Source organism: Mesorhizobium sp. M0778 (assembly GCF_040320105.1).
In the GTDB taxonomy this organism is placed as follows: domain Bacteria; phylum Pseudomonadota; class Alphaproteobacteria; order Rhizobiales; family Rhizobiaceae; genus Mesorhizobium.
The window spans coordinates 222767-277086 of the sequence record NZ_JAMYPA010000006.1; the positions used below are offsets into that span (position 1 = coordinate 222767).

At 62.5% G+C, this 54320-nt stretch carries 61 protein-coding genes and 1 pseudogene (2 of these 62 running past the window's edge); 35 read left to right on the plus strand and 27 right to left on the minus strand.

The genetic code is table 11. The features are described from left to right. The 6 genes from NKI22_RS11435 to NKI22_RS11460 all read left to right on the plus strand — a co-directional run. Positions 1-493, plus strand: the 3' portion of a protein-coding gene (locus NKI22_RS11435; RefSeq protein ID WP_023717430.1) for a universal stress protein. The gene continues 341 nt to the left of window position 1, outside the view; 493 of the gene's 834 nt are visible here — the last part of the coding sequence; its start codon lies off the left edge, out of view; the stop codon is at positions 491-493. A gap of 228 nt (positions 494-721) precedes the next feature. Next, the gene (gene gpt, locus NKI22_RS11440) at positions 722-1222 is read left to right on the plus strand and encodes a xanthine phosphoribosyltransferase (RefSeq protein ID WP_023674762.1); all 501 of its coding nucleotides are present in this window, start codon (positions 722-724) and stop codon (positions 1220-1222) included. A 220-nt stretch (positions 1223-1442) separates the two neighbouring features. After that, positions 1443-1931, plus strand: coding sequence for an NUDIX hydrolase (locus tag NKI22_RS11445; RefSeq protein ID WP_352817507.1), 489 nt, complete (start codon positions 1443-1445; stop codon positions 1929-1931). Positions 1932-2579: 648 nt separating this feature from the next. Further along, positions 2580-6344, plus strand: coding sequence for a vitamin B12-dependent ribonucleotide reductase (locus tag NKI22_RS11450; protein WP_352817504.1), 3765 nt, complete (start codon positions 2580-2582; stop codon positions 6342-6344). 301 nt (positions 6345-6645) lie between these two features. Next, entirely contained in the window at positions 6646-7377 is a 732-nt protein-coding gene (locus NKI22_RS11455; protein WP_352481148.1) for a hypothetical protein, read from the plus strand. A gap of 105 nt (positions 7378-7482) precedes the next feature. Beyond that, a complete protein-coding gene (locus tag NKI22_RS11460) occupies positions 7483-7689 on the plus strand; it encodes a type II toxin-antitoxin system HicB family antitoxin (RefSeq protein ID WP_023783899.1) in 207 nt (68 codons plus the stop codon). A gap of 287 nt (positions 7690-7976) precedes the next feature. Here NKI22_RS11460 and NKI22_RS11465 read toward each other — a convergent pair whose 3' ends face one another. Next, positions 7977-8996, minus strand: coding sequence for a GH25 family lysozyme (locus tag NKI22_RS11465; RefSeq protein WP_352481149.1), 1020 nt, complete (start codon positions 8994-8996; stop codon positions 7977-7979). Positions 8997-9254: 258 nt separating this feature from the next. On the opposite strand from NKI22_RS11465, the gene NKI22_RS11470 reads away from it, so the two are divergent. After that, positions 9255-10166: a hypothetical protein gene (locus NKI22_RS11470; protein ID WP_352817500.1), complete on the plus strand. Its 912-nt coding sequence runs from the start codon at positions 9255-9257 to the stop codon at positions 10164-10166. A 13-nt stretch (positions 10167-10179) separates the two neighbouring features. Here NKI22_RS11470 and NKI22_RS11475 read toward each other — a convergent pair whose 3' ends face one another. From NKI22_RS11475 to NKI22_RS11495, 5 genes are all read right to left on the minus strand, one after another. Then, positions 10180-10392 carry a hypothetical protein gene (locus tag NKI22_RS11475; RefSeq protein WP_352495816.1) on the minus strand — a complete coding sequence of 71 codons (213 nt, stop codon included), beginning with the start codon at positions 10390-10392 and terminating at the stop codon, positions 10180-10182. Positions 10393-10510: 118 nt separating this feature from the next. After that, positions 10511-10909 carry a GFA family protein gene (locus NKI22_RS11480; RefSeq protein WP_352481152.1) on the minus strand — a complete coding sequence of 133 codons (399 nt, stop codon included), beginning with the start codon at positions 10907-10909 and terminating at the stop codon, positions 10511-10513. Between the two features lie 195 nt (positions 10910-11104). Continuing rightward, a complete protein-coding gene (locus NKI22_RS11485) occupies positions 11105-12061 on the minus strand; it encodes an alpha/beta fold hydrolase (RefSeq protein ID WP_352481153.1) in 957 nt (318 codons plus the stop codon). 24 nt (positions 12062-12085) lie between these two features. After that, positions 12086-12574 carry an SRPBCC family protein gene (locus NKI22_RS11490; protein ID WP_352817498.1) on the minus strand — a complete coding sequence of 163 codons (489 nt, stop codon included), beginning with the start codon at positions 12572-12574 and terminating at the stop codon, positions 12086-12088. Positions 12575-12698: 124 nt separating this feature from the next. Continuing rightward, entirely contained in the window at positions 12699-12947 is a 249-nt protein-coding gene (locus tag NKI22_RS11495) for a ParB N-terminal domain-containing protein (protein ID WP_352481155.1), read from the minus strand. Between the two features lie 157 nt (positions 12948-13104). Here NKI22_RS11495 and NKI22_RS11500 point away from each other — a divergent pair, with 157 nt between their 5' ends. The 5 genes from NKI22_RS11500 (at position 13105) to NKI22_RS11520 (ending at position 18784) form a co-directional block, all read left to right on the plus strand. Beyond that, positions 13105-14745, plus strand: a complete 1641-nt coding sequence (locus tag NKI22_RS11500) for a N,N-dimethylformamidase beta subunit family domain-containing protein (protein WP_352481156.1) — start codon at positions 13105-13107, stop codon at positions 14743-14745. A gap of 1 nt (position 14746) precedes the next feature. Continuing rightward, positions 14747-16114 carry an aminotransferase family protein gene (locus tag NKI22_RS11505; protein ID WP_352817495.1) on the plus strand — a complete coding sequence of 456 codons (1368 nt, stop codon included), beginning with the start codon at positions 14747-14749 and terminating at the stop codon, positions 16112-16114. A 10-nt stretch (positions 16115-16124) separates the two neighbouring features. After that, the gene (gene kce, locus NKI22_RS11510; protein ID WP_352817492.1) at positions 16125-17054 is read left to right on the plus strand and encodes a 3,5-dioxohexanoate:acetyl-CoA acetone transferase; all 930 of its coding nucleotides are present in this window, start codon (positions 16125-16127) and stop codon (positions 17052-17054) included. A 192-nt stretch (positions 17055-17246) separates the two neighbouring features. Then, complete coding sequence (locus tag NKI22_RS11515; RefSeq protein WP_352495812.1) at positions 17247-17756, plus strand: GNAT family N-acetyltransferase; 510 nt, start codon at positions 17247-17249, stop codon at positions 17754-17756. Further along, positions 17753-18784, plus strand: coding sequence for a histone deacetylase family protein (locus NKI22_RS11520; protein WP_023717413.1), 1032 nt, complete (start codon positions 17753-17755; stop codon positions 18782-18784). The genes NKI22_RS11515 and NKI22_RS11520 overlap by 4 nt, the downstream gene beginning before the upstream one ends. An 18-nt stretch (positions 18785-18802) precedes the next feature. Here NKI22_RS11520 and NKI22_RS11525 read toward each other — a convergent pair. Then, positions 18803-20064: pseudogene (locus NKI22_RS11525) on the minus strand (cysteine desulfurase-like protein). A gap of 48 nt (positions 20065-20112) precedes the next feature. After that, positions 20113-21186, minus strand: a complete 1074-nt coding sequence (locus NKI22_RS11530; protein ID WP_352817490.1) for an aldo/keto reductase — start codon at positions 21184-21186, stop codon at positions 20113-20115. A 384-nt stretch (positions 21187-21570) separates the two neighbouring features. Here NKI22_RS11530 and NKI22_RS11535 point away from each other — a divergent pair, with 384 nt between their 5' ends. Then, positions 21571-21735: a hypothetical protein gene (locus tag NKI22_RS11535; protein WP_352817487.1), complete on the plus strand. Its 165-nt coding sequence runs from the start codon at positions 21571-21573 to the stop codon at positions 21733-21735. 52 nt (positions 21736-21787) lie between these two features. On the opposite strand, the gene NKI22_RS11540 is transcribed toward NKI22_RS11535, so the two are convergent. Then, on the minus strand, positions 21788-22294 hold the full coding sequence (locus tag NKI22_RS11540) for a DUF1993 domain-containing protein (protein ID WP_352817484.1): 507 nt from the start codon (positions 22292-22294) through the stop codon (positions 21788-21790). A gap of 123 nt (positions 22295-22417) precedes the next feature. On the opposite strand from NKI22_RS11540, the gene NKI22_RS11545 reads away from it, so the two are divergent. Then, positions 22418-23455 carry a DUF1176 domain-containing protein gene (locus tag NKI22_RS11545; protein WP_352817481.1) on the plus strand — a complete coding sequence of 346 codons (1038 nt, stop codon included), beginning with the start codon at positions 22418-22420 and terminating at the stop codon, positions 23453-23455. On the opposite strand, the gene NKI22_RS11550 is transcribed toward NKI22_RS11545, so the two are convergent. Genes NKI22_RS11550 through NKI22_RS11580 form a run of 7 tightly spaced genes read right to left on the minus strand, consistent with a single transcriptional unit; the run spans position 23452 to position 29788 of the window. Further along, entirely contained in the window at positions 23452-24369 is a 918-nt protein-coding gene (locus NKI22_RS11550) for an alpha/beta hydrolase (RefSeq protein ID WP_352817478.1), read from the minus strand. The genes NKI22_RS11545 and NKI22_RS11550 overlap by 4 nt on opposite strands. A 32-nt stretch (positions 24370-24401) precedes the next feature. After that, the gene (locus NKI22_RS11555) at positions 24402-26012 is read right to left on the minus strand and encodes an NTP transferase domain-containing protein (protein WP_352641130.1); all 1611 of its coding nucleotides are present in this window, start codon (positions 26010-26012) and stop codon (positions 24402-24404) included. After that, complete coding sequence (locus tag NKI22_RS11560) at positions 26009-26713, minus strand: XdhC family protein (protein ID WP_352481162.1); 705 nt, start codon at positions 26711-26713, stop codon at positions 26009-26011. Before NKI22_RS11560 ends, NKI22_RS11555 begins: the two co-directional genes overlap by 4 nt. A gap of 6 nt (positions 26714-26719) precedes the next feature. Then, positions 26720-27058: an XdhC family protein gene (locus NKI22_RS11565; protein ID WP_352641128.1), complete on the minus strand. Its 339-nt coding sequence runs from the start codon at positions 27056-27058 to the stop codon at positions 26720-26722. 25 nt (positions 27059-27083) lie between these two features. Then, complete coding sequence (locus tag NKI22_RS11570) at positions 27084-28328, minus strand: vWA domain-containing protein (RefSeq protein ID WP_352717335.1); 1245 nt, start codon at positions 28326-28328, stop codon at positions 27084-27086. Positions 28329-28332: 4 nt separating this feature from the next. Then, the gene (locus NKI22_RS11575) at positions 28333-29262 is read right to left on the minus strand and encodes an AAA family ATPase (RefSeq protein ID WP_352495809.1); all 930 of its coding nucleotides are present in this window, start codon (positions 29260-29262) and stop codon (positions 28333-28335) included. A 31-nt stretch (positions 29263-29293) separates the two neighbouring features. Continuing rightward, positions 29294-29788 (minus strand): flavin reductase, encoded by a 495-nt coding sequence (locus NKI22_RS11580; RefSeq protein ID WP_352641125.1) that lies wholly within the window; start codon positions 29786-29788, stop codon positions 29294-29296. A 180-nt stretch (positions 29789-29968) separates the two neighbouring features. On the opposite strand from NKI22_RS11580, the gene NKI22_RS11585 reads away from it, so the two are divergent. Together NKI22_RS11585 and NKI22_RS11590 are read left to right on the plus strand one after the other, a co-directional pair. After that, complete coding sequence (locus NKI22_RS11585) at positions 29969-31042, plus strand: branched-chain amino acid ABC transporter substrate-binding protein (RefSeq protein WP_352641123.1); 1074 nt, start codon at positions 29969-29971, stop codon at positions 31040-31042. After that, positions 31042-32061, plus strand: a complete 1020-nt coding sequence (locus NKI22_RS11590; protein ID WP_352481167.1) for a P1 family peptidase — start codon at positions 31042-31044, stop codon at positions 32059-32061. Before NKI22_RS11585 ends, NKI22_RS11590 begins: the two co-directional genes overlap by 1 nt. Positions 32062-32107: 46 nt before the next feature. On the opposite strand, the gene NKI22_RS11595 is transcribed toward NKI22_RS11590, so the two are convergent. Further along, positions 32108-32362, minus strand: coding sequence for a DUF2171 domain-containing protein (locus NKI22_RS11595; RefSeq protein WP_254817658.1), 255 nt, complete (start codon positions 32360-32362; stop codon positions 32108-32110). A gap of 248 nt (positions 32363-32610) precedes the next feature. Between NKI22_RS11595 and NKI22_RS11600 the strand changes: the two genes are divergently transcribed. The 4 genes from NKI22_RS11600 to NKI22_RS11615 are packed head-to-tail and all read left to right on the plus strand — an operon-like array spanning position 32611 to position 35787. Beyond that, entirely contained in the window at positions 32611-33336 is a 726-nt protein-coding gene (locus tag NKI22_RS11600; RefSeq protein WP_352641121.1) for a DUF2259 domain-containing protein, read from the plus strand. A gap of 11 nt (positions 33337-33347) precedes the next feature. Then, positions 33348-33848 carry a hypothetical protein gene (locus NKI22_RS11605; protein WP_031193518.1) on the plus strand — a complete coding sequence of 167 codons (501 nt, stop codon included), beginning with the start codon at positions 33348-33350 and terminating at the stop codon, positions 33846-33848. A gap of 59 nt (positions 33849-33907) precedes the next feature. Beyond that, positions 33908-35215, plus strand: a complete 1308-nt coding sequence (gene purB / locus NKI22_RS11610) for an adenylosuccinate lyase (protein WP_352587695.1) — start codon at positions 33908-33910, stop codon at positions 35213-35215. Beyond that, entirely contained in the window at positions 35215-35787 is a 573-nt protein-coding gene (locus NKI22_RS11615; RefSeq protein WP_023717394.1) for an RBBP9/YdeN family alpha/beta hydrolase, read from the plus strand. The genes purB and NKI22_RS11615 overlap by 1 nt, the downstream gene beginning before the upstream one ends. A gap of 1 nt (position 35788) precedes the next feature. Here the strand turns inward: NKI22_RS11615 and NKI22_RS11620 are convergent, their stop codons facing one another. After that, a complete protein-coding gene (locus tag NKI22_RS11620) occupies positions 35789-36601 on the minus strand; it encodes a VOC family protein (protein WP_023717393.1) in 813 nt (270 codons plus the stop codon). Positions 36602-36872: 271 nt separating this feature from the next. Here NKI22_RS11620 and NKI22_RS11625 point away from each other — a divergent pair, with 271 nt between their 5' ends. After that, a complete protein-coding gene (locus NKI22_RS11625) occupies positions 36873-37421 on the plus strand; it encodes an RBBP9/YdeN family alpha/beta hydrolase (protein WP_023717392.1) in 549 nt (182 codons plus the stop codon). On the opposite strand, the gene NKI22_RS11630 is transcribed toward NKI22_RS11625, so the two are convergent. Together NKI22_RS11630 and NKI22_RS11635 are read right to left on the minus strand one after the other, a co-directional pair. Continuing rightward, entirely contained in the window at positions 37418-38191 is a 774-nt protein-coding gene (locus NKI22_RS11630; protein WP_352817475.1) for an HpcH/HpaI aldolase family protein, read from the minus strand. The two genes, NKI22_RS11625 and NKI22_RS11630, sit on opposite strands and share 4 nt — an antisense overlap. 120 nt (positions 38192-38311) lie before the next feature. Further along, entirely contained in the window at positions 38312-38632 is a 321-nt protein-coding gene (locus NKI22_RS11635) for a DUF1476 domain-containing protein (protein WP_023674726.1), read from the minus strand. A 269-nt stretch (positions 38633-38901) separates the two neighbouring features. On the opposite strand from NKI22_RS11635, the gene purC reads away from it, so the two are divergent. From purC to NKI22_RS11670, 7 genes are read left to right on the plus strand one after another with little or no spacing between them, the layout of a single operon-like run. Further along, positions 38902-39696: a phosphoribosylaminoimidazolesuccinocarboxamide synthase gene (gene purC / locus NKI22_RS11640; RefSeq protein ID WP_023674725.1), complete on the plus strand. Its 795-nt coding sequence runs from the start codon at positions 38902-38904 to the stop codon at positions 39694-39696. Between the two features lie 40 nt (positions 39697-39736). Continuing rightward, a complete protein-coding gene (gene purS, locus NKI22_RS11645; RefSeq protein ID WP_352766801.1) occupies positions 39737-39979 on the plus strand; it encodes a phosphoribosylformylglycinamidine synthase subunit PurS in 243 nt (80 codons plus the stop codon). Between the two features lie 18 nt (positions 39980-39997). Continuing rightward, positions 39998-40252, plus strand: coding sequence for a hypothetical protein (locus NKI22_RS11650; RefSeq protein WP_352817472.1), 255 nt, complete (start codon positions 39998-40000; stop codon positions 40250-40252). Next, complete coding sequence (gene purQ / locus NKI22_RS11655; protein WP_352817470.1) at positions 40249-40917, plus strand: phosphoribosylformylglycinamidine synthase subunit PurQ; 669 nt, start codon at positions 40249-40251, stop codon at positions 40915-40917. Before NKI22_RS11650 ends, purQ begins: the two co-directional genes overlap by 4 nt. A gap of 31 nt (positions 40918-40948) precedes the next feature. Next, positions 40949-41614, plus strand: a complete 666-nt coding sequence (locus NKI22_RS11660; protein WP_352817467.1) for a glutathione S-transferase family protein — start codon at positions 40949-40951, stop codon at positions 41612-41614. A 2-nt stretch (positions 41615-41616) separates the two neighbouring features. Then, positions 41617-42027 (plus strand): hypothetical protein, encoded by a 411-nt coding sequence (locus tag NKI22_RS11665; protein WP_352817464.1) that lies wholly within the window; start codon positions 41617-41619, stop codon positions 42025-42027. A gap of 4 nt (positions 42028-42031) precedes the next feature. Then, entirely contained in the window at positions 42032-42673 is a 642-nt protein-coding gene (locus NKI22_RS11670; RefSeq protein WP_352958439.1) for a Pr6Pr family membrane protein, read from the plus strand. Positions 42674-42691: 18 nt separating this feature from the next. Here the strand turns inward: NKI22_RS11670 and NKI22_RS11675 are convergent, their stop codons facing one another. Further along, entirely contained in the window at positions 42692-42943 is a 252-nt protein-coding gene (locus NKI22_RS11675) for a DUF1127 domain-containing protein (RefSeq protein ID WP_023717383.1), read from the minus strand. Between the two features lie 93 nt (positions 42944-43036). On the opposite strand from NKI22_RS11675, the gene NKI22_RS11680 reads away from it, so the two are divergent. From NKI22_RS11680 to NKI22_RS11695, 4 genes are all read left to right on the plus strand, one after another. Next, the gene (locus tag NKI22_RS11680) at positions 43037-44449 is read left to right on the plus strand and encodes an aminotransferase-like domain-containing protein (protein WP_023717382.1); all 1413 of its coding nucleotides are present in this window, start codon (positions 43037-43039) and stop codon (positions 44447-44449) included. Positions 44450-44598: 149 nt separating this feature from the next. Continuing rightward, on the plus strand, positions 44599-46839 hold the full coding sequence (gene purL / locus NKI22_RS11685) for a phosphoribosylformylglycinamidine synthase subunit PurL (RefSeq protein ID WP_352958441.1): 2241 nt from the start codon (positions 44599-44601) through the stop codon (positions 46837-46839). Between the two features lie 86 nt (positions 46840-46925). Next, on the plus strand, positions 46926-47159 hold the full coding sequence (locus tag NKI22_RS11690; protein ID WP_023674714.1) for a BolA/IbaG family iron-sulfur metabolism protein: 234 nt from the start codon (positions 46926-46928) through the stop codon (positions 47157-47159). Positions 47160-47179: 20 nt separating this feature from the next. After that, positions 47180-47914, plus strand: coding sequence for a class I SAM-dependent methyltransferase (locus NKI22_RS11695; RefSeq protein WP_352817459.1), 735 nt, complete (start codon positions 47180-47182; stop codon positions 47912-47914). Between the two features lie 7 nt (positions 47915-47921). Here the strand turns inward: NKI22_RS11695 and NKI22_RS11700 are convergent, their stop codons facing one another. Further along, entirely contained in the window at positions 47922-48716 is a 795-nt protein-coding gene (locus tag NKI22_RS11700) for a phosphodiester glycosidase family protein (RefSeq protein WP_352817456.1), read from the minus strand. Positions 48717-48878: 162 nt separating this feature from the next. On the opposite strand from NKI22_RS11700, the gene grxD reads away from it, so the two are divergent. Continuing rightward, complete coding sequence (gene grxD / locus NKI22_RS11705) at positions 48879-49214, plus strand: Grx4 family monothiol glutaredoxin (protein WP_023674712.1); 336 nt, start codon at positions 48879-48881, stop codon at positions 49212-49214. A 206-nt stretch (positions 49215-49420) separates the two neighbouring features. Beyond that, a complete protein-coding gene (locus NKI22_RS11710) occupies positions 49421-50620 on the plus strand; it encodes a multidrug effflux MFS transporter (protein ID WP_031193515.1) in 1200 nt (399 codons plus the stop codon). A gap of 22 nt (positions 50621-50642) precedes the next feature. On the opposite strand, the gene NKI22_RS11715 is transcribed toward NKI22_RS11710, so the two are convergent. From NKI22_RS11715 to rpsD, 3 genes are all read right to left on the minus strand, one after another. After that, positions 50643-51470: an inositol monophosphatase family protein gene (locus tag NKI22_RS11715; RefSeq protein ID WP_023717378.1), complete on the minus strand. Its 828-nt coding sequence runs from the start codon at positions 51468-51470 to the stop codon at positions 50643-50645. After that, positions 51460-52353, minus strand: a complete 894-nt coding sequence (gene ttcA, locus NKI22_RS11720; protein ID WP_352641108.1) for a tRNA 2-thiocytidine(32) synthetase TtcA — start codon at positions 52351-52353, stop codon at positions 51460-51462. Before ttcA ends, NKI22_RS11715 begins: the two co-directional genes overlap by 11 nt. 153 nt (positions 52354-52506) lie before the next feature. Next, entirely contained in the window at positions 52507-53124 is a 618-nt protein-coding gene (gene rpsD, locus NKI22_RS11725; RefSeq protein WP_023717376.1) for a 30S ribosomal protein S4, read from the minus strand. A 380-nt stretch (positions 53125-53504) separates the two neighbouring features. On the opposite strand from rpsD, the gene NKI22_RS11730 reads away from it, so the two are divergent. Next, complete coding sequence (locus tag NKI22_RS11730; RefSeq protein WP_023674706.1) at positions 53505-53717, plus strand: hypothetical protein; 213 nt, start codon at positions 53505-53507, stop codon at positions 53715-53717. A 90-nt stretch (positions 53718-53807) separates the two neighbouring features. Here NKI22_RS11730 and NKI22_RS11735 read toward each other — a convergent pair whose 3' ends face one another. Together NKI22_RS11735 and murI are read right to left on the minus strand one after the other, a co-directional pair. Further along, a complete protein-coding gene (locus NKI22_RS11735) occupies positions 53808-53996 on the minus strand; it encodes a DUF3008 family protein (RefSeq protein WP_023717374.1) in 189 nt (62 codons plus the stop codon). A gap of 79 nt (positions 53997-54075) precedes the next feature. Next, on the minus strand, positions 54076-54320 hold the final stretch of the coding sequence (gene murI, locus NKI22_RS11740; protein WP_352495799.1) for a glutamate racemase. Its footprint extends 568 nt past the window's final position; only the last 245 of its 813 coding nucleotides appear in the window; the start codon falls outside the window, past its right edge; the stop codon is at positions 54076-54078.

Genomic DNA, 54320 nt, shown 5'->3' on the forward strand with positions numbered 1-54320 from the left:
CGCCGCGCAGCGCGAATCGAGCGGCGATCCGAGCGCCGACGTCGACACGCTGGTCTACGATGCCGGCCGGCCGGTGCTGGTGGTGCCGCATTCGGGTCCGCTGGTCACCAGCTTCAAGCACGTGCTGCTCGCCTGGAACGGCAGCAAGGAGGCCGCACGCGCGGCCTTCGATGCCCTGCCCTTCATCATCGAGGCCGAGAAGACGGACATCGTCGTCATCGACCCGCCGGATACGCTCGAAGAGGCGCCGGAAACGGCCGGCGCCGAGATCGCCGCCTCGCTGTCCAGGCACGGCGCGACCGTCAGCGTCTCGGTGCTGAGGTCCGGCGGCGCCTCGGTCGACGACATCATCCAGACCAGGGTCGCCGAATCGGGCGCGGACCTGCTCGTGCTCGGCGCCTACAGCCATTCCTGGCTGCGCCAGCTGCTGTTCGGCGGGGTGACGCGAACGGTGCTGCGCACCGCACCGGTGGCGGCTTTCCTGTCGCGTTAGAGCATGATCCCGAAAAGTGGAATCCGGTTTTCGGAAAGATTGTGCTCAAGAAAAAAAGAGTAGACCCCATCCCGATCATGTCGGGATGGAACAGGCTCCAGGTCCATAGGGACCGCTGACGGGGCAATCGCTTTGCCGCGCACTTGCCAAGGCCAAGCCTTTCCAGTTAATTCCGCGCGCATTCCATAGTGTCTGCGCGCGATGCGCGCTTTGCGGAGTGCGCGAAAGATGTCCCTGCCCGAAAAAGCCTTCCCGGTCTCCTGGGACCAGTTCCACCGCGATGCGCGCGCGCTCGCTTGGCGGCTTGCCGGCGCCAACAAGGGGCAATGGAAGGCGATCGTCTGCATCACGCGCGGCGGCCTGGTTCCGGCCGCCATTATTTCGCGCGAGCTTGGCATCCGCATCATCGAGACCGTCTGCGTTGCCTCCTACCACGATTATACCAGCCAGGGGCAGTTGCAGGTGCTGAAGGAGGTCACGCCGGCGCTGCTCGCCGATGACGGGGCCGGCGTGCTGATCATCGACGACCTCACCGACACCGGCAAGACGGCGGGCATAGTGCGCGCGATGATGCCCAAGGCGCATTTCGCCACCGTCTATGCCAAGCCGAAAGGCAGGCCGATGGTCGACACTTTCGTTACCGAGGTCAGCCAGGACACCTGGATCTATTTCCCCTGGGACATGGGCTTCACCTACCAGAAGCCGATCGCCGACGATCACGCCGGCTGATTCGCGGCAACGCCGCTCATTGCAGCCGGTCGCCCAAGGCACCATCCGCGACCGACAAATGCCGGCGTGATGCTCGCGCGGCCGCGCCATTTTGGGCAAGACCGGCGTTATTGGCGCAATTTCGCTGGTCCATGAAAGATTTTTTACTTTTATTGCTCATGATTAGCCGTAAGATTCGTAAGACGGCAAACGATTCTGGAAGCTGAGGCAAGCTTCTCCGATGTTGACAAGGCCAACGACGCACAACCATCTGGCCGAAAGGGTCCGGCGACTCTTCGGCACGGTGCCGTCCCGCCTGCAGGTTGCAGCGCTGCCCTGGCGCGATAGCGGCGACGGCGTCGAAATCATGCTGATCACCAGCCGCGATACCGGCCGCTGGGTGCTTCCCAAGGGCTGGCCGGAAGCAAAGGAGCCGCTTTGCGAGGCGGCGGCGCGCGAAGCCGGCGAGGAGGCCGGGCTGCGCGGCACGATCTCGCATCACGAGGCCGGCCGCTATTTCTACGCCAAGGTGCTGGATTCCGGCGAGGAAGTGCCGTGCGAGGTGCTGGTGTTCCCGCTGCAGGTCGACAAGGTCGCCGACCGGTGGAAGGAAAAGCGGGCACGCACCCGCAAGTGGGTCAGCGCCGCCGAGGCCGTGGGCATGGTACATGAACCGGATCTTCGCCAGATCATCGCCCATTTCTGCGCCGATCCACGCCGGTTCTCCTGAGCCCGAGTCGCGCATAGCCGCGGTCAGGTGCCGCGAACGCCATCGCCGAAGCACCTCCGCGCCGAGCCGAACCTACCTCGCTGCGCTCCGCTTCTATCCCCGTTATCCACATATGTGGCACACAAGATGTTGGGGTCATAAAAGCTACGCAAACGAATCCTTGACGCCGCAAAACGAGTCGCCTTTTATAGGCCATGCGCTCCTGTTGAGAGTGCGACCGGAAAAGTTTCGAGGCCGGTCTTTTTCCCGGAATATGTGCGTTTTGAGCCGCATTCCCGCCTGTTTACGAGGCCGGCGAAGGCGTGGGATTTTGAAGCCTTGGGTGGCGAAAGGGGAGGATTGTCGGACTTGAATAAATTGTCTGTTAATACTATATTTAGTGTTTGCAGGTAGGTTCGACGCTAGATAATGTGAATTTCCCTCGATTGAGGGTGTTGCAAAAAGTTTTCAGTTTTGAGGGACCCACAGGGTCCGTGAGCGCGCTGGACAGCGACCTCGCAAGAGGCTCGACCGGCAGGGCGGCGGATACTGTGAGGATGAGAGCCGGGCGGTTTTCGAACGCCGGCAGACGGCGGACACGCGCGTTTCGTCAAGAGGGCAGAAATCCTCTGGGAAAAGCGCTATATATAGACAAAAGGGACCGGACCAATGCGCATCGAGCGTCGTTTCACCAAGCCAGGACAATCCGCCTACGCGGAGATCGAATTCCGCAAGGCGCTTTCCGAGATCAAGAATCCGGATGGCTCGGTGGTGTTCCGCTTGGACAACATCGATGTGCCGGCTCAGTTCTCCCAGGTTGCCGCCGATATCCTGGCGCAGAAATATTTCCGCAAGGCTGGCGTCCCGGCACGGCTGAAGAAGGTCGAAGAGACGCAAGTTCCCTCCTTCCTGTGGCGCTCCGTCGCCGACGAGGCCGGACTGGCCAAGCTGCCGGAAGCCGAGCGCTACGGTTCCGAGACCGACGCCCGCCAGGTCTTCGACCGGCTTGCCGGCACCTGGACCTATTGGGGCTGGAAGGGCGGCTACTTCAAATCGGAGGAAGACGCGCGCGCCTTCCGCGACGAGCTCGCCTATATGCTGGCCACCCAGCGCGTCGCGCCGAATTCGCCGCAATGGTTCAACACCGGCCTGCACTGGGCCTATGGCATCGACGGTCCGAGCCAGGGCCATTTCTATGTCGACCCGTTCACCGGCAAGCTGACCAAGTCGAAGTCGTCCTACGAGCATCCGCAGCCGCATGCCTGCTTCATCCAGGGCGTGCAGGACGACCTCGTCAACGAGGGCGGCATCATGGATTTGTGGGTGCGTGAGGCGCGCCTGTTCAAATACGGTTCCGGCACCGGCTCCAACTTCTCGTTCCTGCGCGGCGAAGGCGAAAAGCTGTCGGGCGGCGGCCGCTCGTCGGGGCTGATGAGCTTCCTCAAGATCGGCGACCGCGCGGCGGGCGCCATCAAGTCGGGCGGCACGACGCGTCGCGCCGCGAAAATGGTCATCGTCGACGCCGATCATCCCGATATCGAGGAATTCATCGACTGGAAGGTCAATGAGGAGCAGAAGGTCGCCTCGCTGGTCACCGGCTCGAAGATCGTCAAGAAGCATCTCGAAGCGATCATGAAGGCCTGCATCAACTGCGAAGGCAATGGCGACGACTGCTTCGACCCGGCGGTCAACACCGCGCTGAAGCGCGAGATCAAGGCAGCCAAGAAAGACGCGGTGCCGGAGAACTACATCTACCGCGTCATCCAGTTCGCCAGGCAGGGCTACACCTCGATGTCGTTCAAGACCTACGACACCGACTGGGATTCGGACGCCTATCTCACCGTTTCCGGCCAGAATTCCAACAATTCGGTGTCGCTGAAGGACGATTTCCTGCGCGCCGTCGAGCAGGATGGCGACTGGCATCTCACCGCCCGCAAGGACGGCAAGGTGCTGAAGACGCTGAAGGCGCGCGATCTCTGGGAAAAGATCGGCTATGCCGCCTGGGCGTCGGCCGATCCCGGCCTGCATTTCAACACGACGATGAACGACTGGCACACCTGCGCCTCGGCCGGGGCGATCCGGGCGTCCAATCCGTGCTCGGAATACATGTTCCTCGACGACACCGCCTGCAATCTGGCGTCGATCAACCTACTGCCCTATCGCAACGCCGACGGCACTATCGACATCGCTGCCTACGAGCACACGGTGCGGCTGTGGACCATGGTCCTGGAAATCTCGGTCATGATGGCGCAGTTCCCGTCGAAGGAGATCGCCAAGCTTTCCTACGAGTACCGCACGCTCGGCCTCGGCTACGCCAATATCGGCGGCCTGCTGATGACCTCGGGCATTCCCTATGATTCCGACGAGGGTCGCGCCATCTGCGCCGCTCTCACCGCGATCATGACCGGCACCGCCTATGCCACCTCGGCCGAAATGGCCGCCGAGCTCGGCGCCTTCCCCGACTACGACCGCAATGCGCAGAACATGCTGCGCGTCATGCGCAACCACCGCCGCGCTGCCTATGGCGAAAGGGACGGCTACGAGAAGCTTGCCGTCAACCCGGTGCCGCTGGTCGCCTCGGATCTCAAGCAGCAGGACCTTGCCGACCATGCCAAGGCTGCCTGGGACCGCGCCATCGAGCTCGGCGAGGAGCATGGCTACCGCAATGCGCAGGCAACGGTGATCGCCCCGACCGGCACGATCGGCCTGGTGATGGATTGCGATACCACCGGCATCGAGCCCGATTTCGCGCTGGTGAAATTCAAGAAGCTCGCCGGCGGCGGCTATTTCAAGATCATCAACCGTGCGGTGCCCGAAGCGCTGCGCACGCTCGGCTATTCCGAGAGCCAGATCGCCGAGATCGAGGCCTATGCCGTCGGCCACGGCAATCTCAACCAGGCGCCGGGCATCAACCCCGGCTCGCTCAAGGCAAAAGGCTTTACCGACGACAAGATCGCAGCACTCAATGCCGCGCTGAAGTCGGCCTTCGACATCAAGTTCGTCTTCAACCAGTGGACGCTGGGCGCCGACTGGGTGAAGGAGACGTTTGGCTTCACCGATGAGCAGCTCAACGATTTCTCGTTCGAGATGCTGCCGGCGCTGGGTTTCTCGAAGAAGGACATCGAGGCCGCCAACATCCATGTCTGCGGGGCGATGACGCTGGAAGGCGCGCCGTTCCTGAAGGCCGAACACCTGCCGGTGTTCGACTGCGCCAGCCCGTGCGGCAAGATCGGCAAGCGTTCGCTGTCGATCAACAGCCACATCATGATGATGGCGGCGGCACAGCCCTTCATCTCCGGCGCCATTTCCAAGACCATCAACATGCCGAACGACGCGACGGTGGAAGACGCCAAAGGCGCCTACATGCTGTCGTGGAAGCTGGCGCTGAAGGCCAACGCGCTCTATCGCGACGGCTCGAAGCTCTCGCAGCCGCTCAATGCCTCGCTGCTCGCCGATGGTGAAGAGGACGACGACGAAGCCGTCGAGCAGCTGATCGCGGCACCGGCCGCACAGCGCGCCGTTCAGGTGACCGAGAAGATCGTCGAGCGCGTCGTCGAGCGTCTCTACCGCGACCGCGAAAAACTGCCGAACCGCCGCAAGGGCTATACCCAGAAGGCGGTCGTCGGCGGCCACAAAGTCTATCTCAGGACCGGCGAGTTCGACGACGGCCGTATCGGCGAGATCTTCATCGACATGCACAAGGAAGGTGCCGCCTTCCGGGCGATGATGAACAACTTCGCCATCGCCATCTCGCTCGGCCTGCAATATGGCGTGCCGCTCGACGAATATGTCGAGGCCTTCACCTTCACCAAGTTCGAGCCGGCCGGCATGGTGCAGGGCAACGACGCCATCAAGAACGCCACGTCGATCCTCGACTACGTGTTCCGCGAACTTGCCGTCTCCTATCTCGGCCGCCACGACCTCGCCCATGTCGACCAGTCGGATTTCGACAAGACCGCACTCGGGCGTGGCATCAACGAAGGCAAGGCGACGCCCTTCTCCAAGGGTCTCACCCGCGGTGCCTCGCCGGTCAAGCTGGTGTCGGGCATGGGCGCCGAGCCCAAGGGTTTTGCCGGTTCGGGCTCCGGAATTCCGGCCCGTACCGCCCCAACCGCCTTCTCCGGCTCCAACGTGCTGACGTTGAAGCCGGCCAGCGACGAAGCCATCGCCTACAAGCGCGACTACGAGGAGCGCGCCAGGGAACTGGTCGAGGACATCGTCTATGCGGAAGCGTCTGATCCGACGGAGCTGTTCACCGACGAGGCGGCGAAAGAAGCAGCCGAAGCCAAAGCGCTCGCCGCCAACCGGCGCCAGCAATCGCTGATGCAGGGCTACACCGGCAACGAATGCTCGGAGTGCCATAATTTCACGATGGTGCGGAACGGGACTTGCGAGAAGTGCGATACTTGCGGGGCGACGAGCGGGTGTAGCTGAGGGAATCTGAAACGCTAAATGAACATCGTCGGCCCGGTCGCAAGATCGGGCCGAAATGGTAAGGAGAACAAAAAAGGTACGACGCATAAGGATGTCCTTATGTGACATCCTCTTAAAACACCAAAGCCGCCCCTCCCAGGCCGGCCTTGGATGCCGCGAATAAGCCGAAGCCCACGCGGGGCGACGAGATCAGAATCCCATCTCCTGTAGCAAGGTTATTATATGGAGATTCTGATCGAGGAGTCGAGAAGGCATCGGTAGCAGTGTGACTTTTTAACGGCTCCAGAAAGGCCCTCTCATTATGAAAACCGAACCGCAAATTAGCGCCAATAAATTGATTGAGTATTGCTTCGCTCGATCCACTCGACGATCTGTGATCATTGAAGATATCATCAGACCCAAGAACTTCCTCCTCGACACGCGCTACAATGAGATTGAGCGCGCAATGATGCATTTCATTGAAACTCACGGTCAGGATGACAGCCGACTGTCGCAGCTCGACAGGGCTTTGCTGTCGCGCCAACCTGCCACCTCGCACGATGAGCAAAGGCTTCTTACTGCTCACGATGCAATTGAACTTTGTCGCACTATGAGCTTGGCCAAGCTACCTACTGCTGCGAAATTAACCGGCATTCCGGATAGCCAGCCAAAGTTCTTTCTCAGCGGTGTCTCTGTTAGCGTCCGACCGACAAACTCGGCGAAGGTACCACAGACAGGAAAGAAGGAATTTGGCTTCGGCTTGGTTAAACCCTATCTCTGCAAGACTCTACCATTGTCGACAGAAACGTCGGCACTGCATGGGGCACTTCTCCATTGGTACGCGGAGGAATGCTTCCAAGAAGCCGGAGAACCACGAGCAGAGTTCTGTTTTGTGATTGATGTGTTTGCGCAGAAGATCTTCACTGCACCTGGTAGTTTCAGTCAACGCAGAAAGCTGCTGGCGGCGTCGTGCCAAGAGATCGCAGACAGGTGGCAGTCAATTCGGGCGAGGCTAATTGCTGACGAAGTGGCTAGTCGGAAACGGCTTAAGTAATCATCTGGCATGCTCCACCTTCTCCCGTCGTTCCGGGGAGAAGGTGAGCAGCGCCAGGAACCCTGAACAGCATCCTATACCAGTCCGGTCTGAAGGAGTGACAACATGCGGTACGCGGTGGTGATTGAAAAAGCCGGAAACAATTTTTCCGCTTATGTTCCGGATCTGCCCGGCTGCATCGCCACCGGTGCGACGGTGCCTGAGGTTGAAGCCGAAATTCGTGACGCAATACGCTTTCATATCGAAGGCCTGCGGGCCGACGGGCTGGATGTGCCCAAAGGGGTCAGCCTGGCGGAATATGTAGAGGCGTAGAGCCGCCAGCCGAACTGGGGCTGGTAGTTATCTACCACGCGTTTCGCTTTGATGGCACGGCATGGATCCTAGGGTCTGCGCTCCGCTTCGCGTTCGCTCCGCCCTAGGATGACGAAGACACGGGGCCTGGAGGCCAATCGCCAAAGCCGGTAATTGGCGGGAACATCCCTCCCTTCGTCATCCTAGGGCGGAGCAGGAGCGAAGCGACGTTGCGGAGACCCTAGGATCCATGCCGTGGCCCGGCGGCGCGATGCCGACAGTGGAAGCCAGGCACCCGACCGGCCGCGCTACTCCACTTCCGCCACCATCTGCCGTCCACCGACCCAGTCGCGCCACGCCCTCTCGTCGCCGTGGAAGACGTTGAGGTCGATGCGGCCTCTCACACCGTGCGACAGGCCGGAGCCGGAATATTGCCAGAACAGCCATTTGCGGCCGGGATAGACCTTTGACGGATGCGCCGCCACGGCGCGCAGCCAGAATGGATAATCTGGGAATGCGCCGCGCAGATTGTCGCGGTAGAAGTCGGGCGCGGTGTAGATGATCGGCCGCTGGCCGTAGTGGCGCTCGAGCTTGTCCATGAACACCTGCATCTTCTCCAGCACCTTTTGCCGGGACGGGCGGCGCTTGCAGCTGGATTCGCCGTTCCACTCGACGTCGATCACCGGCGGCAGCGCACCCTCGACCCTCGGCACGTTGCGGATGAACCAGTCCGCCTGCTCGCCGGCGGTGCGGCACCAGTAGAAGAAATGATAGGCGCCGCGCTTCAGGCCGGCGGCGTCGGCATTGCGCCAGTTCCTGGTAAACATCGGGTCGATATGATCGCCGCCGTCGGTCGCCTTGATGTAGGCGAAATTGGCGCCCTGGGCGCGCAGCTTTTGCCAGTTCACATTGCCCTGCCAGCGCGAAACGTCGACGCCATGGACGGCAAGGCGCCTTGGCGAGGAGGACTTGCCGAAATTGATCGGCTTGGCGTCGCGAAAACCATAGCGCGTGACCGGCTCTGCAAGCATTGCCGGTGCTGCGCGTGTCAGCCGCTTCGGCGGCGACATCAGCGCGATCACCTCGGCCGGCGGTTCGACGTCCTGATCGGGTACGTCCATCGCGACCGGCTGTTCGTCCTGCTCCTGTTCGGCAAAAGCGGGCGCAGCATCAGTTTTCGCCACGGATGCCACCGGCGCGGGTGGCCGCACAACCGAGCTGGTGGTCTCGCTGGACGGCACTTGCAGCGCATCGACGCCGGAGGTCGACGTGCAACCGGCAAGGCACAGCGCTGCGATCGAAAAGATGACGACGCCTGATATCCGCATCTGGACCTGTACGCAAAACACAACAGACCGAAGGCAGGACAACGCCGCCGGACAAACCAAGCTGGATTCCTAACAAGAAACTACCAACAAAGTTTGAATCGAATTGTTAGGGCTCTCGTCGAGACGTCGGCGGGCAAAGGGACGCTGCCCTTCCACCGTTCGGCCACGTCGCTGGCTTCGCAATCCCGCTTGACAACTCACTGCGTGAGATTAGTCTTCGCTAATCTTACGATGTAAGGCCATACTTGGGAGGGAGTCATGCAGCCCGCCGCCTTGTCAGAATTGCAGCCCTTAGTCACGCCGGAGCCACGCTCGCCCGCCATCGGGATCGACGAGATATCCGGCGATCTCAGCCGCGTCATCGAACGCGCTGAGGTCGATGCCTGGCTCGATCTCTATCGCGCCGCCCCGGCAGACTTTGCCGCAAGGCAAGGCCTAGCCATCGCCGAAGATGGCGATCTCGTCTGGACCACCTGCACGACGATCCCGTTCATCCATTTCAACTGCGTCAAGAACCTTGGTGTCGATAGCGCGGCCACCGAGAGCCGGCTCGATACGCTTCTGAGGCATTATCGCGACGCCGGCATTCTGCGGCCCTGGTTCTACACCAACCCACACACCGAGCCCGCGACGCTCAGCTGCTGGCTCGAGGCGCGCGGCCTGCAGCGTCAGGGAGGCTGGGAACGCATCTTTCGCGACGCCACGCCGTTGCCAGCGGAGCCGCTTTTCCCGACGGAGGATGTCTCGGTCGAGCGGGTGACGCCGGCAACGGCAAGGGAATGGGCTGGGTTCATCGACAGCCAATACCGGTTGCCGACCTCACCGTGGTTACTGGCGCTGGCCGGCCGGCGCGGCTGGCACCATTACATGCTGCGGCGCGACGGCGCGGCGGCGGTGCGCTCGATGTTCATCGGCACCGACGGCATGGCCTGGAGCGGCATCGACGCGCCGGTGCCCGGCATCATGGCGCCGAGCTTCGATCTCGATGCAATGCTCGGCGAAGCGATGGTGCGCGACGGACTTGCGGCCGGTGCAAAACTGTTCGTGGCCGATATCGAGGCGCCGCAAGCCGAACGCGACGGGCCGGCCTATCGCAACTATGCACGTCTCGGCTTCAAACTCGCTTATTTCCGCAGCCATTACAGCTATTTGCCGGCAAATTCCGGCTAACCGCTTCAAGACCCTAGCCGCACAGCCACAGCTTGTGGCAGGTCGTGGCCATCAGGTGGGCCGGCGGTACAAAACGATCGTTGACCGCCACATCATCGTCCGCCCGCCGGACCTTTTCTTCGAGCAGCGTGCGAAGTTGCGCCGGTTGCACGCGGTCGCGCTCCATCACCAGCTTGATCATCGGATCGCTCAAGAGTTCGTCCAGGGTGTTGATGCTGTCGTTCATTCCGTCGCCTCCTCGACTGCCGCCCGCACGCAATAGATAGGCAGCAATGATGGCCCGCCAATGACGCTTTGCCGGCTATCTCGTGTCGCTTTGGATTAAATTTTGTCCAGATTTCACCTCAAACCGGAGGTGGCGCGCCTTCATATTGCGGCAGGCCGTCGTCGATCTGCACCCAGGGCTGCTTCGAGGCGGTCCAGATATGCATCTCGGGCCTGAACACTGAGGGGTCATCGAGCGAGCCGGTGGTGACGCCGATGATGCCGGCGGAATCGCGCCGGGAAAACATCGTCGTGCCGCAGCGCGGGCAAAAGCCGCGCTTGAGATCGGGCGAGGAATTCACCATCGCCAGCGGACCGTCGACCGTCACATCGTCGATACGGAACAGCATGCGCGCGTTGAAGGCGGCACCCAGCGCCTTCTGGCACAACCGGCAATGGCAGATCCGCTCATTGATCGGTGCCGCCTCGGCGCGGTAGCGCACCGCGCCGCACAAACATCCACCCTGATATCCAGCCATCGCCCGCGTCCCTTCCCTGTAAGGATAGGCGATACCTATCGATAGGCGTGGCAGCGTCAATTGAAAAGCTTTGATGGCGCCATCTATAGCTGTGATGCGGCCGATACACGATTGGCTCGATGCGCCGCGCCAAGGCCTCATCGACGAAATGCCGGCCGTCTCGCGGGAGACGGCCGGCAGACAATTGACTGCGTGTCAGTTCGTTTCGTTGACGACTTCGTCCCAGGTCTTGACCTTGGTCTCGCCATTAAGGAACGGCAGCGCGGCAGGTGTCAGTTCCGGCGCGAAGAACACATCGTAGTGGGTGCGGTTCGGCACGATCGCCAGGCGGTTCTGCGACAGGTTCTCGCGCATCCAGCCGGCGTCCTTCAATCCGCCGCCGAGCATCTGGTAGAATTTGATCTCGTGCTCGGGCCGGTACATGTCGCTGTCGCCAAACACCAGCATCACCGGCATTTTCAGCTTCGGCACGTCGGCGGAATAATCGTAGTCCTTGCGCATATAGGCGCCAAGTTGATCGAGGAGTTTCGGAAAATCCTCCGGATGCGGCGCAACGGCGACGTAGGATTTGTACATCGGCGTGTCCTTCATCATGTCAGCCATCGCCGCGCCGACCTGTGCCTGCTGGCCACGCATCTCGGCATAGAAGCCGTCCGCGGCGTAGGGGGTCGAGACCAGCACCAGCCGGCGCACCGCCTCGGGATGCTGCACGGCCATGCGGAAGGCGACGCCGCCACCCAGCGAATAACCCATGACGTCGACCTTGTCGTAGCCGAGCGCCTTGACGATCGCCGCCATGTCGTCGCCCATCGCCTCCAGGCTGAGCGGCCGGTCGCCGAGTGCGGTGCGGCCATGGCCCTGCAGGTCGACGCCGATGACGGTGCGGTTTTCGGTAAGCTTCGGCAGGATCGGCGCGAACATATCCGTCGTGCCGAGCCCGCCATGCAGCAGAAGCAGCGGCTCTCCCTTACCATAGACGGCGTAATAATAGTTCAAACCGTTGATCGGCAGCAGGCCGGATTTTTCCGGCTTCGGCAATGTTGCGGTTGCGGTCGTCATGGCGGGCTTGGCCTCCTCAGCGTTGATGGTGCCCGGCGCCGCAAACAGCGCGGCGGCCGAAGCGAAAATGGCGAAAAATATCGATCTGGACATGTCAGTCTCCCTCTCCCGTTTGCATCAAAGTCGCTTTGCGACTTCCTCGAGCTGTTCGGCGCACTGGCCCCAGCCCTCGTGAAAACCCATTTTCTCGTGCTGTTCGCGGTCGGCGACCGACCAATGCGCAACCCGGGCGACGTAGCGGGTCTTGCCCGTGCCCTCGTCCTCGAGTGTCACAATGCCGGTCATGAACGGTTTGGCGGAAGGCTCCCACGCCTTGGTATAGGCATCGGTGAAGACGAGCTTCCTGCCCGGCACGACTTCGAGGAAGACGCCGGGGTTCGCAAACTCGTTGCCGTCGGGACCGGCCATGACGACCAGGCTGGTGCCGCCGGCGCGAACGTCCATCTCAGCGCGCGGCGTCGTCCACGGCTTCGGCGCAAACCATTGCGTCAACAGCTTCGGCTCGGTCCAGCAGCGATAGACGTTCTCGCGCGGTGCATCGATGATGCGGGCGAGAACCAGTTCGCGGTCGGAGTTGGGGGCGATGTCGAGCTTGGTGGTGGTCATGGTGTTTCCTCACATGTCGGGTTTGGCTTTCGTGTCTAGGACGAACCGACAAGACGCAAGCCGACACGGGTCCGCGAGAAAAAATCCGCGGGACCGGAGATTCGAACGACGGAACCGAGTGGCTTCAGTGGCGCTTGGCTTGGACGAGGTAGGCGTCGATCTCGGTCTCGCCCAGCCACTTGGCCGCTTCCAACCGGTGCAGGCCTTCGACGAGGATGTGGCGCTTGCCATCATGGCGCACCTGGATCGGCGTCTTCATGCCGTTTTCCAGAATGTCCTCGGCCAGATGGCGGACGGTCTCGGGATGCAGCGTCTTCTTGCGCGCGGTCGGCACGTAAATGTCGTTGACCCTAACCTTTTGCACTCTCAGCATATCGGCTCCCGTGGCGGACAAGGCCGCGGTTTGTGAGATAGTCTGTTTGTCCGGCAAGGCCAAGGGAGCAGCCCGGCGATGGCTGGCCCGATCGTTTCCAATTGACGCTTGGCCGGCGGATGGCCGAAATGGCGGCCTTTCGACCTTAGCGGTGTCCATGAACCATCTGCCGACCGAGTTTCCCGATTTCGGACTGACGCCGGAGCAGCGACGCCAGGCGGTGCGCAGCCATTACTGGGAATGGCCGGGCATGGATGGCGGGCGCGGCGAGATCTGGTGCTATAGCGATCGTTTTTCCTACCGCCCCGGCGACATGGTGGCGCTGCATGTCAGCTCGACGGCCGCCAGCTTCGGCATTGTGGTCGTCCGTGACGGCGGCATGGAAGTGACGACGTTCGAGGAGGCCGGTATCGCGGCGCGCTGGCAGGATACGCCGGATCAGTGTTCGGTCGAGGGCTGCGGCTGGCAAGCATCGTTCGAATTTCGCATCGGCGACGACTGGCCGTCCGGTGCCTATCGCGTCACGCTTGAAGCCGACGCTCGCGACGGCAACCCGATCCGCTGCCATCATCTTTTCATCGTCGCGCCGCAGCCCGGCAAGAAGCTTGGTCGTGTGCTGCAGGTGGCGGCCACCGGCACCTGGCTCGCCTACAACACATGGGGCGGTTCCAACCATTACGAAGGCATCACCGGGCCAGGCCGCGACAAGTATGCACGAATGGTGTCGACGCAGCGGCCTTGGTGCCGCGGCTTCGTCGTGCTGCCCAGGGACGCGCCGCGCGTGCCGCTCGAAGTCGCCGTGCCGCCGAAAACCGTGCCGCGCTATCCGCATATGGAATGGGCGTTTGCCACCGGCCATTCGAAGAAATACGCCTCGTCCGGCTGGGCAAGCTATGACAGCCATTTCTTCCGCTTCGCCGAGCGTGCCGGCTACGCCGTCGATCTTGCCAGCCAGCACGATCTGCATTTTTCGCCCGACATTCTCGACGGCTACGACTGCGTCGTCTTCGTCGGCCACGACGAATACTGGACCTGGGAGATGCGCGATGCGGTCGACACCTATGTCGAGCGCGGCGGCCATGCGGCGCGCTTCGCCGGCAATTTCATGTGGCAGACCAGGCTGGAGGACGAAGGCCGCCGGCAGGTCTGCTACAAATACCGCGCTCGCGCAGAGGACCCGGCCTATCGCGGCGGCGATATAAGGCGCGCCACCAATTCCTGGGAAGCGCCGGAAATCGGCCGGCCGGGTGCGGCGACCTTCGGCCTCAATGCGACAAGAGGCGTCTATGCGGGCTGGGGCGGCTGCGCGCCGCGCGGCGTACGCGGCTTTCCGGTCTACCGGCCTGAGCATTGGGCGTTTGCCGGCACCGGCATCTACTATGGCGACCTGCTCGGCGCCGACAGCCATGTCTATGGCTACGAGGTCGACGGGCTCGATTTCGAGATCCGCGGCGGCCTGCCCTACCCCACGCCCGACAGCGGCGCACCGGACGGCCTGCAGGTGCTCGCGGTCGGCATGGCTGCCCAGGTCGAGGAAAGCGCCGACATTCCGTTCGAGGACCAGTTCCTCGGCGACGAGGACGGTCGCTTCACCGCCGAAACGCTGTTCGGCGAGGCAAGCGACGCCAATCTCGACAAGGTCAAACGCGGCAACGGCATGATCGTCAATTTCCCGCGCGGCAAGGGCGAGGTGTTTCACGCAGGAAGCTGCGAATGGGTCGCCGGCCTGCTAAGGCAGGACGCGATGGTCGAGCGCGTCACCAGAAATGTCCTCGACCGCTATCTTGGAAAGCCATGACATGCTGAAGCCCCCTGTCCCGGAAGCCCGCGAAGCCTCGCATCTGTTTTATCTGTCCAGCCTGCGTCGGCCGCTGATCGACCGCGCCGAAGGCATCTACATGTGGACGCAGGATGGCCGCCGCTTCATCGACGGATCGAGCGGGCCGATGGTCGCCAATATCGGCCACTCCAACCGCAACGTGCTCGACGCGATGAAACGGCAGATGGACCGCGCCACCTTCGCCTACCGCCTGCATTTCGAGAACGAACCGGCCGAGGAGCTCGCGCGGCAACTGGCGGCCAAACTCCCCGAGGGCCTGGACCGCATCTTTTTCGTCTCGGGCGGCTCGGAGGCAACGGAATCCTGCGTCAAGCTGGCGCGGCAATGGGCGGTCGCCACCGGCCAGCCCAGCCGCTGGAAGGTGATCACGCGTTTTCCGTCCTATCATGGCGGCACGCTGGGTGCGCTCGCCGTCACCGGCGACGATGCGCTGGCCGAAACATTTGCGCCGATGATGCAAGTGATGCCGACCGTGCCGGCGCCCATCGCCTGGCGCGACCGCGACAATCTTTCGATGGAACAGCGCGGCATCCGCTATGCCGACATGCTGGAGGAGAAGATTCTCGCCGAGGGGCCGGACAGCGTGCTCGCCTTCATCATGGAGCCGGTCGGCGGCGCTGCCACGGCAGCACTGGTGGCGCCGGACAGCTACTATCCGCGCATCCGCGAGATCTGCGATCGCTACGGCATCCTGCTCATCCATGACGAAGTGATGAGCGGTGCCGGCCGCACCGGAAAATTCCTCGGCGGCGACCACTGGAACTGCAAGCCCGACATCGTCGCGCTGTCGAAGGGGCTGGGCTCGGGCTACGCGCCGCTCGGCGCGCTGGTGGCACCGATACGGCTGGTGCAGCCGTTGCTCGCGTCCGGCGGCTTCCAGCACGGCCATACCTATGCCGGCAATCCGCTCGCCTGCGCCGCCGGCCTCGCCGTGCTCGGCGAGATGGACCGTCTCGGTCTGATCGCCAACGCGGCTGATATGGGCAAGCTTTTGATGGACGAGCTGAAGGGATTGGCGAAGCGGTTTCCGTTCATCGCCGACGTCCGCGGCAAGGGCCTGCTCACCGGTGCCGAAATGGTCGCCGACCCAGAAACGCTGAGGCCGATCGAGCCGGCAAAGAAGGCCACCCAGCGCCTGCTCGACCTCGCCTATGAGCGCGGCCTGATCATCTACGGACGCAAGGTCAAGGGCGGTGTCGATGGCGACAATTTCATGGTCGCGCCGCCGATGATCGTCACCGCCGCGCAGATCGGCGAGATCGTAGCCATCATCGGCGACTCGCTCGAAGTGCTGGCCGGTGAACTCGACCTGCCGGTCGAAGGCTGAGGGGCGAACCATGGCGCTGCGAAAAGTCATTATCACCTGCGCCGTCACCGGGTCGGTGCACACACCATCGATGTCGCCGCATCTGCCGGTGACGCCGGACCAGATCGCCGCCGACGCGATCGCCGCCGCCGAAGCCGGTGCCTCGATCCTGCATCTTCACGCCCGCGACCCCAAGGATGGGAGGCCGACCGCCGACCCCGAGGTGTTCATGCAGTTCCTGCCGCGCATCAAGCAGGCGACCGACGCAGTGATCAACATCACCACCGGTGGCTCCTCGCTGATGACGCTCGACCAGCGGTTGGCCGCCCCGCTCAGGGCGGAGCCGGAAATGTGCTCGCTCAACATGGGCTCGATGAATTTCGCGCTGTTCCCCATGCTCGAGCGGCCGCGGGAGTGGCAGCACGAATGGGAGCCGAAGCTGCTCGAGGCGACCCGCGACACGATCTTCAAGAACACCTTTGCCGACATGGAGACGGTGCTCGAAAAGCTTGGGCGCGGATGCGGCACGCGCTTCGAATTCGAATGCTACGATGTCGGCCATCTCTACTCGCTGGCGCATTTCCGCGACCGCGGGCTGGTGTCGGGACCGCTGTTCATCCAGTTCGTGTTCGGCATCCTCGGTGGCATCGGCGCCGATCCCGAAAACCTGATCCACATGAAGCGCATCGCCGACAAACTGTTCGGCGACAGCTACCAGTTTTCGGTGCTGGCCGCCGGACGCCATCAGATGCCGATGATCTCGATTGCGGCGGCGATGGGCGGCAATGTCCGCGTCGGGCTGGAGGACAGCCTCTACGACGGGCGCCAACTGGCCAAGTCCAATGCCGACCAGGTCCGCCGTATCCGCAGCGTGCTCGACGGGCTGTCGCTGGACGTCGCGACGCCGGCCGAGGCGCGGCAGATGCTGGCGCTCAAGGGCGGCGACCGTGTGGCGTTCTGATGGTTGCGCTCCGGCACACCCCCTCTGGCCTGCCGGCCATCTCCCCCTCAAGGGGAGAGATCGGCAGCTTCGATCTCGCTGCCCACCCTGCAACGTTGGTGAATCGCGAAACCCGGCGCGACATCCAATCTCCCCCCTTGAGGGGGAGATGTCCGGCAGGACAGAGGGGGGTGCCTGGGCGCCCTGCCTGCCGTGAGTACGCCATCCACAAACGTGCTTATCCGCCCCGGCCGGGTGGAGGACGTCGAAACCATCCACGCCGCACTCCTACGGCTCGGCGCGCATGTCGGCGCACATCAGGAGATCACCTCGACAGCTGCGGATCTCCGCACCTATGGCTTTGGCGAAAAGCCTGCCTTCTCGACCTTGATCGCCGAAGTCGGCGGCGAATTTGCCGGGCTTTGCCTGCATTTTCCGATCTTCTCGACATGGATGGGACGACCCGGCGTCTATGTGCAGGACCTCTACGTCGAGGACCGGTTTCGCGGCCGCAGGATCGGCGAGCGCCTGCTGCGCCGGGTGGCGGCGCAGTGCCGGAAGGCAGGCGGCGTCTATCTCAGGCTGTCCGTCGATACCGACAACGAGACCGCCAAGGCTTTTTACGAACGGTTGGGCATTGCCTGGTCGAGCTACGAGCAGGTGCAGAAGATCGTCGGCGACGCCTTTTTCGCCTTCGCCGATGCACCGGAGGAGCCAACATGAAAGCCTTCTATGCCGAAGAACAGAAGCGCCACGACCCGAAGGCGTTCCTCTCAAGCGGCGCGCCGCAGCCCAATCCGGAAAAGCCGGAACGGGTCGAGCGATTGCTAGCCGGCGCAAAGGCTGCCGGCTGCACGATCGAACGGCCGCGGGATCACGGGCTCGGCCCGATTGCGGCGGTGCATACGCCCGAATATCTCGATTTCCTCCAGCATATCTTCGCGCGCTGGCAGCGCATCGAGGGTGCCTCTGCCGAGGTCATTCCCAACATCCATCCGATCGCGCGGCACGGCTCCTATCCTGCCTCGGCAGTCGGCCAGGCCGGCTACCACATGGCCGACACCGCCTGCCCGATCTCCGGCGAGACGTGGCAGAGCGCACTGTGGAGCGCCTGGAGCGCGGTTGAAGCAGCCGAGGCGGTGATGTCGGGCGTGCCTTCAGCCTATGCGCTCTGCCGTCCGCCCGGCCATCACGCCTTTGCCGAGGTCGCCGGCGGCTTCTGCTTCATCAACAATTCGGCGGTCGCCGCACGGGTTCTGCGCAAGCAAGCGGCGCGGGTGGCGATCCTCGACGTCGACCTGCATCACGGCAATGGCACGCAGGGCATCTTCTATGCCCGGCCGGACGTGCTCACCGTGTCGCTGCATGCCGACCCGGTGCGCTTCTATCCGTTTTTCTGGGGCCATGCCGACGAGCGCGGCGAAGGCGCCGGCCTCGGCTACAATCTCAACCTGCCGCTGCCGCGCAAATCCGGCGACGCCGCATTCCTCGAAGCACTGGACGTGGCTTTCCAGCGTATCCGCGCCTTTGCGCCAGAAGCGCTGGTGGTGGCGCTCGGCCTCGACGCCTTCGAGGGCGATCCGTTCGGTGGGCTGTCGGTGAGCACGCCCGGTTTCTCGCGCATTGGCGAGGCCATCGCCGGTCTCGGCCTATCGACAGTCATCGTCCAGGAAGGCGGCTATCTCTGCGACGAGCTCGGCGACAATCTCACCGCCTTCCTCACCGGTTTTGGCGGCGCCCACAAGCGATGATCGGCCCGCGAGGCGCGCTCAGGATCGTTCCTGCCTCAGCATGGCGACAACGCGGTGCACACTCTCCAGCGTCTCGTCGATCTCGGCTGAAGTGTTGTAATGAGCGATGCCTATGCGCACGACGCCCTGGTCGGCCGGAATGCCGAGCTGGTGCACAATCTCCCAGGCGTAGTTGTGGCCGGACCATAGGAAGATGTTTTCCGCATTCATCTGCCGCACGATCGCCTCCGGCACGATGCCTTGGACGGTGAAGGACACCGTCGGCACGCGCTCATTGATCCGCTTCGGATCGGTGATGCCGTGGATGGTCAGGCCGGCAATATCCGACAGACCGTCGATCAGCCGTTGCGCCAGCGGGTTCTCGTAAGCGATCGACAATTCGAAGGCCTTGGTTATTTTCTGGCGGCGCGATGCTTGATCGCCGGCCGCCGCGCCCAGCTCGGCAAGATAATCGACCGCCGCCGACAGGCCGGCCATCAATTCAATTTGCGGCGTGCCGAGCTCGAAGCGCTCCGGCAAGGCATTGGACGAGCAACGGCATTTGTACGGCTTCAGCGCATCGACGACGTCCAGCCTGCCCCACAAAATTCCCATATGTGGGCCGAAGAACTTGTAGGCCGAGCAGATCAGGAAATCACAGCCGAGATTTTGGACATCGATCAGGCCATGCGGGGCGAACTGCACGGCATCGACGTAGACCAACGCACCTGCCTGGCAGTGCGGGTCAACGCCTTCACCCGGTTGATCGACCCGGTGAGATTGCTGGCGTAGTTGAGCGCAACGAGCCGCGTCGTCTCGGAAAGCAACGCGGCAAGCGCCGCCTCCTCGATTTGCCAGCTCTGCTGGTCGAAAGGCAGCCAGCGCACGACAAGGCCAAGGTCTTCAGCCAGTTGCAGCCAGGGCGAGACGTTGCCCTCATGGTCCATGCGGGTGAGGATGATCTCGTGGCCGGGCTTCATCGTACGGCCAAGCGTTCGCGACATGTGGTAGGTCAGCGTCGTCATGTTGGCGCCGATGATAATTTCCTGCTGACTTGCCGCGCCAAGGAAATCCGCCATCGCCAGATGGGCCTCGTCGACGATGTCTTGTGCCGCGATGGTGGTCTCGAAGAAGCCGCCGAGATTGGCATTGGTGGTCAACAGGCAGCGTGACACCGCGTCCGCCACCGCCTGCGGCACCTGCGTGCCGGCAGGATTGTCGAGATAGATGCGCCTGCGGCCCTTGTCGGTCAGCGATAAGGCCGGAAATTTTGCGCGCACCGCGTCGATCCGGAAGTCCATGGCTGTTCCCCTCCCCTTATGATCATCGGACGATCACGTCTCGACGCCTCACGGGCACGGATTGCCGACGCGCTGGTGGATCGCATCGACGGCTTTCTGCATGTCCTCGGTCCAGACCACGTTGGCGGAAGAGAGCGCCATTTCGAGTTGCGAAATGGTGGTGGCACCGATGATGTTCGAGGTGACCAAGGGCCGGTTCGAGACATAGGCATTGGCAAACAGGGCCGGCTCCATGCCGAAGGTGCGCGCCAACCGGTTGTATTCGAGCTGCACTTCGGCAGCATTCGGCGTCTCGTAACGCTGGCCGCGGTTGAACAACTGCGAGCGCGAGCCCTGCGGCCGCGCGCCATGATCGTATTTGCCGGTCAAATAGCCTTGCGCCAGCGGCGAATAGGCAAGCAGCGACACCTGCTCGCGCTCGCAGACTTCGGCAAGGTTCACCTCGAAGGTGCGGTTGACGAAATTATAGGCGTTCTGCAACGAGACGACGCGCGGGCCGAGGCCCTTGTCGGCTTCGGCAATGAAACGCATGACGCCCCAGGAATTCTCGTTCGACAGGCCGAAGTGGCGGATCTTGCCGGCCTTCACCAGCTCGTCGAACACACCAAGCGTCTCGGCGATCGGCGTCTCGCCCTCCGGCACGCCGGCGGCATTGGAGCGTCGCGGCACGGCGCCGATGCGGTTCGGATTGGCGCCCCACGGTACGTCGCGTTCCGGCCAATGGATCTGGTAGAGATCGATGTAATCGGTGTTGAGCCTGGCGAGTGACTTATCAATAGCGTCGAAGATGTCGGCGCGCACCAGCTTCGACGGGCGGTCGCCGCGAAACCAGGTGTTGGCGGTGCGGCCAACCACTTTCGAGGCGATGATCACCTGGCCGCGATTGCGCTTCTCCTTCATCCAGTTGCCGATGATTGTCTCGGTGCGGCCCTGCGTCTCGGCCTTGGGCGGGATCGGATAGAGTTCGGCGGTGTCGATGAAATTGACGCCGCGCGCAAACGCCAAATCCATCTGAGCGTGACCGTCCGCCTCGGTGTTCTGCTGGCCCTGGCCCCAGGTCATCGAGCCGAGGCAGATCTGCGACACGAAAAGATCGGTCTGGCCGAGGCGGCGTTTGTGCATGGAGGTTCTCCGGCGGGAATTTTGCGCGGCTGCGCGAGGAGGAAGCAATAGCATACAGGAAAGCGCCGGCCGCTTCCAAGCCCGCCGCCGGCAGGCCAGGCGACTTTCCCAGGATGCCGGCGAACGGGGTTTATCTCCACGGCCAATAAAAGCCGGACTGCATGTACATGCAGTCCGGAAGTTCGCCAGGAATGGCGAGGAAAAACCGGCCAAATGCCGGCACTGACGCATACGGTCGAAGTGCCGCAGAAGTTTCGCCGGACCAGCCGAATTATGTCAAAAAAGATCGGGGCAGCATGGCTGCCATGCGAATGCTGCACTGCACAATCGTCATGATCTGCCTATATTGGAGGCCGTGGAGGTTTCAATAGAGGGGCTTGAACCATGGGATTCTTCACTGAAATGTTCGCCCGTCCGCGTCCGCGGGAACAGCTGCGCTATCGCGCGGCACTGGCGCTACTCCATTCGATGAGCAATGCCGATCGCACCGATATCGGCGTCAAGCCGGCCGATTTCCCACGCATCGCCCGGGAAATGTCCTTTCGCTAAACAGTGCACCGCGAGATATCCCGGCGCGGCCGGGATATCTCCTGAGCGAATCTCAACGCAATCCGAGAAAGATCGACTTGCCCAATGGCACGCCGTTGTGACGCAGGATGTCATAGGCAGTGGTCAGGTGGAAATAGAAATTGGGCATGGCGGCATGCAGCAGATACTGCATTCCCGGCATCGAAACCTCGCGCCCCGCAAGCCTCAGTTCGACCATCCTGTCATCTGAACCATCGAATTCGGCCGACGAGAATGTGGCGAGTAGATCGAGCGTCTTGGTTATGCGCGCCTGCAGATCGGCGAAGCTCGCCTCATTGTCCTCGTATTTTGGCACCTCACGCCCGGCCAGCCGCGACGGCGCGCCCTTGGCGTGATCGGTGGCAATCTGTACCTGCCTGGTCAGGGCGAACATGTCCGGCGCCAGCCTCGCCGTGAGATACACCTGCGGATCGATCTTCCGGTCAGCCGCATTTTGCTCGGCAATGCTCAGGACGTTGGCCAGTGCCTTCAGCCTCGCCGAAAATACCGGCACGGATGCTTCATACATTGATATGGTCACAAGAAATCTCCACGCGGCCCGACTGCCGACGGCGAGAGGTAGCGCTTTCGCACGTGATTGTTCAAGCGTCACCACGTCGCCGCAATCGATATGATAGGATTTTTCATCGAGTGGAGGTTCCCGATGAGACGCGCCCTTTTCGCAACGGCCGCTTTTATCTCTCTTGCCGTTGCCGGCCAATCGGCGCTCGCCGCAGACGCGCCTTATATCGACGACAGGTCGAATGCCGAAGCGGTCATCCGGTCGCTTTATAGTGCCATCAGCCGGCACGAATTCGCGCGCGCCTGGGACTATTTCGGCGACACCAAGCCGGCCAAGGATTTCAATTCCTTCGTCAAAGGCTATGACGGCACGGACACGGTCGAAGTCAAAACCGGTGGCGTATCCGAAGACGGGGCTGCCGGCAGTATCTACTACAGCGTTCCGGTCGCCATCCGGGCGACAGCCAAGGACGGCAGCGAAAATGTCTTTGCCGGCTGCTATACGCTGCGCCAGATCAACGCCTCGATCCAGGAACCGCCATTTCGCTCGATCTTCATCGACAAGGGTGCGCTGAAACCGTCAAAGGCCGATTTCGAGGATGCCGTGCCGGCAAGCTGCGGCGAAGGACCGCCGCCGCCGAAGAAGGACGCAGCGCTTGAGCAGGCCAACAGAGCGTTTGCCGCGACTTATGGCGACCAGTGCGACAAGGATCTTTTGGCGCAGGAGCCGGACATTTTCTCGATCCACTATAAGGACAAGGATGCGGCTGCCAGTGATCCCGAAAGGGAAACGCGGCTTTTCCATTTCGCCTGCTCGGCCGCGGCCTACAACGAAAACTCTATCTATTACTTGAGCGACGACGTGCTCGGCGTCAGACAATTGCAGTTCGCCGAACCCGAAATGGACATTCGCTACGAAAACAACGACAGCGACGGCAAATTGCTGGGCATGACCATAGTTGGCTTCCAGACCTCCGGCTGGGCAACCAATTCCGATTATGACGAAGAGACCAGGACGATCACCACGTTCAACAAATGGCGCGGCATCGGCGATGCCTCTTCATCGGGGACATATCTGTTTCGCAATGGCGATTTTTCCCTGGTCCAGTACGACGTCGACGCGTCTTACGACGGCGAGGAAAATCCGCAGATGGTCGTCGACTACAACACCGCGCCCTAAGGGGCCTTCGTCAACATCCAGTTGAGCGTGCCGCGCCAGTCGGTCATGCGGATCGGGGTGCCATGCGTGCCAGTTTCAAAACGGACGAAGCGGGTCGGATAGGTTTTCGATTTGGCCAGGATCGATCGGAAGAAAGCTTCCTGTTTCTCGATTGGAAACACCGGGTCCTTGCTGCCCTGGCCGAAGAAGACCGGCACACGACGCTTGAATGCGGGGCTTGAGAAGAAACTCTCATCCCATAGCGAGCCGAGCAACAGCAGCCCGTCGATGCGCCCGCCGGTGTCCTTGCGATCGGCCAGCTTCCAGCATAACGAACCGCCCATCGAGCCGCAGGCGACGAAGATCTTCGCGCCCGGTGATTGCTCGGCATAGTGGCCGATCAACGCAGCGATCTGGGCGGCACCGGTGTCGCCGAAGTCGGAAAAATCCGGCGACAGATAGAGGCCGCCATTGCCGGCCATCAGGTTCTTGATGCGGTTGAAATTGCCGCCGAAGGTGAAGTCGTCGGTGCCCTGCTTACGGCTGCCGCCCTGCCCGTGCAGGTAAAGCACGATGATGCTGGCGCCCCCGACTTTGCCGACGGCAATGTGGCGGACATCGCCAGCGTCGGTCTTCAGCAACAGATCCTGCTGCACCTTGCGCACGCCGGTATCGGTGTATTGCGCGTGCACACGACGCTCAGGCATTTCGTCACGGGCGTTGATGTCGCGCAACTCACGATAGTCGATGACCGTATAGGCGCCGTTGTTTTCGGATGAGAGCGTCGCCGGATAGGCGAACAGATCATCCTTGAAGGGTTTGAGTTCGAGAGCGTTGGCGTAGGCGGCACAAGAGAGCGACAAAAGAATCGCGATCAGCAGGGCCGGGAGGCCAGAGGGGGGCAAGCGGAACCGGAAGCAGGAACGAAAGGCCATCCCGCAGCCATGCGTTTTTCGGCTTCGGTTTGTCAATCCTGCAGCACGCCGCCGGCGCTTTCCAGCGCCTCGCGCGTGTCGACATCGACGGCCGCCCCTTCGCCGATCTCGACATCGATGACGTCGAGCCCTTCGGCCTCGACCAGATGACGGGCACCGGTATCGCCTTCGAGGTGAGCGATGGCGGCGAACAGCGAGCGCGGCAGCAGCACCGGGTTGCCGCGCCGGCCATTATGAGAGGCGCGCACCACCGATCGCCCTTCGGACTTGCGGAACGCCTCGATCAGCCTGTCGAGGTCGGCCGAGGCGACGCCGGGCATATCGCCGAGGACGATCATGGCGCCGGCGGCGTCGCCAGAAACCTTGGCGATGCCTGCCTTCAGCGACGAAGACAGACCCTCGGCGAAATCCGGATTGTCGGCGAAGGTCACATCCATGCCCGACAGTGCGCTGCGCACGCGCTCGCGCTGGTGGCCGGTGACGACGATGGTGGCCGCGGCTTTCGAACCGACCGCGCGTTCGGCGGTGCGGCGGACCAGGGGCTTGCCGTCGAACAGCGCCAAAAGCTTGTTCGGCCCGCTCATGCGGCTGGAGCGGCCGGCCGCCAGAAGCACCGTCTCGACCCTTGGTTCGGCTTTGGCCGGCAGCGGCTCGCGCGGCTGCGGCCGCGTCGGAATTTCCATCAGCAGCCCGCCAACGCCCATGCCGGCAATATCCCTGGCGGTCACGTCGAGACCAGCAATCAGCCGGTCGAGCACCCAGTCGAAGCCGTTCTCCTTGGGGCTACGGGCGCAACCGGGCGCACCGATGATGCGCTTGCCGCCTAGATTGCCGAGCACCAGCAGATTGCCAGGATCGACCGGCATGCCGGCGCGAATGACGGTGCCGCTTGCCCGTTCGATGGCGGCGGGCACGACGTCGCCGAAATCGGCCATCGCCGAGGCGCCGAAGATCACCACCATATCGTTGTCGCGGATCAGCGAGGCGGCAGCCTCGGCGACGGGGCTGACCTCATGCGGGGTTCGACGCTCCGTCGTCAGCCGGCTGCCCGAACGCGCCAGGCGCGCTTCGGTGACGCGCAGCGTCTTGTCGAGCACGCTCGGCTTGATGCCGGGCAGCACCGTCTGGATGACGCCGACGCGCACCGGCTGATAGGCGTTGACCGCAAAAATCTCGCCCTCGGCGCAGATCCTTGCCACCGCATCGACCAAAGCGAAGGCGACCGCAAACGGAATGATTTTCACCGTCGCAACCATCTGACCTTTTTCGACCGGCGCATGCTGCGCCAGCGTGGCGATGGTAATCGTCGGATCGACGGCATTGATGGCGTCGATCATCGCCGCGTCGACGGTGAATATGCCGGCAGCCTGCGCGTGGAGGTTGACCCTGCCGGTCGCAGCGCGCTTCGCCTCGATGTTGCGATGGATCATATATGCGGCGAGCTTTTCGGCCGCGGCATCCTCGCTGAGATCATCGGGCGCCAACACCGCCGCGACGACCTCGGAAATCCCGGAGGCCTTCAACAGGGACACATCCTCGGCGCTTAGCCTGTGCGCCTTGCGGAAGCGGCGCTCTCCGGCTGTGGTGGCGTGCGCCAGCACTGCCCCTTCGGCCGCATCGATCGGAACGGGACCAAATTTCACGCGACCGCGCCTTTGGATTCGAGGCCGCGAGAGCGAAAGGCGTGGATCGCTTGCGCCAACACCGCGACGGCGATCTCGGCCGGGCTGGCAGCCCCAATGTCGAGGCCGATCGGTGCATGAATGCGGGCGATCTGGTCGGCGGTCGCGCCCAAGGCCAGCAAGCGTTCGACGCGTTTCGCATGGGTCTTGCGACTGCCAAGCGCCCCGACATAGAAGCAGTTGGCGTCGAGCGCCGCCTTCAGCGCGAAATCGTCGATCTTCGGATCATGAGTGAGGGCAGCCAGCGCGGTATAGCCGTCGAGCGGCTGACGCTTCAGGACATCCTCCGGCCATTCGGCATGCAGCGCGATGTCGGGAAAGCGGTCGGACGTGGCAAACGCCGTGCGCGGATCGATGATCTCGACGGGATAGCCGGCGATCCTGGCCATCGGTGCAAGCGCCTGGCTGATGTGGACGGCGCCGATCACCACCAGGCGTGGCTGCGGCAGATGTGCGTTGAGGAAGAAGGCCCGTCCCTCAGCTTCGACCGACCCGGAATTGCCGGTGCGGAATGCCTTGGCGATGGCTGCCCCGAGTTCGCCGGCAACCTGGTCGCCCTCGCGCACGATACGGTCCCGGCCGTCACCAAGATCGGTTACCAAAATCGCCGCGCGGCGGGCACGACGTTCGGCGTTGAGTGTCTTCAGCGCGTAAGGATCCATCGACAATCAGCCCAATCTTTCGACATAGACCTTGATGCGGCCGCCACAGGACAGGCCGACCTGCCACGCAGTCTCATCGGCGACCCCGAACTCCAGCATCTTCGCCTTGCCGCTATCGATGACGTCGATTGCTTCGGTCACCACTGCGCCTTCGACGCAGCCGCCCGAAACGGAGCCATGGAAATTGCCTTCGGTGTCGATGACCAGATGGCTACCGACCGGCCGCGGTGCCGAACCCCAGGTTTCGACCACGGTGGCAATGGCGACGTCCTTGCCCTCCTTCATCCAGCCCTCCGCGATGATCAGCGGGTCGCGGGCTTCATCGAGATAGACACTGTGTTCCATGATTTTCTCCCTGGGAGACATGTGGTTATGCGACGCGCTTCGCGCCAGCCTGGATCCACCGGCGCGGGTCGACCGAACGCACCGAATTCTTGTCCAGCGACGCACAGAGATCGGCGAGCGCGTCGAGATTGTGCACCGAACGGAATTCGTCGACATGCGGCAGCATCGCCCTGACGCCGCGGGCGCGCGCCTCGAAGCCGTCGAAGCGCAGCAGCGGGTTCAGCCAGATCAGCCGCCGGCAGGATTTATGCAGCCGTTCCATTTCCTCCGACAGGCCGGCGACCTCGTCGCGCTCCAGCCCATCGGTGATCAGCAGTACCACCGCGCCTTGCCCCAGCACGCGGCGCGACCAAAAACGGTTGAATTCTGCCAGCGTATCGCCGATGCGCGTGCCGCCCGACCAGTCCTTTACCGCGGCAGAACAGTCGGCGAGTGCGGCATCGGGATCGCGATGCCGCATCTGACGGGTCAGATTGGTAAGCCTGGTGCCGAAGACGAAGGCGTGCACGCGCCGGCGCTTTTCCGTCAGCGCATGCAGGAAATGCAGGAAGATCCGCGTGTACTGGCTCATAGAACCGGAAATGTCGGCAAGCACCACCAGCGGCGGATGGACTTCGCGGGGCGAGCGGAATTTAGGCAGGATCAACTCGCCGCCGGTGCGCGCAGCCGAGCGCATCATGGCGCGCGGATCGATACGGCGGCCATGCGCATCGGCTTTGAAACGCCGCGTCCGAACCATGTCGAAGGGCAGCCGCAACTGGGCGATCGCTATCCTGGCGTCGGCCATCTCGGCGGCGTTCATCTGGGCAAAATCCTTGCCTCTCAGCACCTCGTTGCCGGAGAAGGTGAAGCGCGCGTCGACCTCGATCTCGGGAACTTCCTGCGCCGGCTGGTTCTTCTGGTGACCCTCGAACATCGCCTGGCTGACGCGGTTCTCGGCCGCGCGGGGTTTTTGCTTCCCTTTGTTGTCGGGAGCGATCGGCGAAAAGATCGCCAGCATCTTTTCGATCAGCTCGTGCGACTTCCAGAACAGCCGGAAGGTCTCGTCGAAGGTGGCGTGATCTTCGTGCCTCGAGACCAGCACGGCGTGCAGCGTCCAGTAGAAATCGTCACGCGAGCCGATGCCGGCAGCGAGCACTGCCTCGATGGCGTCTTTGACCGAGGCCGGTCCGACACGCATACCGGCCTTGCGCAAGGTGCGGGAGAAATAGACGACGTTGTCGGCGATCCGCCCGTCCGCCGTTGCCTCTTTGGGTTCCGCACGCGGCATCGCCCTACTCCGCCGCCGACAGCTCGGCCTTGACCTCGTTGAGGATGCGCCGGCCTTCGCCCTCACCGATGCGGGCAATATCGTCCTGGTATTTCAGCAGCACGCCTATCGTGTCGGAAACCGTCTCAGGGTCCAACGCCACCTTGTCGAGTTCGGTCAGCGCGCCGGCCCAGTCGATGGTCTCGGCGACGCCGGGCACCTTGAACAGCTCGATCTGACGCAGCTTCTGGATGAATGAAACGACCTCGGCCGAAAGCCGGCTGTTGGCCTGCGGCACCTTTCGGCGGACGATCTCAAGCTCGCGCTCGGCATTGGGATAATCGACCCAGTGATAAAGGCAGCGCCGCTTCAGCGCGTCGTGGATTTCGCGCGTGCGGTTGGTGGTGATGATGACGATCGGCGGCTCCTCCGCCTTGATGGTGCCGAGTTCGGGCACCGTCACCTGGAAATCGGAAAGGATTTCGAGCAGGAATGCCTCGAAGGCCTCGTCGGTGCGGTCGAGTTCGTCGATCAGGAACACCGGTGCGGCGCCCGCCTTGCCAGTCAGCGCATCGAGCACCGGGCGGCGGATCAGATACTTTTCGGAAAAGACGTTGCGTTCCATGTCGGAGCGGTCGACCTTGCCGGCCGCCTCCTCCATGCGGATTTCGATCATCTGCGCGGCGTAGTTCCACTCGTAGACGGCAGACGAGACATCGAGCCCTTCATAGCATTGCAGGCGGATCAGCCTACGGCCAAGGGCCTCGGCCAGCACCTTGGCGATCTCGGTCTTGCCGACGCCGGCCTCACCCTCAAGGAACAGCGGACGCTTCATGCGCAGCGACAAAAACAGCACAGTCGCCAGCGACCGGTCCGCCACATAATCCGCACCGGTCAACAGATCGAGCGTCTCGTCGATGGTCCGCGGCACGGGGCGCGATTTCAGCTCGGTCATTTGATCTCCGTGGACGCGGCCATCAAAGCCTCTACAGAGCGTGGTAGCTGCGGTCGTGATAGATCAGCGGCCGCAAATTATCGCCGATGCGCAGGCCTGTCACCTTGCCAAAAAGCACACGATGTGTGGCCAGATCCTTGGTGTCGATCAGCTCGCAGTCGAAGACGGCGAGCGCGCCCTTCAACGTCGGCGCACCGGTCGAGATGACGTCCCATTCGGCCAATGCGAAACGCTCCTCGACCGGCAGGCCGGTGATGCCGGAAAAGCCGATCGACAGCGGCTCCTGATCCGAAGCCAGCGTGTTCATGGCAAATTTGCCGTTTTTCACAAACGGCTCGTTCTTGGGATTTTCACGATTGAGGCAGACCAGGATGGTCGGCGGTGTGTCCGACACCGAGCAGGCCGCGATCACCGTCGCGCCACGCTTGCCGGCCGGGCCATCAGTGGTGACCACATGCACATGGCCGGCAAAATGGGCCATAGCGTCGCGGTAGGCCTGCGGCCCGATTTCATTCTTCTTCAGCACCGATGATTTTCCGTTAGTCAGAACCAGCCGTTATATATGACCGCATATTGCATGCCACAAGCGAAGTGCTTGAGCTATATCCCGAATTCGCGTGTTGCGCCAAAGCTGGCCAGCCTTTAGGTCTTGACGGCATTGGCGCCGGCAAAACACGCGATCGGCGCGGAGGAATTCTTCGCTCGCATGCGACCTTGGACAACCACGATAGCGGTGCTGGCCTGGCTCTCGCTCGCCGGTAGTGCGAGTGCCGAGACGCTGCTGATCGGCGTCGCGGCGCCTTTGTCGGGGCCGTCGGCGATCCTCGGCAATCAGATCGAGGCAGGCGCGACAATGGCGGCTGAAGCGAGTGATACCGAGATCAGGACGATCGATGACGCCTGCACGGCCGCTGGCGGCGTTGCCGCCGCGCGGGAATTCGCCGCGGCCAAGGTCAAGGTCGTCATCGGTTTTCTGTGCACCGACGCAATCGAGGCGGCTCTGCCGATCCTCAAGGATGCCGACATCCCGGTGATCACCGTCGGCGTGCGCACGGAAAGCCTGACCGACCGGCGCGCCAAGACGGGATGGCCGATCTATCGTCTCGGGCCGCGCGGCGACGACGAGCGCAATGCCGTCGCCGCCACCCTCACCCGCCTATGGCAGAACGAGCTGTTCGCTATCGTCGACGATGGCACGATCTATGGCCGCGAAATGGCCGAGACGTTTCGGTCTGCCGCCGAGCAGGCGGCATTGAAGCCAGTGTTCGTCGACACGTTCCGGCCGCAGCTCGACAACCAGATCGGCCTGATCGGCCGACTGAAGAAAGCCGGCGCAACGCATGTCTTTGCCGGCGGTGACGGCGATGATGTCGCCATTATGGGCCGCGACGCCGGCCAGCTCGATACCGGCATGGTGTTTGCCGGCGGTGAAGCGCTGCGCGCGCCGCTCGGCGACGTGCCTTACGCCGTCGGCACGCTAATGATCGCGCCGCCCGAATGGGTTGACGTCGCCGACCCCAAGGTGCTGCAAAGCTTTGCCGCACAAAACATCGTGCCGGATGGTTATACGCTGCCCGCCTATGCCGCGGTCGAGATCGCCCGCGAGGCCTTTGCGGCTTCCGAAACCTCCGGCAAAAGCCTGGCTGACCTGCTTACTGGACATGACTTCACTACGGCGATCGGGCCGATCCGCTTTGACGAGAAAGGCGACCTGACGCAAAATCCTTATCGCGCCTACCGTTTCGACGGCGGCCGTTTCGTGCGGGCGGAGAGCCAATAATGTTCCATACCGGTCCGCGCAATCTCATCACCGACGTTGCCGGCTTGCGGGTTGGCAATGCGGCGAATGCCAAGCTGAAATCCGGTGTGACCACCGTCATCTGCGACGAACCGGCCGTGGCCGGCGTGCAAATCCTGGGCGGTGCGCCGGGCACCCGCGAAACCGACCTGCTCGAGCCGCACAATTCAATCCATGCCATCCACGCCGTGGTGCTTTCGGGCGGTTCGGCCTTTGGCCTCGACGCCGCGTCGGGGGTACAGGCGGCATTGCGCGAAAGAGGCATCGGCGTCGAGGTCGGCGGCTTTCGCGTGCCGATCGTGCCGGCGGCGATCCTGTTCGACCTGCGCAATGGCGGCGACAAGGATTGGGGCCGGTATCCGCCTTACCGCGACCTCGGCTACGAAGCCGCGCAAGCCGCCGCGATAGACTTTGCGCTCGGCACCGCCGGCGCGGGTGCCGGCGCGCTGAGCTCCGGTCTGAAGGGCGGGCTCGGCTCGGCCTCGACAATGCTGGACAGCGGCGTCACCATCGGCGCGCTCGCCGCCGTCAACCCGACCGGCTCGGTGACGGTCGCCGGGACCCGCCATTTCTGGGCGGCACCGTTCGAGATCGGCGACGAGTTCGGCGGCTTAGGCTATCCCCACCCGATGCCTGACGGTGCCAGAAAGATCCTGCTGAAGTTCCGTGACAAGCATGCCGCAGAGCAGGCGGAAACCGGCGCCAACACGACCATCGCCGTGATCGCCACTGATGCGGTCCTCACCAAGGCCGCCGCCAAACGCCTGGCGATATCAGCGCATGACGGCTTTGTCCGTGCCATTTGGCCGACGCACACGCCCGCCGACGGCGATCTGGTCTTCGCGCTGGCAACGGGCAAGAGCGGCATCGAGCTCGGGCCCAACGATGCAATCGATCTCTACGCAGCTGCCGGCGCGACGATGGCGCGCGCCATCAGCCGCGGCGTCTTTGCCGCGACGCCGGCCGAGGGCGATCTCTTCCCGGTCTGGTCGTCGCGCTGAACGCGCCGACGCTCATTCGGTGAGCAGTAGTCAGACTGGACTATGATCAGGTGGGGTCGGATTTTTCTTCCTCGAACGTGACCGCAACATCCGAGTTTGCCGACAGGCGCACCTTCTGGCCCTCGACCTCGGCGACGAGGCTGAGAGGAATGAAGTGGTGATGGCCCCTGTGAGCGCCCTCGCCGCTGTCGCGCTTGGTCAGCTTGATGCGATCCCCGTCGACCTTGTCGACGGTGCCGACATGGACACCGTCGGCGCCGATCACTTCCATACGTTCGCGGATCTTGGCTGCATCGGTCATGGGGGTCTCCCTTAGGGCGCCGCGCGTCCTTTGGACGCGCAAAGGATGCTCTAAACATTTTGAATCAATGCATCGTGCCCTTCCGAAAATCGATTCTGATTTTCGGAAGGCACGATGCGGTGAAGCTGCCGACAATAACAAACGACAGCCGGATTGGATGCATCGACTTCGTGTTTCAGTTAGCACGATCTTTTGACAGCATCGTGATAGGGAATTTAACGACGTCGACTGCCTGAACGGAAAGCCCCATGCGAAATCTTGCCCTGTTTGCCGTCTGCCTGTTCGCCCAGCTTGCAACTTTGGTCGCCGCCTACGCAGGCGATGTCGCCGAGCTTGAGATCCTCGGCTTCAGCCGTGACGGCGGCATCTTCGCCTTCGAAGAATATGGCGTCCAGGACGGATCGGGATTCCCGTATGCCAACCGCTATTACATCGACACGGCCGACGACAGTTTTCTCAAGGGATCGCCGATCCGAGTCCGGCTCGAAGACGAGAATGCCATGGTGGACGCAGCGCGGCTGCAGGCTCGGCAAAAGGGCGAAGCGATCGTCAGTCAGGCGGAACTCACGGCAAATCGCGGCATCACCGCCGGCTTCAACCCGGTGACCGAGCTTTCTGCCGATCCCTTCCGCATGGTGGTCAATCCGCGCCCGATCTTTTCGCCGGTCGACGATCCGCTCGAGTTCCGGCTCGACCAGATCGGCATGAATGACACCGAACGCTGCCAGAGCCAGGGCGAGATCAACGGCTTTCGCCTGCTGCGCATCGAGGCGAAGGACGGCGGCCAGACGAGGATTATTCACGAGGACAAATCAATCCCGCAAAGCCGCGGCTGTCCGAATGGGTACCAGATCGGCGCGGTCCAGACATTTTCACTGGATAGCCTCAGCGCCTATGCCGTGCTGATCGCGGTGCGCCAATACGGCTTCGAAGGGCCGGACTATCGCTGGATCGCGGTAACCGGTCGCCTGTGACGTTCCCCGCCATGCGCTATCGCGCTCTGCGCCGTCTCCGCCGCTCCTTGCCGCCGCTGCGCACCGCTTTTGTCGGTGCCTTGTTGTGGGCCATGGCGATGGGCGCCAGCGCGCTGCTCAATCTGCAGCTGTACGATTGGGAGACCCCGGCGAAGGTCCGCTTCGTCTCGCTGCTTTATGCTGCCGGCGGCGCGCTGGCCTTCCCGGTTGGGCTGTTTCTGGCGCGACTCGTCTCCCTCGGACGCAACTGGGAGATCGCCCTCGCTGCCGCCTTCGTCTGCCTTCTCACCGTGACTATCGCCTTCACCGGCGGCCTCTTTGGGCTGCAATACCGCTCCTACTATGTCCAATGGCATGCGCCCGCGCTCACCATCACCTGGGTTTTCCAGTTCGTGTTCACGATGTTGACGGCGCTCTACCAGTTCGTCGTCCTCGGCATCCGGCTGTATTTTCCGCTCGGTTTCATTGCGCTGGCTGTCGCCAGTGTCTGGTTTGCGCGCCAGCAACGTTGAGCATTTTGCTTGCCTCTGTTAGGACGCGGGCAAATGCTCTTGCAAGTCAGGACCGACTGATGATCCCTCGCTACTCCCGGCCGGAAATGGTGGCCATCTGGTCGCCCGAAACCCGGTTCCGCATCTGGTTCGAGATCGAGGCCTACGCCTGCGACGCATTGGGCGAGCTCGGCGTCATCCCGAAGGAGGCCGCCAAGACCATTTGGGAGAAAGGCGGGGCGGCGAAATTCGATGTCGAAGCCATCGACGAGATCGAACGCGTCACCAAGCACGACGTCATCGCCTTTCTCACCCATCTTGCCGAATTCGTCGGGCCGGATGCCCGCTTCATCCATCAGGGCATGACATCCTCCGACGTTCTCGACACCTGTTTTGCCGTGCAGCTCACCCGGGCCAGCGACATCCTCCTGGCCGACATTGACGGGCTGCTTGCGGCGCTCAAGCGCCGCGCCTTCGAGCACAAGGATACGATTACCATCGGCCGCAGCCACGGCATCCATGCCGAGCCGACCACTTTCGGCGTCAAGCTGGCGCAGGCCTATGCCGAATTCTCGCGCTGCCGCGAGAGGCTGGTGCACGCACGCGAGGACATCGCCACCTGCGCCATCTCGGGTGCGGTCGGCACCTTCGCCAATATCGACCCCTATGTCGAAGAATACGTGGCCAAGAAACTTGGGCTGAAGCCCGAGCCGGTGTCGACGCAGGTGATCCCGCGCGACCGCCATGCGATGTTCTTCGCCACGCTCGGCGTCATCGCCTCGTCGATCGAGCGGCTGGCGATCGAGATGCGCCATCTGCAGCGCACCGAGGTACTGGAGGCGGAGGAGTATTTTTCGCCCGGACAAAAGGGCTCGTCGGCGATGCCGCACAAGCGCAACCCGGTGCTGACCGAGAACCTCACCGGCCTTGCTCGCATGGTGCGCTCCTTCGCGCTGCCGGCAATGGAGAATGTGGCGCTGTGGCACGAGCGCGACATCTCGCACTCGTCGGTCGAGCGCATGATCGGGCCCGACGCGACGGTGACGCTCGATTTCGCGCTGTCACGGCTGACCAGCGTCATCGACAAACTGCTGGTCTACCCCGACAACATGCTGAAGAACATGAACAAGTTCCGCGGCCTCGTGCATTCGCAGCGCGTGCTGCTGGCGCTGACGCAAGCCGGCATTTCGCGTGAGGAAGCCTACCGGCTGGTGCAGCGCAATGCCATGAAGGTGTGGGAGCAAGGCGCTGATTTCCTTGAGGAACTTTTGGCCGACAAGGACGTTGTTGCAGCCCTGCCTGAGGCCGAGATCCGCGAGAAATTCGACTTGGGCTATCATACCAAGCATGTCGACACGATCTTCAGCCGAGTGTTCGGAGAAGCCTGATGATTTCGGCGGCCGGAGATTTCGATTTTCTTGCCCTGCCCGGCCGCGGCAATTCCGGACCGGATCATTGGATGTCGCATTGGTGCAGGGTGCTCCCCAATTCGAGCCGCGTGCTGCAGGCAGAGTGGGACCGGCCGAAGCCTGAAGACTGGATCGGCCAGGTGGATGCTGCGGTGGCCGCCGCACCGCGCCGCATCGTGCTGCTTGCACATTCGCTGGCAGTGGCGACGGCGGTGAAGTGGGCTTCCGGGGCCAGTCAAAGCCAGCTCGACAAGGTCGCGGCGGCGTTCCTGGTCGCCGCGACCAATGTCGAGGATACCGATCCCTCATTCGACGCGGTGCGCCCGTTCGCGCCGATGCCGCTGAAGCGCCTGCCCTTCCCGGCATTGGTGGTGGCGAGCCGCAGCGACCCGCGCGTCACCTTCGACAAGGCGACCGCTTTTGCCGCAGCCTGGGGCGCGGATATCGCCGATGCCGGCGATCTCGGCCATATGGGAAACGAGGCCCGCCTGGGCGTATGGCCAGCGGGCCTGCTGATGCTAGGACGCTTACTCGAGAAGGCTAACCTCTAGCCTACGCCTTACCGGGAACCGTCCTTATCACTGTGCCCCACGGATCCTCGCGGGTAGTGTCGCTCGCGGCATTGTCCGAACGCATCTCGACCCAGGCCAGGCCGGAGCGGGAGGGATCTCGGCGACCGGCACCCGGGCTCTGCCACGCATTTGCGCCAATGTGGTGATGATAGCCGCCGGACGACAGGAACACCGCCGCGCCACCATATTTTGCCACCGTGTCGAAACCGAACTCCTGGTGCCACCATGCTTCGGCTTCTTCCGGCCTGCCGACCCGCAAATGGACGTGGCCGATAATGCTGTTTTCCGGCGCGCCCTGCCAGCCGGTGTCGCCGGCCGGCACTTCGGCAACCACCGAAGGGATGTTCAGCCGCTCCGTCGCCATCGCGATCTTGTCGCCGTTCCATTTCCAGTCCTGCGGACGGCGGTCGGCATAGATCTCGATGCCGTTGCCTTCCGGGTCGGTCAGATAAAGCGCCTCGCTGACCAGATGATCGGACGCGCCCTCGATGCCAATCTTGCCGGCGATGGCGTGATTGATCCAGCGGCCGAGATCGGCCCGACTGGGTAGTAGGAAGGCGGTGTGGAAAAGACCGGCGCTGCGCGGGTCATCCGGTTTCGCAGCCGGATCCGCTTCGATGTCGAGCAAAGGACGATTGACTGCGCCGAGCGTGATCGTGCCGCCGGAGCGGCTCAGTTCCTGCAAACCGACGACTTTGCGATAGTAGGCAGCGAGATTTTCTGCATGGCGCGCCCGCAAGCCGACGCGGGCAACGCTGACCGGGGTCGTCGCGGCAAAAGGCAGTTCGCTCATCAAAGTGCTCCGTTCAGGCGGCGCTCGACAAGCTTCCAACAGAGGAACCCGGCGCCATCAATCATTCTACGCCGGGTCCGTGCCAAAATCTCGGAACAGCCATTCTTTCCTGGCGACAGATCGTCGATCGCGATCGTTCACACAAGAGCGCAAGAAGCGAACATGGTGTTCACAATAGCGAGCAGAACCGGGCTCGTGAGAGGCCGTTTGCGTGTCGCTGTTGAGTTTATACCCGGTTGCACCCGACAGCGCCTCTCGCTACATGCGCGCCATGAAAGTCAGGGAAGCAGATATTCTCATCGTGCCGGGCTACACCAATTCCGGCCCCGATCATTGGCAGAGCCGCTGGCAGTCGAAACTATCGACAGCGCGCCGCGTCGAACAGGCGGAATGGTCGAAGCCGGTGCGCGAGGATTGGACGGCCGGTGTCGCCAAGGCGGTTAACGAGGCCGAGCGGCCGGTCGTCATCGTCGCCCATTCGCTTGGCGTCGCTGCGGTCATCCAGGCCTTGTCTCGGTTCGAGCGGCCGGTCGCCGGCGCTTTTTTCGTGGCGCCGCCCGATGTCGCCAATCCAAAGATAAAGCCGAGGCACCTGATGACCTTCGGTCCCTATCCGCGTGACCCGCTGCCGTTTCCGTCGGTGGTGATCGCCAGCCGCAACGACCCGTTCTGCGCCTTCGGCGTCGCCGAGGACATTGCCGCGGCTTGGGGCTCGCTGTTCATCGACGCCGGCGATGCCGGCCATCTCAACGCGGATTCCGGCTTTGGCCCCTGGCCCGAAGGGTCGATGACGTTCGCGAAATTCCTGACGGATCTCTAGGAAGCGATTGAACCCCTGACGCTGCTCAGCAGGGTCTTTGCCCCAAGCGAAATCAGCGAATGCTCGGAACCCATCGCCAGCAGCCGGTAACCCATCGACACCACGCGACCGGCGATGGCCGGTTCCATCACATAGATCGCCGCATGCTTGCCGGCTTTGCGGGTGCGCTCGGCGATCGAGGCGACGGTCTCCATCATGCTCTCCAGCGTCGAACTGACGGTGGTGCCCTTCGACCAGGCGATCGAGAAATCCGACGGGCCAAGGAATATACCGTCGATGCCCGGCGTGTCGAGGATGCCGTCGAGTGCATCAAGCGCGGCCCGCGTTTCGACCATGGCGAACGCCATGGTGCGCTGGTTGCTGTCGCGCAGCCAGTCGGCATAGTCGCCCTTGCCATGGCGCGGAAAAGCATAGGTCGGGCCCCAGGAGCGCTCGCCGAGTGGCGGGTATTTCATGGCGGCGGCAAACAGCTTTGCGTCCGCCACCGAATTCACCATCGGGGCGATCACAGCCTCGGCGCCGAAGTCGAGCGCGCGGCTGGCCATGTCGAAGCGGCCGACCGGGATGCGCACCAAAGCCGGCTTGTTGACGGCCAGCACCGGCACAAGCCCGCGCAGCACGCTGTCCTCGTGATGGCCACCATGCTGCATGTCGAGCGTAACCGCGTCGAACCCTTGTCTGGCCAGTATCTCGACCGTCAAGGCATCCGGCACGCCGGACCATGCGGTGAACAGCGTTTCGTCGGCCGCCAGGCGTGACTTCAGGGACATTGGTGATTTCCTCTTTGCTTGCAGCAATTCAGCCGGAAATGACCGCAAAGGCAAAGAAAAACCGCCCGGTTAGGCCGGGCGGTCGATTGGTCCAGCATTCGATCGATGTCGGTGGAAGGATCAGGTGTTCTTGATCTGCTCAATCGCCTGCGCCATCAATTCATCCATGGTGCGGCGGATCTGATGGTCCGACTGATCGATGCCGGCCGCATCGAAATCCTTGCGTATCTTGCGGAAGACGTCGTGATCGCCGGCTTCCTCGATGTCGCTGACGACCACTTCCCTGGCATAAGCGTCGGCATCGGCGCCGGATTTGCCGAGCTTTTCGGCAGCCCACAGGCCGAGCGCTCTATTGCGGCGTGCCGCAGCCTTGAACCGAAGTTCCTCGTCGAATGCGAATTTGCGCTCGAAGCCCTCTTCGCGGTCTTTCATGCTGCTCATGGCATCCCTCCGTGAAATCCGATTCGTTGGGTCAATATGTGTTGCCGGAGCACAAACCAAAAGGGCGTCGGCCGGTCAATATGCTACATTGCCTGCTGCGCTGCGGCATTTCGGTCCCGAAAGCGGTTGATTGAAAGGATTTGCCGATTGAGCAAACAGTGCGATTGGGATAGACACCGGCATTGAACCCCACCGTCGCCATCTTATTTTAGGCAGACGGACAGGAACTGGTCGCTTGCCGCCTGCCCGCAAATCCAGAGAAAAATCAGATGAAAAATCGCCGCCGCATTTATGAAGGCAAGGCCAAGATCCTTTATGAGGGACCGGAGCCTGGCACGCTGATCCAGTTCTTCAAGGACGACGCCACCGCTTTCAACAAGAAGAAGCATGAAATCGTCGATGGCAAAGGCGTGCTCAACAACCGCATTTCCGAGCACATCTTCAATCATCTCAACCGGATGGGCATTCCGACCCACTTCATCCGCCGGCTCAACATGCGCGAGCAGCTGATCAAGGAAGTCGAGATCATCCCGCTCGAAGTGGTGGTGCGCAACGTCGCCGCCGGCTCGCTGGCCAAGCGCTTGGGCATCGAGGAAGGCACCGTGCTGCCGCGCTCGATCATCGAATTCTATTACAAGGCCGATGCGCTCGACGATCCGATGGTATCGGAAGAGCACATCACCGCCTTCGGCTGGGCGAGCCCGCAGGAGATCGACGACGTCATGGCGCTGGCCATTCGCGTCAACGACTTCCTTTCCGGCCTGTTCATGGGCGTCGGGATCCAGCTCGTCGATTTCAAAATCGAATGCGGCCGCCTGTTCGAAGGCGATATGATGCGCATCGTCGTCGCCGACGAGATCTCGCCGGATTCCTGCCGGCTGTGGGACGTGGCGACCCAGGACAAGCTCGACAAGGACCGCTTCCGCCGCGACATGGGCGGGCTCGTCGAAGCCTATCAGGAAGTTGCCCGCCGCCTCGGCATCATGAACGAGAACGAACCGCCGCGCCCTGCCGGACCGGTGCTCGTCGCATCGACCGACGGTGTCAAAGGCAAGCCGCACTGACGGCTTGCCCGCTCAACAGGTGAACAGGAGCATGTCCAGCGTGATCAAGGCCCGCATTACCGTAACCCTCAAGAACGGCGTGCTCGACCCACAAGGCAAGGCAATCGAGCATGCGCTTTCCGGAATGGGTTTCGGCGGCGTCGGCCAGGTGCGGCAAGGCAAGGTTTTCGATATCGAGCTTGCCGAGGGCGACAAGGCCAAGGCCGAGGCCGATCTGAAAGCTATGTGCGACAAGCTTCTGGCGAATACGGTGATTGAGAATTATAGTGTGGCCATTACCTGAGGTTGTGCCGGAGGGTAGATGGCTGAGATTGATGGAAGCCTGATTTTTGAGGTCCTCAAATCCATTCAGCCGCGGCTGGACAGGATGGATTTGACACTTGGCGAGGTAAAGTCCGAGTTGGGTTCGATCCGTGGTCATCTCGTCGCCACCGAGGGCGATGTGAAGAATATTTACGGCGTGCTGGTGCGGCAGGACGACCGTCTCGAACATATCGAACGCCGCCTAGAATTGCGCGAACTCGCGGAAGCCCAGAGGCCCTACGAACCAAAATGAAATCAGCCGTCGTCCTGCTCCCCGGCCTTAATCGCGACCGTGACATGATCGCGGCGCTGACCAAGATTTCCGGCACGCCGCCGGTCACCGTCTGGCAGACCGACACTGAAATTCCCGACGTCGACCTGATCGCCATTCCCGGCGGCTTTTCCTTTGGCGATTATCTGCGCTGCGGCGCCATTGCCGCGCGCATGCCGGTAATGCGGGCTGTGGCCGAAAAGGCGGCCAAGGGCGTCACGGTCATCGGCGTCTGCAACGGCTTCCAGATCCTGGTCGAGGCCGGCCTGTTGCCGGGTGCATTGATGCGCAACACCTCGCTGAAATTCGTCTGCCGGCAAGTCAAGCTGCAGATCGCCAATGCCAACTCGATGTTCACCAGCCGCTATCAGCCGGGCCAGGTCATCCGCGCGCCGGTGGCGCATCATGACGGCAATTATTTTGCCGATGCCGAAACGCTGGCCCGCCTCGAAGGCGAAGGCCAGGTGGTGTTCCGCTACGCCGAAGGCACCAATCCCAACGGCTCGATCAACGACATTGCCGGCATCGTCAACGGCCGTGGCAATGTGCTCGGCCTGATGCCGCATCCCGAGAACCTGATCGAAGCGGCGCATGGCGGCAGCGACGGCCGGGCGCTGTTCGAAAGCGCGCTGGGCATCGCCGCTTGATGCATTCAATTTTCCTCCTGGAGCGACGGTCATGAAACTCTATTCGCGACCGCTGTCGCCCTATTCGTCGATCGTGCGGGCGCTGGCCTACATCAAGAACGTGCCGCTCAAGGTCATTGCACCGCCGCCGGGATTTCCCATCCCCGAAGCCTTTCGTTCCATCTCCCCGCTCAACCGGATTCCAGTGCTGATCACCGGCTCGGGCGAAACGATCGTCGAATCGGTGGTCATTGCCGAATATCTGGAGGAACGCTTTCCCGAGCCAGCGCTGCTGCCCAAGGATTCGAAAGACCGGGCGTTGGTGCGCATGTTCGCCCGCATCACCGACCTTGACGTGCTCGCCCCAACGATGAAGCTGTTCGAGCTCTATTTCGTGCCGCAGCGCAACGAGGCGGACATCAAGGCACAGTTCGCCCGATTGCATCACGGGCTTGCGGCAATCGAGGCCCGCATGGCGCATGGCCCGTTCGCGCTCGGCGACGACATCTCCTTCGCCGATGCGTGGCTGACGCCGACCCGCTTCGTCTTCAACAATTTCAGGGCGACGATCGGCCGCCCCGACCTGCTTGACGCCCATCCGAAATTCGATGCCTATGAGCAAATCGCCTTGCAGCATCCGGCGCTGTCGCGCGTCTGGGGTGAGATGACAGACGGTCTGAAGATCTTTCTGTCAGAACTCGAGATGGGCGCCGCTTGACCATGCGATCGACACTCGCCAGCCTCGCCCTCGCCGCTGCCGGCGGTCTTGTACTCGCCTCCTGCCAGTCAAGCCCGAAGAGCACGCCGGCGCCGGCAGGCAAGAGCGCGTCACTGCTTGCCATGGAGCAGGTGGCAATAGCTGCCCACAAATGCTGGATCGCCAGCAAGGACCCTGCCTTCAAATCCTATCAGATGGCCAACGAGCTGAATTCGTTCAGCGGCACGCCGCGCTTCCTGCTGGTGCCGGCCAAACATTATGGCGGAAAGCCGTTGCTGGTCGTGCAGGCGCAAGGCAATTCGAGCCGCGTCGACGTGTTCGGCCCATTGATGGCGGAACCGCTCGGCGGCCGCATCGGCTCGGACATTGCCCGCTGGCAGGCCGGCAATCCGGCCTGTGGCGCTGCTGCCTAGCCCAATGGGTCGCTTGCTGCAGATCACCGGTCTGGTCGTCGGCCTGGCCGGGCTCGTCCTGCAGCTCTGCATCACCGTCCCGGCATCAATGGAAGCCGGCCGCGGCTTTGTCGGCTCGCTGGTCTTCTATTTCAGCTTCTTCACCATCCTGACCAACATCGGCGCGGTGCTCGTCCATGCCTCGTTGCTGTCGTCGACGGGTTATGCCTGGTTTCCGGCCTTTGCCGGGCCACGGATAGGGGCGGGCGTAGCCGTCGCCATAAGCCTGGTCCTCATTATCTACGCCACGGTCCTGGCGCAGCTTTGGCAGCCGCAAGGGCTGTTCCTGCTCTGCGACGTGCTCCTGCACTATGTGACGCCGGTGGTGTTCGTGCTGTGGTGGCTTGTGGCGGGCGCCGACGGCTCGACGCGATGGCGTGACATCTCGTGCTGGATGATCTATCCGATCGCCTATCTGGCCTACGCGCTGCTGCGGGCGCCGATCGTCGGCGAAGTACCCTATCCATTCCTCGACGTCTCCAAACACGGGGCGGCCAGCGTCGCCGTCTCGGCTCTGGCCATCACCGGGCTTTTTCTGGTTCTGTGTATCGTGGCCGTGCTTGTGGACCACGGCGTATCGAGGCTCAGGGCGGCGGGCGTCCGCTAAAGTGCGGTGCCTCAACCCTCAGTCCCAGAACGGCCTGAGGCCCTCACGATGGGCATCACAACGCGTAATGCCTATGTCCTTGAGCTGGTCGTCGGTCATCTCGAGCAGGACCAGCCGGCTGCGCCGACGATCCATTAGCCTGCCAATCCATCTCGCGAAGGATCCGAGCGTACGCACCAGCCGACTAACATAGGTTGGCCGGCCTAACGGAGGCGCCACCTGCATCTGCAATTCAGCCCTAACGGGGCGGATTGTCTCTATTGTAGCCATTTTCTTTCTGCCAAAACTTCGGATTGTACCCTTCTCGCCGCCGATCTGATATGTATTGACTCACATCCTGGTGCAATGTAAAAAATTGTCACCATGACAACTTGGCTTCCAGATCTTACCGCGGGTACCGGCCCGCTCTATCAGCGGCTTGCCGATTCCATCGAGACGGACATCGACCGCGGCCTGATCGGTGCAGGGGCAAAGCTGCCGCCGCAGCGCGATCTGGCATACGACATCGGCACGACCGTCGGCACCGTCGGCAGGGCCTATCAATTGCTGCGCGAGCGGGGATTGGTCAGCGGCGAGGTGGGCCGCGGAACCTATGTTCTCGCTCAGCAGTCGGAAAGCGCAAAGCCGGATTTCCTGGAGCCGGTCGAACAAGGCACGCGCTATATGGATGCGCCCGGCGACAAGATGCGCTTCGATAGCACCGCCGCACCGGATGTCGGCCAGGGTGCCATCGTCGCCGATGTGTTGACACGCACGGCGCAAGACCATCCGCATGAGATTTCAAGCTACACGCGTGATTTCCCGGACCGCTGGTTCGAGGCCGGCAGGCGCTGGCTGTCGCGCAATTCCTATCGCCCGGCGGCGGATGCCATTGTCCCCACGCTCGGCACCCACGCCGCGGTGATGGCAACAATTGCGGGGCTCACCGCCCCCGGCGACTATGTCGTCTTCGAGCACCTCACCTATTCGCAGATCTCCCGCAGCGCCGGCCTGATCGGTCGCCGGACCGCACTGGTGGCGGCTGACGACGAGGGCATCGATCCCCAGGATTTCGAGCGCGTCTGCGCACAAAAGCACCCGAAGATGATGTTTTTGATGCCGACGGCCAAGAACCCGACGCTGACAACGCTGTCGGCATCGCGCCGCGAGGCAATCGCGCATGTCGCCCGTCAATATAACGTCGTCTTGATCGAGGACGATCTCTATGGCGGACTGACCGACGACCCGACGCCTTTACTGGCCGAATATGCTCCCGAACGGACCATCGTCGCCGGCGGCCTGTCGAAATCGGTCGCGGCGGGTGTTCGCGGCGGTTGGCTCGCTTGCCCGCCGGCCTATCGTCACCGCATCCGGGTTGCCCATAAGATGATGACGGGCGGCCTGCCCTTTCTGCTGGCGGAGGTGGGCAGCCGGCTGGTGTTGTCCGGTCAGGCCGCCGAGATGCGCAAGCGCAGCATTGCCGAGATCGGTGCGCGCATCGCGATCGTGCGCGAGACACTCGACGGCTTCGACTTCAAGGCGCTGGATAATGTGCCGTTCGTCTGGCTCACTTTGCCGGACCCATGGCTTTCCGGCACTTTCAAACAGGCTTGCCTCGAACATGGCGTGCTCATCGACGACGAGGACGAGTTCAAGGCGGGGCGTTCCGAACAGGCCTTTCACGGCGTGCGGTTTGGCATCTCGCAGCCGCGACAGCGGGACGATATTGCGCACGGCGTCGCTGTGATCCGGCGGCTTCTGGACGAAGGCCGCGCCGGCTACGACAGCTTTTCCTGAACCGGCTTGAAACCGGCGGGTCGAGTGGCGATCTTCCGCTACTTGCGGCAAGCTGTTGCTTTCCGTCGTTTTAGTCATCCGACGGGGTGTATCGGCTGCAAAGCTTGCGATAAGACGGGACTCGATCCCAAGGACACAAATTGCCGATCATGACCATTTCCAATTCCGTGCCGATCACTCCGGAACTCATTGCCGCGCACGGGCTGAAGCCCGACGAGTACCAACGCATCCTCGACCTGGTCGGGCGCGAGCCGAGCTTTACCGAACTCGGTATTTTTTCCGCGATGTGGAACGAGCATTGTTCCTACAAATCCTCGAAAAAATGGCTTCGTACGCTGCCGACCACCGGGCCGCAAGTCATCCAGGGCCCGGGCGAGAATGCCGGCGTGGTCGACATCGGCGACGGCGACTGCGTCGTCTTCAAGATGGAGAGCCATAACCATCCCTCCTATATCGAGCCTTATCAGGGAGCGGCGACCGGCGTCGGCGGCATCCTGCGCGATGTCTTCACCATGGGCGCGCGGCCGATCGCGGCGATGAACGCGCTGCGCTTCGGTGCGCCGGATCATCCCAAAACCAGGCACCTCGTTGCCGGCGTCGTTTCCGGCGTCGGTGGCTATGGCAATTCCTTCGGCGTGCCGACGGTCGGCGGCGAGGTCAATTTCGACGCCCGCTACAATGGCAATATCCTGGTCAATGCGTTTGCCGCGGGCCTCGCGAAGACGGACGCAATCTTTTTGTCCGAGGCCAAGGGCGTCGGCCTGCCGGTCGTCTATCTCGGCGCCAAGACCGGTCGCGACGGCGTCGGCGGCGCCACCATGGCCTCGGCCGAATTCGACGACAAGATCGACGAGAAGCGGCCCACGGTCCAGGTTGGCGATCCCTTCACCGAAAAATGCCTGCTCGAAGCCTGCCTCGAACTGATGGCGTCCGGCGCCGTTATCGCCATCCAGGACATGGGTGCCGCTGGCCTCACCTGCTCGGCGGTCGAAATGGGCGCCAAGGGCGACCTCGGCATTGAGCTCGATCTCGACAAGGTGCCGGTGCGTGAAGAGCGCATGAGCGCTTATGAGATGATGCTTTCGGAGAGCCAGGAGCGCATGCTGATGGTGCTGCGCCCCGAAAAGGAAAAACAGGTCGAGGCGATCTTCCACAAATGGGGCCTCGACTTTGCCATCGTCGGCAAGACCACCGACGATCTGCGCTTCCGCGTGCTGCACCAGGGCGACGAGGTCGCCAACCTGCCGATCAAGGATCTCGGCGACCAGGCGCCGGAATATGACCGTCCCTGGGTCGAGCCGAAGAAGCCGGCGCCGCTGGGCGCCGGCGATGCACCGCAAACCGATGTGGCCGAGGCTTTGCTGAAGCTGCTTGGCGGGCCGGACCTGTCCTCGCGCCGCTGGGTGTGGGAGCAGTACGACACGCTGATCCAAGGCAATTCGTTGCAGCTTCCCGGCGGCGATGCCGGCGTCGTGCGGGTCGACGGTCATCCGACCAAGGCGCTCGCCTTCTCCTCCGACGTGACGCCGCGCTATTGCGAGGCCGACCCCTACGAGGGAGGCAAGCAGGCGGTGGCCGAATGCTGGCGCAATCTTACCGCCACCGGTGCCTTGCCGCTCGCGGCCACCGACAACCTTAATTTCGGCAATCCGGAACGGCCGGAGATCATGGGTCAGTTGGTCGGCGCGGTGAAAGGTATTGGCGATGCCTGCAGGGCGCTGGGCTTCCCGATCGTCTCCGGCAACGTCTCGCTCTACAATGAGACCAACGGCCAAGGCATACTGCCGACACCAACCATCGGCGGCGTCGGGCTGATTGCCGATTGGTCGAAAATGGTGCGGATCGGCTTTGCCGCCGAAGGCCAGATGATCGTGCTGGTCGGCGCACCGACCATGTGGGGCACGCATCTTGGCCAATCGGTCTATATGCGCGACATCCATGGCCGTGCCGACGGCCCGCCGCCGCCCGTCGATCTCGATCACGAAAAGCGCGTCGGTGACCATGTGCGGGCGCTGATTGCGTCGGGCGTCGTTACCGCGGCGCATGACGTTTCCGATGGTGGCATCGCGGTGGCGCTGGCCGAGATGGCGATGGCCTCCGGCATTGGCGCGACCATTCCAGGCCTGGTCGGCACAGATCCGATCCCGGTCTGGTTCGGCGAGGATCAGGGCCGCTATCTGCTGACGCTGTCGATCGATCCGCAGAGCGAAGCGTGGGACGCCATTCGCGAACAGCAAAGCAAGCTCGGCATCTTCGCACCGTGGATCGGCTCGACCGGCGGCAGCGACCTGAAGCTGGGCGAGGCGCGTGCGATACCGGTCAGTGAATTGACCGCTGCCCACGAATCCTGGTTCCCTCGCTTCATGGCAAATGAGGTCGTGGACCCGTGATGTGATCGAGTGGAGCCGTTTCACTGTGGTTCATCCGCCGTTTCGACCATATCTATGAGTTCACGACCTGAACAAGGAATCCTCGCATGGCAATGGACGCCCACGACATCGAACGGCTGATCAAGGAAGGCATTCCGGACGCCAAGGTGACGATTCGCGACCTGGCCGGCGATGGCGACCATTATGCGGCGGAGGTGGTGGCCGAAAGTTTTCGCGGCAAAAGCCGCGTCCAGCAGCACCAGATGGTCTATGACGCGCTGAAGGGCAACATGGGCGGCGTGCTTCACGCGCTTGCCCTGCAGACCAGCGTGCCGGACTAATTCTACGCAAGCGGGAAGTCATGGCCAAAGGCGACAGCGATCCGGTTGCAGTCAGTGCCTATGCTTCCTTTGCCGAGCGCTATGATGCGCTGGCGCCGATCAAGCCGCACAATGCCCCCTACGAACGGCCGGCCTCGCTGGAGTTGCTGGGCGACGTGACGGGTCTGAACATACTGGACGCCGGCTGCGGCTCCGGTATCTGCTCGGAAAAGCTGGCTCGCTCAGGCGCGCGGGTAAGTGCCTTCGACATTACGCCGGAAATGCTGGCTTTGGCACGTCAGCGCTGCGCTGGGCTCGATGTCGATATCCGGCTTGGCAATCTCGAAAGGGCCCTCGACTGGCTCGCGGATGGCAGTTTCGACCGCATACTTTGCTCGCTGGCGCTCGACTATGTCGAAAAACTGGAGCCGGTATTCGCTGAGTTTCATCGCGTCTCCTGCCCGGGCGGCTGGCTGGTGTTCTCTATGGGCCATCCAATGCGCGACTGGCAGGACACGCGCACGCGCGGGACGAAAACCTATTTTGAAACGAATCGCTGGGGCATGCATTGGGGAGGTTTTGGCGAGCCCAATCCCTATGTTGAATCCTATCGCAGACCGCTCGGCGATATCCTCAACGGCCTTGCCGATACGGGCTGGACGCTCGACCGCTTCGTCGAGCCGCTTCCCGCGCCTGAGATGGAAATGGTCGACCCCAGGCATTTTGCCGAACTGAGTTTGGCGCCTGCATTCATATGCGTGCGTGCGCACAAATAAATTTCCCTCACCTTTTCGCCGAAACGGCAATGATCGGCCCGGCCGGATAGTTTCCACCAACAATCATCCGCTCGCCATTCGACAGCGCCGAAACGACCCCGTCGAAGAAAAGCGCATTGGGGCAATCGAGCGCATCTCGAAACAGCCGTGCGAAGCTGCCGAGGCTGACTTGAGAGCGCGAGATCGCCAGCACGACGGTGTTTTCGTCACGCACGCCGACGCCATTGCGGATATAGCGCGATGTGCCGTTCTGCTCGAATCGAGGATGAAGCCGTCCGTCGATCACCAGCATCGGGCCGGATTGCGTTGCGACCATCACGTCCGGCCTGGCCGCGGCATAGGCACTTGTCTCCATGACCGCCGCCTTGCCGTCCTTGCGGACCACGAATACGCCATTCGGTTTCAGGAAGAAATTGCCTTCGCTGTCGGCGACGTTGAGCGGCGCCTTCTCCCGGCCGTCTTCGACGAGAAGGCCGACTGGGGTCAGATCTTGGTGATACATGCCGGCGTTCATGGCGAGCAGCACCGGCCGGCCCTGATCCGCCATCGCCTTGTCGAATTTGTCCAGGGAACCGAAGGCCTTGCCGTCGAGGCCTACGTGGAACACACCGATGTCATAGCGGCGCAGATCGATTTCGCAGACGACGTAGGCGGCCGCCTCGAAGCTCGCGTCGCGGCACGGCGCCGGCAATTCACCGCCGACGACGAGGGGTGGCTGTCTCGGCGACCTGGCCCACCAAATCAAGGCCAGTGCGGCGAGCAGAACGGCGAGGAGGAACCCGGCGAGATATCGTCTTTTCATCGCGCCTCGGGAAAGATGGTGGCCAACGGCTTGGCACAAGATCAGACGTTCCTTTGCGCCATTTGCATGGCAAGGCGGCAAACATCTTGTTTCGCGCAACCCATGGGTTTATTTGAAGGGTAATGTTCGAGCCTGACTTCCACAGGCATGAAAGGGTATTCCATGAGCGGCATCAACGACTACATCGACAATGAAGTGAAGGGCAACGACGTTGTTCTCTTCATGAAAGGCACGCCCGGCTTCCCGCAATGCGGATTTTCCGGTCAGGTCGTGCAGATCCTCGACTATATCGGCGCCGACTATAAGGGTGTCGACGTGCTGACGTCGGCCGAGCTACGGCAAGGCATCAAGGACTATTCCAACTGGCCGACCATCCCGCAGCTCTACGTCAAGGGCGAATTCGTCGGCGGCTGCGACATCATCCGCGAGATGTTCCAGGCGGGCGAATTGCAGACCTTCCTCGTCGAAAAGGGCGTCAGCGTCAAAGGCGCCGCCTGACTTCTGTTTTGCGTATGGCTCTCCGAAGATCGACTGCGATTGTCGGGGTCATGCGCTTAGCGCCGGGGCACCTTGGCAAAAAGTTGTGCCCGCTATCGGGGCAATGAACGAATGGATGCGTCGGCACGCCGGCGCATTTTCGTTTGAAGATCGGACTGGCCGTGGATCAGCAAGCACAAGCGCAGCAAAAGGCAAGCACCTTGCCTATTCCGCGCTGGGAATTCATCGCGCTATGCGCGGCGCTGATGGCGCTCAATTCGCTGGCCATCGACATCATGTTGCCGGCGCTGCAGCAGATCGGCGCCTCGCTCGGCGTCGAAAATGAAAACCACCGGCAATATGTGATCACCGCCTACATACTGGGCTTCGGCGGTGGGCAATTGTTCTTCGGGCCCGTCTCGGACCGCTTCGGGCGCCGCGCTCCGCTGGTTGCCGGGCTGGTGATCTATGTTGCGGCGGCGGGCGCTGCTGCAGTCGCCCCGTCATTCGCCACGCTTCTGCTATGCCGGGCCGTGCAAGGCATCGGCGCGGCGGCGACGCGCGTCATTGCCGTCTCGATCGTGCGCGATACGTTCGACGGAAGGCGCATGGCCGAAGTCATGTCCTTGATCTTCATGGTGTTCATGGCAATTCCGGTGGTGGCACCCGGTATCGGCCAATTCATCATGCTGTTTGCGACCTGGCACGTGATCTTCGTCACCATGGCGGCCGGCGCGCTGATCGTGTCCGCCTGGTCGCTGTTGCGCCTGCCCGAGACACTACATCCAGAATATCGCCGGCCGCTGACGCTGTCCTCCATCATCGGCGGCTTCCGCATCGTTCTCACCAACCGCATCGCGCTCTGCTACGCCTTCGCCAGCACCTTCATCTTCGGCGCCATGTTCGGCTTCATCGCCTCGGCCCAGCAGATCTATGTCAGCGTGTTCGATGTCGGCGAGATGTTCCCGGTCATCTTCGCGGGGGTTGCCGGCGTGCTTGCTTTTTCCAACTACCTCAACTCGCGCCTCGTCGGCCGCATCGGCATGCGCCGTCTGTCGCAAAGCGCGCTGCTGCTGTTTCTGGCCATCAGCCTTGCCTGGCTGGTCGTTTCCATCGAAATGAAGATGCCGCTCTGGCTCTTCATTACTTTCTTTGCCTGCGCCATGGTACCGTTCGGCGCGCTCGGCGCGAACTTCAACGCGCTCGCCATGGAGCCGCTCGGTCACCTGGCCGGCACCGCCTCGTCGATTCTCGGGTTCATGCAGACATTTCTTGGCGGCATCCTCGGCACGCTGATCGGCCAGGCCTTCAACGGTACGGTAACGCCGCTGGCCGCCGGGTTCTGCAGCGTGTCGGTGGCGGCGCTGCTGATGATTCTCATCGCCGAGCGCGGCAGGCTGTTCCAGCCGCAAAACCCGCCGGTCTAGTTTTACGCGCTGGCGGATAAAACTATTCCGCCCAAAGCTCGCGGCGCAGCTCCCGCCAGCTTTCCCTGTCCGGCGCGACCAGCAGGCCACCTCCGACATGTGACGGCAGATAGGCGCTGCCGTCGAAGCGCGCGGCATAACCGCCGGCCTCGGCATGGATCAGTACGCCGGCCAGATGGTCCCACGGCATCAGCTTGTTATAGACGACGAAATGGCCGTGGCCGCTGGCCAGCAGGCGGTATTCGTGGGCTGCGCAGCGATAGTTGAACTGCGACAGCGACTTGGTCTGATTGCGCGCCAGGCGTGAGCGGTCCGGCTCGGGTAGATAGTGCCACGAGACCGCTCCAGTCATTTCCGATATCGGCGCCGGTTTGGCGACATGGACTTTTTCGAAATTGCCATGCGCGTGCCGAATATGACTGCCGGCGCCGCTGACGCCGACCAGCCAGTCCTTGCCGACGGGATCGTGGATGATGCCGGCGACCGTCTCGCCCTTGACCACGACGCCAAGCATGACGCCGAACAGCGGCACGCCGGAGGCGAAGTTGAAGGTGCCGTCGACCGGGTCGACGACGAAGGCGAGTTCGGCATCGCCGAGACCGTCGAGCAGCGTCGGGTCGTCGGAGCAGGCCTCCTCGCCGACGATCATCGCCTTGGGATAACGCTGAAGCAGCCTGGCGGTGATGAGCCGCTCGGCATTCACGTCGGCCTCGGTCACAAGATCGGCGGCCGAGGTCTTGCGACGCACGTCGCCCTCACTCAACCGGCGAAAGCGCGGCATGATCTCGGCGACGGCAGCGTCCGACAGAAGGTCGGCAAGCCAGTCGATCGCGCTGTCGTCAAATGTCATGGGGACCGTCTTGCTTTGCGTTAAGAGCATCGTTGAGGGCGGCGAAATCGAACAGCGTCCTGTCGAGCAGATGCGAGCGCCGCACATTGGCCATGGCACGGATCATGGTGTCCTTGCGGCCGGGCATGCGCTTCTCGATGTCGTCGAGCATCGCTTTCATGGCGTTGCGCTGCAGGCCTTCCTGGCTACCGCACAGATCGCACGGAATTATCGGGAATTTCATGGCGCCGGCGAATTTCTCGAGATCGGCTTCCGCACAATAGGCGAGCGGCCGCAGCACCATGACGTCGCCTTCGTCGTTGAGCAGCTTCGGCGGCATGGCGGCGAGGCGTCCGCCATGGAACAGGTTCATGAAGAAGGTTTCCAGAATGTCTTCGCGGTGATGGCCGAGCACCAGCGCCGAGCAGCCCTCCTCGCGGGCAATGCGATAGAGATGGCCGCGCCGCAGCCGCGAACACAGCGAGCAATAGGTGCTGCCCTCGGCCAGCTTGTCGATGACCACAGAATAGGTGTCCTGATATTCGATGCGATGCGGAATGGCATGGCTGTCGAGATAGTCGGGCAATATGTGCTTGGGAAAGTTCGGCTGGCCCTGGTCGAGATTGCAGGCCAACAGCTCGATCGGCAGCAGCCCGCGCCATTTGAGATCGAGCAGCACGGCAAGCAGGCCGTAGGAATCCTTGCCGCCCGACAGAGCGACCAGCCAGCGGTCGCCGGGCCTCACCATTGAGAAATCGTCGATCGCCTGGCGGGCAAGCCGCAGCAGCCGCTTGCGCAGCTTGTTGAACTCGACGGAGGACGGCACATCGGCAAACAGCGGATGAAAGCCGCCTTCGGCGTCGGCGACCGGTTCGAGCGTTTCGGCGTCTGGCTGCATGTTCACGGCGCGTCGGCCCTAAAGTCCTGTTGCCGCCCGCAGTAGCGCATCGAACCGAAAATCGAAATCGATTTCGGAATCACGCCGCGAAAAAGGAACGAAAAAGTAAGGCCGCCCCGATAGGGCGGCCTTCGCTTGTATCGCGTACGAACGCGCCGATCAGCGCGAATAGAATTCGACGACCAGATTCGGTTCCATCTGCACGGCAAACGGAACGTCGGCCAAGCCGGGGATGCGCGTGAAGGCGGCGGTCATCTTGTTGTGGTCGGCCTCGATGTAATCGGGCACGTCGCGCTCGGCCAGGCCCACCGATTCCAGCACGATGACCAGCTGCTTCGACTTCTCGCGCACTTCGATGACGTCGCCCGGCTTGCAGCGGTACGAGCCGATGTTGACGCGCTTGCCGTTGACGTTGACGTGGCCGTGATTGACGAACTGGCGCGCCGCAAAGATGGTCGGTACGAACTTGGCGCGGTAGACGACTGCGTCGAGGCGCGATTCGAGCAGGCCGATCAGGTTCTCCGAGGTGTCGCCCTTGCGGCGGTCCGCCTCTTCATAGACCTTGCGGAACTGCTTTTCCGAAACGTCGCCATAGTGGCCCTTCAGCTTCTGCTTGGCGCGCAGCTGCAGGCCGAAATCGGAAAGCTTGCCCTTGCGGCGCTGGCCATGCTGGCCGGGGCCGTATTCACGCTTGTTGACCGGGGACTTCGGGCGGCCCCAGATGTTTTCGCCAAGACGGCGGTCTATCTTGTACTTCGCGGATTCGCGCTTGCTCATCGCATTCCCTTTCAAAACAACGCACCCGGAACCTCATGGTCCGGGTGAAGGAAACGCGCCCTCCTCTGGCCTCCGTTTTCGAGACCTGACAGGGTTTTCCACGCAACGCGACGGAAAACCCACGGGACACGTCATTTCAAACAAGACATAAGGAAAGTAAAATCGGCTTCCCAAACGTCTTGCACACATAAAGAGAACCACCGGGCATTGCGGCCCGGTGTTGGTGGGCTGGTTAAACGGAGATTTAACCGCTGTCAAGCTTCCGGCTGGCGCGAATCGCCGAACCGGATAGTGTTGCGGTTGTAGAACGTGCCGGATGTGGCGGGAGGTTGCGCCAGCGGCATCAGGAAGGGACTGAAGTCAGAGGAGCTGGAATTCGCATGAAGAAGTTCTTCCTTACGTTGGTAGGAGCCGCGGTGATGGCCGGCACGATGGCGGTCGCGCCCGAGCCGGCGCAGGCCCGGCATTGGCATGGCCACAGGCATCACCAGGTCTGCCGCATCGTGGTCAAGAAGAAGGTGGTGTGGCGGCACGGTCATCGCAAGGTCATCCGCTACAAAGTGCGGCGCTGCGGTTGGGGCTGGAACTGGTAATTTTCGCCCTTGCCCGTTGAGACTTCAGTGCCCGCGGCTCAGCCGCGGGCTTTTTATCGACCGGCATCCGCCGCCAGAATGGTCAGTCGATCAGTGTTTCGATTTCTTTTCCGGCAGGCCCTTGCGCTTGGTCTCGGCGAATTCCTCGAGCTGTTTTTCGCTCATGGATTTATACATTCCCTTCGACGCGCCTTTGAGCTCGCTCTTCTTGGTCTCGCCGCGCTTGGCGGACAGTGCAGCACCGGCGGCTTTCTGCTGGGCTTTCGAGGTGGCTGGCATGATCGCTTCTCCTGTTCCTCAATGAGAAAAGAACGCATCGCCCTGGGCTGATGTTCCCGGAGCACCAAAGTGCCTGGGGTCAGGATACCGCCAGGCCAAATCCCTGCATCAGCCGGCGCGTCGGAAAATCGGCCTCGTTCGAGGTGAAGACGGCAAAATCGGCGCCTTCCGGCAGTACCTCTCTGCGATAACGGGCCTCGGTATCGGCGAGCAGCGACAGCGCGCGGCGTGCGATCGCCTCGGCCGGGTCGAGCCAGTCGACCGGCCAAGGTGCTGTCTTGCGCATGCGGTTGGCCAAAAAAGGATAATGGGTGCAGGCAAGCA

Excerpts from the sequence above, each read along its gene's own strand:
- NKI22_RS11560 (WP_352481162.1), bottom strand. The coding sequence starts at position 26,713 with ATGGATCCTTACGCGCTGAAGACACTCAACGCCGAACGTCGTGCCCGC.
- NKI22_RS11465 (WP_352481149.1), bottom strand. The coding sequence starts at position 8,996 with ATGCGGATATCAGGCGTCGTCATCTTTTCGATCGCAGCGCTGTGCCTT.
- NKI22_RS11475 (WP_352495816.1), bottom strand. The coding sequence starts at position 10,392 with ATGAACGACAGCATCAACACCCTGGACGAACTCTTGAGCGATCCGATG.
- NKI22_RS11495 (WP_352481155.1), bottom strand. The coding sequence starts at position 12,947 with ATGCTGAGAGTGCAAAAGGTTAGGGTCAACGACATTTACGTGCCGACC.
- NKI22_RS11450 (WP_352817504.1), top strand. The coding sequence starts at position 2,580 with ATGCGCATCGAGCGTCGTTTCACCAAGCCAGGACAATCCGCCTACGCG.
- NKI22_RS11575 (WP_352495809.1), bottom strand. The coding sequence starts at position 29,262 with ATGACCGAGCTGAAATCGCGCCCCGTGCCGCGGACCATCGACGAGACG.
- NKI22_RS11585 (WP_352641123.1), top strand. The coding sequence starts at position 29,969 with ATGCGACCTTGGACAACCACGATAGCGGTGCTGGCCTGGCTCTCGCTC.
- NKI22_RS11595 (WP_254817658.1), bottom strand. The coding sequence starts at position 32,362 with ATGACCGATGCAGCCAAGATCCGCGAACGTATGGAAGTGATCGGCGCC.
- NKI22_RS11635 (WP_023674726.1), bottom strand. The coding sequence starts at position 38,632 with ATGAGCAGCATGAAAGACCGCGAAGAGGGCTTCGAGCGCAAATTCGCA.
- NKI22_RS11535 (WP_352817487.1), top strand. The coding sequence starts at position 21,571 with ATGGGATTCTTCACTGAAATGTTCGCCCGTCCGCGTCCGCGGGAACAG.
- NKI22_RS11615 (WP_023717394.1), top strand. The coding sequence starts at position 35,215 with ATGATTTCGGCGGCCGGAGATTTCGATTTTCTTGCCCTGCCCGGCCGC.
- NKI22_RS11665 (WP_352817464.1), top strand. The coding sequence starts at position 41,617 with ATGCGATCGACACTCGCCAGCCTCGCCCTCGCCGCTGCCGGCGGTCTT.
- NKI22_RS11730 (WP_023674706.1), top strand. The coding sequence starts at position 53,505 with ATGAAGAAGTTCTTCCTTACGTTGGTAGGAGCCGCGGTGATGGCCGGC.
- NKI22_RS11550 (WP_352817478.1), bottom strand. The coding sequence starts at position 24,369 with ATGGCCTTTCGTTCCTGCTTCCGGTTCCGCTTGCCCCCCTCTGGCCTC.
- NKI22_RS11460 (WP_023783899.1), top strand. The coding sequence starts at position 7,483 with ATGCGGTACGCGGTGGTGATTGAAAAAGCCGGAAACAATTTTTCCGCT.
- grxD (WP_023674712.1), top strand. The coding sequence starts at position 48,879 with ATGAGCGGCATCAACGACTACATCGACAATGAAGTGAAGGGCAACGAC.
- NKI22_RS11715 (WP_023717378.1), bottom strand. The coding sequence starts at position 51,470 with ATGACATTTGACGACAGCGCGATCGACTGGCTTGCCGACCTTCTGTCG.
- kce (WP_352817492.1), top strand. The coding sequence starts at position 16,125 with ATGGCGCTGCGAAAAGTCATTATCACCTGCGCCGTCACCGGGTCGGTG.
- purQ (WP_352817470.1), top strand. The coding sequence starts at position 40,249 with ATGAAATCAGCCGTCGTCCTGCTCCCCGGCCTTAATCGCGACCGTGAC.
- NKI22_RS11505 (WP_352817495.1), top strand. The coding sequence starts at position 14,747 with ATGCTGAAGCCCCCTGTCCCGGAAGCCCGCGAAGCCTCGCATCTGTTT.
- NKI22_RS11660 (WP_352817467.1), top strand. The coding sequence starts at position 40,949 with ATGAAACTCTATTCGCGACCGCTGTCGCCCTATTCGTCGATCGTGCGG.
- NKI22_RS11480 (WP_352481152.1), bottom strand. The coding sequence starts at position 10,909 with ATGGCTGGATATCAGGGTGGATGTTTGTGCGGCGCGGTGCGCTACCGC.
- NKI22_RS11470 (WP_352817500.1), top strand. The coding sequence starts at position 9,255 with ATGCAGCCCGCCGCCTTGTCAGAATTGCAGCCCTTAGTCACGCCGGAG.
- NKI22_RS11500 (WP_352481156.1), top strand. The coding sequence starts at position 13,105 with ATGAACCATCTGCCGACCGAGTTTCCCGATTTCGGACTGACGCCGGAG.
- NKI22_RS11625 (WP_023717392.1), top strand. The coding sequence starts at position 36,873 with ATGAAAGTCAGGGAAGCAGATATTCTCATCGTGCCGGGCTACACCAAT.
- NKI22_RS11695 (WP_352817459.1), top strand. The coding sequence starts at position 47,180 with ATGGCCAAAGGCGACAGCGATCCGGTTGCAGTCAGTGCCTATGCTTCC.
- NKI22_RS11675 (WP_023717383.1), bottom strand. The coding sequence starts at position 42,943 with ATGGCTACAATAGAGACAATCCGCCCCGTTAGGGCTGAATTGCAGATG.
- NKI22_RS11700 (WP_352817456.1), bottom strand. The coding sequence starts at position 48,716 with ATGAAAAGACGATATCTCGCCGGGTTCCTCCTCGCCGTTCTGCTCGCC.
- purL (WP_352958441.1), top strand. The coding sequence starts at position 44,599 with ATGACCATTTCCAATTCCGTGCCGATCACTCCGGAACTCATTGCCGCG.
- NKI22_RS11735 (WP_023717374.1), bottom strand. The coding sequence starts at position 53,996 with ATGCCAGCCACCTCGAAAGCCCAGCAGAAAGCCGCCGGTGCTGCACTG.
- NKI22_RS11520 (WP_023717413.1), top strand. The coding sequence starts at position 17,753 with ATGAAAGCCTTCTATGCCGAAGAACAGAAGCGCCACGACCCGAAGGCG.
- NKI22_RS11630 (WP_352817475.1), bottom strand. The coding sequence starts at position 38,191 with ATGTCCCTGAAGTCACGCCTGGCGGCCGACGAAACGCTGTTCACCGCA.
- NKI22_RS11545 (WP_352817481.1), top strand. The coding sequence starts at position 22,418 with ATGAGACGCGCCCTTTTCGCAACGGCCGCTTTTATCTCTCTTGCCGTT.
- purB (WP_352587695.1), top strand. The coding sequence starts at position 33,908 with ATGATCCCTCGCTACTCCCGGCCGGAAATGGTGGCCATCTGGTCGCCC.
- rpsD (WP_023717376.1), bottom strand. The coding sequence starts at position 53,124 with ATGAGCAAGCGCGAATCCGCGAAGTACAAGATAGACCGCCGTCTTGGC.
- NKI22_RS11620 (WP_023717393.1), bottom strand. The coding sequence starts at position 36,601 with ATGAGCGAACTGCCTTTTGCCGCGACGACCCCGGTCAGCGTTGCCCGC.
- NKI22_RS11570 (WP_352717335.1), bottom strand. The coding sequence starts at position 28,328 with ATGCCGCGTGCGGAACCCAAAGAGGCAACGGCGGACGGGCGGATCGCC.
- NKI22_RS11680 (WP_023717382.1), top strand. The coding sequence starts at position 43,037 with ATGACAACTTGGCTTCCAGATCTTACCGCGGGTACCGGCCCGCTCTAT.
- NKI22_RS11590 (WP_352481167.1), top strand. The coding sequence starts at position 31,042 with ATGTTCCATACCGGTCCGCGCAATCTCATCACCGACGTTGCCGGCTTG.
- NKI22_RS11455 (WP_352481148.1), top strand. The coding sequence starts at position 6,646 with ATGAAAACCGAACCGCAAATTAGCGCCAATAAATTGATTGAGTATTGC.
- NKI22_RS11650 (WP_352817472.1), top strand. The coding sequence starts at position 39,998 with ATGGCTGAGATTGATGGAAGCCTGATTTTTGAGGTCCTCAAATCCATT.
- NKI22_RS11485 (WP_352481153.1), bottom strand. The coding sequence starts at position 12,061 with ATGTCCAGATCGATATTTTTCGCCATTTTCGCTTCGGCCGCCGCGCTG.
- NKI22_RS11445 (WP_352817507.1), top strand. The coding sequence starts at position 1,443 with ATGTTGACAAGGCCAACGACGCACAACCATCTGGCCGAAAGGGTCCGG.
- NKI22_RS11605 (WP_031193518.1), top strand. The coding sequence starts at position 33,348 with ATGCGCTATCGCGCTCTGCGCCGTCTCCGCCGCTCCTTGCCGCCGCTG.
- NKI22_RS11490 (WP_352817498.1), bottom strand. The coding sequence starts at position 12,574 with ATGACCACCACCAAGCTCGACATCGCCCCCAACTCCGACCGCGAACTG.
- NKI22_RS11530 (WP_352817490.1), bottom strand. The coding sequence starts at position 21,186 with ATGCACAAACGCCGCCTCGGCCAGACCGATCTTTTCGTGTCGCAGATC.
- NKI22_RS11690 (WP_023674714.1), top strand. The coding sequence starts at position 46,926 with ATGGCAATGGACGCCCACGACATCGAACGGCTGATCAAGGAAGGCATT.
- gpt (WP_023674762.1), top strand. The coding sequence starts at position 722 with ATGTCCCTGCCCGAAAAAGCCTTCCCGGTCTCCTGGGACCAGTTCCAC.
- NKI22_RS11670 (WP_352958439.1), top strand. The coding sequence starts at position 42,032 with ATGGGTCGCTTGCTGCAGATCACCGGTCTGGTCGTCGGCCTGGCCGGG.
- NKI22_RS11565 (WP_352641128.1), bottom strand. The coding sequence starts at position 27,058 with ATGGAACACAGTGTCTATCTCGATGAAGCCCGCGACCCGCTGATCATC.
- NKI22_RS11600 (WP_352641121.1), top strand. The coding sequence starts at position 32,611 with ATGCGAAATCTTGCCCTGTTTGCCGTCTGCCTGTTCGCCCAGCTTGCA.
- purC (WP_023674725.1), top strand. The coding sequence starts at position 38,902 with ATGAAAAATCGCCGCCGCATTTATGAAGGCAAGGCCAAGATCCTTTAT.